Below are 56,713 nucleotides of genomic sequence, written 5' to 3'. Positions count from 1 at the left end.
CAACAGCTTGGGTTTGCTCATCAACGCACGGCCAATGGCAAGCATTTGCTGTTCGCCACCGGACATGGTGCCACCGCGTTGGGTAAAGCGTTCCTTCAAGCGCGGGAACAGGTGCAGAACCTTGTCCATTTGCTCCTCGTATTCCCGTTTTTCGGTAAAGAACCCGCCCATGGCCAGGTTTTCTTCCACGGTCAAACGAGCAAATACCCGACGCCCTTCAGGTACAACGGCGATGCTTTTGCGCATGATCTGGGCCGAGCTCAACCCCACCAGTTCTTCACCCAGGTAGCGAATGCTGCCGCTATGAGCCTGAGGCGAGCCGCACAGGGTCATCATCAGGGTCGACTTGCCGGCACCGTTGGCGCCGATCAGGGTCACAATCTCACCCTGGCGCACCTCTACATTGACGCTGTGCAGGGCCTGGATCTTGCCGTAAAAGGTCGAAACGTTTTCGAATTGCAGCATTTTACGCTTCCCCCAAATAGGCTTTGATCACTTCAGGGTTGTCGCGGATCTGTTCCGGCGTCCCGTCAGCCAAAGGCGTGCCTTGGTTGATCACCACGATATGGTCGGAAATGCTCATGACCAGTTTCATGTCGTGCTCGATCAACAGCACGGTGGCGTTGTGCTCATTGCGCAATACGCTGATCAGCGCCTTGAGGTCTTCGGTTTCCTTGGGGTTCAGGCCTGCAGCCGGTTCGTCGAGCATCAGGATGCGCGGGCGCGTCATCATGCAACGGGCGATTTCCAGGCGTCGCTGCTGCCCGTAGGCCAGGGTGCCCGCCGGGCGGTTGGCGAACTCGGTCAGGTTGACCTTGTCGAGCCAGTACGCGGCGTAGTCCATGGCATCACGTTCGCTTTTGCGAAATGACGGGGTCTTGAACAGGCCCGACAGGAAGTTGGTGTTGAGGTGGCGATGCTGGGCAATCAGCAGGTTCTCAACCGCGGTCATGTCCTTGAACAGGCGCACGTTCTGGAAAGTGCGGACCACGCCTTTGCGCGCGATCTCATGACCCGGCAGGCCTTCGATCGACTCGCCATCGAGGACGATGCTGCCCGCAGACGGTTTGTAAAAACCGGTCAGGCAGTTGAATACGGTGGTCTTGCCGGCACCGTTAGGGCCGATCATCGACACCACCTGTTTTTCCTTGACGGTCAAGGCTACGCCGTTTACCGCCAACAGGCCGCCAAAGCGCATGCTCAGGCCGCTGACTTTCAGTAACTCGCGGCTCATTTTCGCAGCTCCAGGTGAGGACGTTGCATAGGCAGCAGACCTTGTGGACGCCAGATCATCATCAGCACCATCAGGGCTCCGAACAGCAACATGCGGTATTCGCTGAATTCACGCATCATTTCGGGCAGCAGGATCATGACCACGGCGGCCAGGATGACACCCAGTTGCGAGCCCATGCCGCCCAGTACCACGATGGCCAGGATGATCGCCGACTCAAGGAAGGTGAACGACTCAGGCGTTACCAGGCCCTGACGTGCGGCAAAGAAACTGCCAGCAAAACCCGCAAACGTAGCGCCCAGGGTGAAGGCCGACAGCTTGATCACGGTCGGATTCAGGCCCAGTGCACGGCAGGCGATTTCGTCTTCACGCAGTGCTTCCCAAGCGCGGCCGATCGGCATGCGCAGCAGGCGGTTAATGACGAACAACACCAGCAGTACCAGCACCAGCGCGATCAGGTAGAGGAAAATTACCTTGTTGATCGAGTTGTAGGCGATGCCGAAGTACTCGTGAAAGGTTTGCATGCCCTCGGCGGCGGTTCTGTCGAAGCTCAGGCCGAACAACGTTGGTTTCGGGATGTTGCTGATACCGTTTGGCCCGCCGGTGATGTCCGTCAGGTTACGCAGGAACAGGCGGATGATTTCACCGAAGCCCAGCGTCACGATGGCCAGATAGTCTCCGCGCAAGCGCAACACCGGGAAACCCAGCAGGAAGCCAAAGGTAGCCGCCATCAATCCGGCCAAAGGCAGGCAGATCCAGAAGCTCAGCCCGAAGTAATGCGCGAGCAGGGCATAGGTATAGGCGCCTACGGCATAAAAGCCGACATAACCGAGGTCAAGCAGGCCAGCCAGGCCTACCACGATGTTCAGGCCCAGGCCGAGCATCACATAGATCAGGATCAGTGTGGCGATATCCACTGCACCACGAGAACCGTAGAACGGCCAGATCAATGCCACAACGACCAGACCGAGAATGATCCAGCGTTGAGTGCTGGGCAGGGTCAGGAAGTTGGTGGCCTTGGTGGGCACTTTCGGCAGGCTGGGGGAGTTTCTCCAGGCTGTGGTCAGTTGCTGGTTGAACAACACGCGCACAAACATCAGCAAGGAGCAGATCGCGATCACGCTCAGGGTAAAGGTGCTGGTGTTGTGAACTTCGATGTTGATCCCGACGATAGTCAGTTTCAGGCCGAGTACCGGGTAGGCGACGGCCCAGACCAACAGGGCGCTGAAGAGCGCCGACTTAAGATTCCTAGTCATACTTTTTCAATCTCCGGACGCCCCAGAATGCCGGTCGGACGGAACAGCAGCACCAGTACCAGCAAGCCAAAAGCCACAACGTCTTTGTACTGGTCGCCGAAAATATCGGCACCGAAGGCTTCAGCCACACCCAGCACCAGGCCACCGAGCATCGCGCCAGGAATGCTGCCAATGCCACCCAGTACCGCTGCGGTAAAGGCTTTGAGACCTACCAGGAAACCCGCGTTGGGGTTGATCACGCCGTATTGCACGCTGATCAGCACCGCAGCAACAGCGGCCAGGGCAGCACCGATCACGAAGGTCAGCGCAATAACGTTGTTGGTGTTGATACCCAACAGGTTGGCCATCTTCATGTCTTCGGCGCAGGCGCGGCAGGCACGGCCCATGCGGGAGCGTGAGATAAACAGGGTCAGGCCAAGCATGGCGAGGAAGGTGACAACGAAAACCACGATCTGCATGTAGGAGACGATAACTTCGCTGGCACCTCCAGGGCCAAAGGTGAAGCCGCCGGGGATCAGGTTGGGGATCGATTTGTCTTTGGAGTCTTGTGCCAGTAGCACGGTGTTTTGCAGGAAGATCGACATGCCGATGGCCGAAATCAGCGGGATCAGGCGGTTACTGCCACGCAATGGACGGTAGGCAACCCGTTCAATGCTGTAGCCGTAGGCGCTGGTGACCACGATGCTGGCGATAAACGCGGCAGTCAGCAGTAGCGGTACGCTGTCCAGACCCATCATGGTCAGGCCGGCGATGGCGATAAACGCAATATAGGAACCAATCATGTACACCTCGCCATGGGCGAAGTTGATCATTCCAATAATGCCGTAAACCATCGTATAGCCGATGGCGATCAGGGCATAGGTGCTGCCAACGTTGAGGCCGTTAACCAGCATTTGGAAGAAGTGATAGATGTCAGGCATTACAAAGCTCCTAAAAACCTGAGACGCATTTCACTGGTGGAGTCATTTTCCGGCCCGGGCCGTATGGGTTTTCACCCACTTGGAGCACAGGTCTTCTGCCAGCGAACCGCTGGTGACGGTTTTAAAGATTTTCAGGTGGGCAGGCTTTCGGATCACGAAAGCGCGGCCCCATTTCCATGAACCGCGGGCCTGTAAAACAAAACCCACCGCTTGAGCAGTGGGCTTGGTTTTCAGGTCAGGAACCGACCCTTACTGAGGGCTTACTTCAGTTTTTGGCTTGCCGAAGTGCCATTCGTAGACCACGAACTTGAAGTCTTCCACGTCACCCTTGGCGTCAAACTTCAGGTTACCGGTAGGCGTTTTGAACGTACCTTTGTGGATGGCTTCAGCGACTTTGGCCGGGTCTTCGCTTTTCGCCTGCTCGATACCGCCGGCAATCACTTCAACTGCGGCGTAGGCCGGGAACACGAATGGGCCGGTTGGGTCCTGCTTCTTGGCAGCGAAAGCATCAACCAGTGCCTTGTTTTCCGGATCGGCGTCGAACGCTTTTGGCAGGGTGACCAGCAGGCCTTCGGAAGCACCCTGGGCGATTTGCGAGATGGACTCGTTGCCCACACCTTCAGGGCCCATGAACTTGGCGTTCAGGCCTTTTTCTTTGGCCTGGCGCAGGATCAGACCCAGCTCAGGGTGGTAGCCGCCGTAGTAGACGAAGTCGACGTTGGCTTGCTTGAGCTTGGCGATGACCGAGGAATAGTCTTTTTCACCGGCGTTGACGCCTTCAAAGACAGCAACCTTGATGCCTTTGTCTTCGAGGGTCTTTTTAACGGCGCTGGCGATGCCTTCACCGTATTGTTGTTTGTCGTGCAATACCGCAACGACCTTGGGCTTGACGTGATCCGCGATGTAGTTACCGGCGGCAGGGCCCTGGGCGCTGTCCAGACCGATGGTGCGGAAGATCATCTTGTAGCCACGAGCGGTGATTTCCGGGCCGGTGGCGGCCGGGGTAATCATGATGATGCCTTCGTCTTCGTAAATGTCCGAAGCAGGCTGGGTGGAGCTGGAGCACAGGTGACCGACTACGTACTTGATACCGTCATTGACCACTTTGTTGGCAACGGCAACCGCTTGTTTCGGGTCGCAGGCGTCATCGTAGTCGACCGCTTCTAGTTTTTTGCCATCAACGCCGCCCTTGGCGTTGATTTGTTCGATGGCCATTTTTGCGCCAGCAAACTGCATGTCGCCGTACTGAGTCAGAGGCCCGGTTTTAGGGCCGGCAATACCGATCTTGATGGTGTCTGCGGCAAATGAATGGCTGGCGAACCCGGCCAAAACCATAGCGGCAAACAGTTTAGTAATCTGCTTCGTAGCCATCTTTATTGGTGCTCCACTCTTCTGTTGTAATTTTTATAGTCCTGGAAGCCAAGGCAGCCGGACCGGGTCTTCTTGTAGCGAAATTCCCGGTCAATTCCCCTTGCAACTGTACCGGTACAGTGTAGAGCGCCGCTTCAGCGCTTGAATAGCGTGCTGGCGAGGGAAAAAACAGAGAATGTCGCTTAAACGTAAGAAAAAGACAAAATGGCGGCGGATTCATCGGTTGATAGTTATCTGAATGTTGCCATATCAACCGGTTTGACCTTGGCCCTCAGCTCTTGCCACGTTTTATTACCTGTAAAGCCGGGTTTTTCTACCGGGTATGCGGCGTTATCATGACGCCGATTTTTTTCCCCGGTGAAACCCATGAATCAAGAACCTAGCACCCTCTATGCCAAGCTGCTTGGCGAGACCTCAACAATTGAATGGAAAGCGTTGCAACCCTTCTTCGCCAAAGGGGATTTGCTGTGGGTCGAACCCGCTCTGGACTTGATCGAGGCGGCGCAGGCCGTGACTCAGGATGATGCAGAGAAAGTCGCGGCCTGGATGGCATCCGGGCTGCTTGGCAGGATGACTGAGGCGCAGGCGCTAGACGTTCTTGAGCGCGACCCTCAGCTATGGGCAGTGGTGGTTTCACCTTGGGTGATGGTCCAGGAAAGGGCGCAAAATTAAACCTGCGCACCAAGCCGGCGCATTTATTTGCACCGCTGTGAAGAGCCCGGAGTGTGTAGCTCAGTAACCCGTCTTCACGTAGTGGCAATATGCCGTAGAGAAACGCCACAGTCGCCACTGTGGCGTTTTTTTGTGCCTGGGATCTGGCTGTACCGCTATTGGTTGGTAAGTACGAAGGTGGCGTGATCGGGAGCGGGCACAGGGCGCTTGTCGAGTTGTTGAAGAATCTCTGGCAGCGCCTCAAAGGGCACAGGCCGGCTGAGCAGATAGCCCTGGATAAAGTCGCAGCCGAACTGGTTGAGAAATTCGAACTGTTGGATGGTTTCAACCCCCTCGGTGACTACTTGCAGGTGCAGGGTATGGGCCATGAGGATAATGGCCTGAACGATCTCCATGTCCTGGCTGGAGGCCGGGATGTCTTGAATAAAAGTGCGATCAATTTTCAGGGTGTTAAGCGGCAGACGCTTTAGGTAGGCCAGGGACGAATACCCGGTACCGAAATCGTCAATGGACAGGGATACACCCAGCGCACGGATCTGTCGTAACAGTTGCGAGGTGCTGCTCAGGTTGCACATCAGGGCGTTTTCTGTGACTTCCAGCTCCAGCCGGTGTGCAGTAACGCCTGATGTGCGCAGGGCGTTTTCGATTTCGTCGGCCAACTCAACCCGTACCAGATTCAGCGCCGAACAGTTAACGGCTATGCCCAGGTGCTGCCAGCCCAGGCGGGAGAGGGTGGCGAGGTCATGACAGGCTTTGCGCAACACCCAATGGTCGAGCCTGGCGATCAGCCCGTTGGCCTCGGCGATGCTGATAAAACGATCAGGGCCGAGCAGCCCGTGTTCGGGATGCTGCCAGCGTATCAGCGCCTCCAGTTTGGCGACCCGGCCACTCTTGAGGTCGAAGATGGGCTGGTAATGCAGGGACAGCCCCTTGTCCTCGTTAAGCGCGTTGCGCAGTTCCTCTTCGATTTGCAGCTCCAGCGAGGCTCGGGTTTTCAGGCTCGGGCTGAAAAAATTGAGGTTGTTACGCCCGCTGCCCTTGGACTGGTAGAGCGCCAGGTCGGCATGCTTGAGCAGTTCGGCACTGGTGGTGCCATCATCCGGGTACACACTGATGCCAATGCTGGTGGTCATGACCATTTGGCGACCTGACAGCTCAATGGGCTCTTTGAGCTTGAGCATGATGCGCTGGGCCATGCCTTGGGCTTCATCGCGCTGGCTCAGGCTGAACAGGATGCAGAACTCGTCTCCGCCAAAGCGTGCAACAACGTCATCGTGGCTGCGGGTAGCGAGCTTGATGCGGGTGGCGATTGTCTTGAGCAATTCGTCCCCGGCATCGTGACCCAGGCTGTCGTTGATGCGTTTGAAGTGGTCAATGTCGAGAAACATTACCGCAAGCCTGGTGTTCCTGGTGGCGCAGTCGATGAGTTTTTCAGCAAACAGCTGATTGAAGCCGCGACGGTTGATCAGATTGGTCAGCGGGTCGTAGTGGGCCACTTGCTGCAAGGATGCGCGCGCCTGGTCGAGCTGGCTGAGCAGGGCATTGACGCGGCGCAGGTCGTGCTCCTTGAGTTGTAGTTTCTTGTCGACAATCGTGGCGCTGATGCAACTGCCAATCAGCAACAGGGTGATCACGGCCAGCACAAGGGCCGGCTGCCAGTTATTGCTGCCTGCATCCGAATTGCCAGCCAGTGTATTGCCAATGAGCAAGTGAGTGCTGAGCAGGCCGCCAGCAGCAAGCATGCACAGGGCATATTTGAATAACTGATGGAGCAGGCGGCTGTTTGGGCGCCAGGCTGTAGTGTTGTCGAGGGTTTGCACAATAATCAGGGCAATCAGCAATGAGCCAAGCGCGATAACAACGCCGTAGCGAGCTTCGAGCGGGGAGTCAAAGGCCAGGATGCAGATGCTGTGCATCGCCCAGATGCCGATGGTCAGGCAAGCGACAGCTATCCATCGCCAAATGGTTCTTGCCGCAGTTTTTTCGGCATTGGCTGCGCGGTCGAGCAGATTCAGCGTGGCCACGCAGGCAGTACAGGCAACGAGCCAGGCGAGAAACAGCAGATAGGGGTTATAGCCGCCGATCAACAGCAGTTGCCCGTTTTCTGCGGATTCGGCCAAAAGTTGCAACCCCGGACTTTCCATTGCACGCCTCGGCGATCCAGATGCGCTAGTCGTTGGGTGCTAGCTTGAGATCGAGTATAGAAGCTGGATTGGCTGTGACAGGGGTGATGGCAAAATGATGGTTATCATTTTGTTATTAGGGCGGGGGTTTATAGTTAGTTAAGTTAGATCGGGACTGTCAGAAATGTGGGAGCGGGCTTGCTCGCGATAGGATTAACGCGGTGATTCAGTTTCACCTCATTGATCCTATCGCGAGCAAGCCCGCTCCCACAGCTCATGGGTTTTAACCCGCTACCAGAACCCGAATGGCTTCAAGGCGCAGGGCGGCTTTCTCAAGCATGGCCAGGCTTTGTTCGCGCTGCTTGCGCAGGGCAATCAGTTCGCTCTCGCGCACGCTCGGGTTGACAGCCTGCAGGGCAGTCAGGCGGGCCAGTTCTTCTTCCGTGTCGGCTGCCAGACGGCGCTGGGCTTCGGCCACGCGTTCCGCATGACGTGGCGCGATTTTGGCTTCGCCTGCGTTGATTTTAGGCGTCAGTTGGTCGCGCTGGGCCTGAACGAACTTGTTGGCGCTGGCGCGGGGAACGCTTTCCAGCTGTTCGTTCAAGGTGTCGAAGGCCACGCGCGACGACAAGTCGTTGCCATTGGCATCGAGCAGGCAGCGCAGGGCGGCCGGCGGCAGGTAGCGGCCCAGTTGCAGGGAGCGCGGAGCAACCACTTCACTGACGTAAATCAGCTCGAGCAGGACGGTACCGGGCTTGAGGGCCTTGTTCTTGATCAGGGCGACGGCGGTGTTGCCCATCGAACCCGACAGCACCAGGTCCATGCCGCCTTGCACCATCGGGTGCTCCCAGGTGATGAACTGCATGTCTTCGCGCGACAGGGCCTGCTCGCGATCGTAGGTGATGGTCACGCCTTCGTCGTCACCCAGGGGGAAGCTGGCGTCGAGCATTTTTTCGCTGGGCTTGAGGATCAGCGCGTTTTCCGAGTGGTCTTCGCTGTCGATGCCAAAGGCGTTGAACAGGGTTTCCATGTAGATCGGCAGGGTGAACTGATCGTCTTGCTCAAGGATCGCCTCAACCAGTGCTTCACCTTCACCCGAACCACCGGAGTTAAGCTCCAGCAAACGGTCGCGGCCGGTGTGCAGCTCTTGCTCCAGACGCTCACGTTCAACCCGGGCTTCGTCGATCAGTGCTTGCCACTCTTGGTCGTCCGCAGCTTCCAGCAATGGCAGCAAACGAGGACCGAACTGGTGTTGCAGGGCGTTACCGGTCGGGCAGGTGTTGAGGAAAGCGTTCAGCGCTTCGTGGTACCACTGGAACAGGCGCTGTTGCGGGCTGGTCTCAAGGTACGGTACGTGCAGTTCGATCACGTGCTTCTGGCCGATCCGGTCCAGACGGCCGATCCGCTGCTCCAGCAAATCCGGGTGGGCCGGCAGGTCGAACAGCACCAGGTGGTGGGCAAACTGGAAGTTACGGCCTTCACTGCCGATTTCGGAACAGATCAACACCTGAGCGCCGAACTCTTCGTCAGCGAAGTAGGCCGCAGCGCGGTCACGCTCAAGAATGTTCATGCCTTCGTGGAAGACCGTTGCAGGAATACCGGAACGCACGCGCAGGGCGTCTTCCAGATCCATCGCGGTTTCGGCGTGGGCGCAGATCACCAGCACCTTGGTGCGCTTGAGCATTTTCAGGGTGTCGATCAGCCATTCGACCCGCGGGTCGAAGTTCCACCAACGCTCTTCATCGCTGGCGTCCGGCTGGGCCTGGAAGCTGACTTCAGGGTACAGCTCGGCATGTTCGCCCAACGGCAGCTCAAGGTATTCGGCCGGGCACGGCAGCGGGTAGGCATGCAGTTTGCGCTCCGGGAAGCCCTGGATCGCGGCGCGGGTATTACGGAACAGCACGCGGCCGGTGCCGTGGCGGTCAAGCAGTTCGCGCACCAGGCGGGCGCTGGCCTCGGCATCGCCAGCATTGACGGCGGCCAGCAGGGTATCGCCTTCGGCGCCGAGGAAACCGTGGATGGTTTTATGGGCTTCAGGGGACAGGCTGCCTTTATCCAGCAGTTCCTGTACGGCCTGAGCCACCGGGCGGTAGTTTTCGCTTTCGGCGCGGAAGGCGGCCAGGTCGTGGAAGCGGTTCGGGTCCAGCAGGCGCAAGCGCGCAAAGTGGCTGTCCTGGCCCAGTTGTTCCGGGGTTGCAGTGAGCAGCAGCACGCCCGGGATCACGCCGGCGAGTTGTTCAACCAGGCCGTACTCGGGGCTGACGTTGTCTTCGTGCCACACCAGGTGGTGAGCTTCGTCGACTACCAGCAGGTCCCAGTCGGCATCAAACAGCGCTGCCTGGGCCTTGGGATCGTCCACCAGCCATTCCAGGGCAACCAGGGCCAGCTGGCAGTCTTCGAACGGGTTGCTGGCGTCGCTTTCGATAAAGCGCTCTTCGTCGAACAACGCCACTTCAAGATTGAAGCGTCGACGCATCTCGACCAGCCATTGGTGCTGCAGGTTTTCCGGGACTACGATCAATACACGGTTGGCGCGGCCACTGAGCAGCTGGCGGTGGATCACCAGACCGGCTTCGATGGTTTTGCCCAGACCCACTTCGTCGGCCAGCAAAACCCGAGGGGCGATGCGGTCAGCGACTTCGCGGGCGATATGCAGTTGGTGCGCAATAGGTTGCGCACGTACGCCACCCAGGCCCCACAGCGGCGATTGCAGCTGGCGGCTGGTGTGTTCGAGGGTGTGGTAGCGCAGGGAGAACCAGGACAGCGGGTCGATTTGCCCGGCAAACAGACGGTCACTGGCCAGACGGAACTGGATAAAGTTCGACAATTGGGTCTCTGGCAGGGTGACGGCTTCGTTTCGCTCGTTGAGGCCGTGGTAGACCATCAGGCCGTCAACGTCCTCAACTTCGCGCACGGTCATCTTCCAGCCTTCGAAGTGGATGATGGTGTCACCCGGCGAGAACCGTACGCGCGTGAGCGGTGCGTTGCGCAGCGAATATTGGCGGGTTTCGCCAGTGGCCGGATAGAGCACGGTCAGCAAGCGACCGTCCTGTGCCAGAACGGTGCCCAAACCTAGCTCTGCTTCGCTGTCACTAATCCAGCGTTGCCCCGGTTGATACTGCTGCGCCATGCTGCCTGACTCCCGCTTTGAAAAAGCCGAGTATATTAACGGATCAAGGGCCTCAGTCCAAAGGACTCTCAAAAAAAGCTGTCCGGTTTGCCAGGGTGTCAGCCCGGTTATCGACCAATGGTTCACGATTGCCGGTTCGCGCAAATAGCCAGAAGACAGGAGAACAATCACCATGCTGCCGTCCATTTTGCCCCTTGGCGCAGTACCGGTTACCTCCGGGCAGGATCCGGTTCGCCCGCGCCCGGACATTCCGCCTGTGGTGCCGGCCCAGGCCAGCTCCAGCGAAAGTGCCATTGACCTCAAGCACAGCGATGCCGACCAGGCCACTTTATTGTTGCGTGAGGAGCAACTGCGTCAGCAGGAACAGCGCCGCCGCGAATCCCGGGAGCAGGGGAGTACGCTCCCGCAGGTGGTTGACGAGGTGCCGGTTGAACCCTTGGCCGATGGCATGCAGCGCCAGGGTGTGTGGGTTGATATCAAGGTCTAGGTGGTTTTTTCTGGTCAGGGCCGAATGTGCATCGCATTATTGGCGTACTGAAACATACTGACAGTGGTCTGATTTGCTTATGAGCCAAGACACCAAGCTGGTTGACCTGGGCGCCGAGCGCGCCAAACGGGTACATGACCTCAATGAAAAGCGCCTGAACGAGGTGCGCAAGGCGTTCGAACAGGCAATGCCGTTGGCAAAAACGGCGAAAAAGCCGAAGAAAAAACCGAAAAAGCGCTGAACTGCCGCGTTTTCGATGATCTGCGTCAACTAACCCCCTCAACTGCCGGCTGGCCGTGGGTCACTATTGATCCCGGTCAAGTTGTGCGCCTGCGTGTCTGGTTAATCTAGCTTCAACAGACACACAAACAGAGCGCAGGAGGCCGTCATGTTTCTCGATAATGTGGTTATCGCCGGAGTACTTACTGTCGGCCTCATGGTTTTGTTTTTCGCCGGTCTGGGCATTTTTATCTGGAAAGACTCGCAGAAGCGCAAATAGCGCCGGGTCTTTCCATGGCATGAGCACGCAAGGCATTTTGGGCGACTTCGGTCGCCTATTTTTTTGCCTGTAATAAATGGGACTTGCCCGAATGCGGTGGGAGCGGGCTTGCTCGCGATGCAGGCAACGCGGTCTGTCAGGCAAACTGAGTCGATGCCATCGCGGGCAAGCCCGCTCCCACAGGGTCTGCATAATGACCGGGCATAAAAAAAGGTACGACCCGTGCGGGTCGTACCTTTTTTGTGCGGCGCGCTATCAGGCGAGGACTTTGGAAGCCAGCCAGAACAGCGTTGCAGACAGTGCAATGGTAGCCGGCAAGGTCAGCACCCAGGCCATCAGGATGGTTTTGATCGTACCGCCCTGCAGGCCGCTTTTGTTGGCGACCATGGTACCTGCCACGCCCGACGACAGAATGTGCGTCGTCGATACCGGGAGGGAGAAGATATTGGCCATGCCGATGGCGAAAGCCGTGGTGATTTGAGCGGCCATGCCCTGAGCATAGGTCATGCCCTGCTTGCCGATCTTCTCGCCGATGGTTTTAACCACACGCTTCCAGCCCACCATGGTGCCCAGGCCCAGGGCCAGGGCTACAGCCAGGATCACCCAGAACGGTGCGTATTCGGTGGTGGCGGTCAGGTCTTTGCGCAGTTTCTCGAGGTCCGCTTTTTCGCGGGAATCAAGCACTGGCAATTTGCTGACTTTCTTCGCGGTGTCATCCAGGCAAAGCAGGTAGCGGCGGATCTCGATACGCTTTTCAGCCGGGATCGAGTGGTAGTCCGCTACACCTTTGAGCGAGCTCAACAGGGCTGCGATGGTCGGTTCGGTCTGCTGCGGATTGCAGCTGAACTGATCCGGCAGGTCGCCCTTGACGCTTTTGCCCAGGGCCAGGAACTCGGTCAGCGAAGCGTTGTTGCGCTCGTAGAACTGGCTCAGGTGCAAGGTGGCGTCGCGGGTGCGTTCGATCTGATAGGTGGTGCTGTTCAGATCCAGAACGAAAGCGCTTGGCACGATGCCGATCAATACCAGCATGATCAGGCCGATGCCTTTCTGGCCATCGTTGGAGCCGTGCACGAAACTGACTGCCATGGCCGAAATCACCAGCACCAGTCGGTTCCAGAACGGCGGGTGCTTCTTGTCATCCAGCTTGCGGCGCTGCTCAGGGGTCTTGTGCATCTTGGACCCCGGACGCCACCACTTCAGGCCGACCAGTACCAGGCCCGCTACCACGAAACCGGCGATTGGCGAGAACACCAGCGAGGCACCAATATCGATAGCCTTCTGCCAGTTAACCCCGTCACTCACCGGGATGCCGCTGATCAGGGCGTTGGCCAGGCCGACACCGAGGATCGAACCGATCAGGGTGTGTGAGCTTGAGGCAGGAATGCCGAAATACCAGGTGCCAAGGTTCCAGGTGATGGCCGCAGCGAGCAACGAGAACACCATGGCCAGGCCATGTCCGGTGTTTACGTTGACCAGCAGCTCAACCGGCAGCAGGTGGACGATGGCATAGGCCACGCCAACCCCGCCCAGCAACACGCCGAGGAAATTGAACACACCGGAAAAGAACACCGCCAGGTGAGGCGGCATGGCTTTGGTGTAGATGACAGTCGCTACCGCGTTTGCGGTGTCATGAAAGCCGTTGATGAACTCAAACGCGAGAACAAAGGCTAGGGCGAAGAAGAGGCTGATAAGAACCCAGGCGTCCAATCCGCTTAATAGATCGATCATGAAGGTTTTCTGACACGGTCATAAAGGGGGGCGGATTATGCCAGAAAACCCCGCTAATCAATGCACTAGCTGCCCGTTGGTAACATCTATAAATGAAAAAACCTGTAAGAATCCATCGCGACCAGGCGTAGGCAATTCCCTTCAAGCCACTGATACCAAAGGCTATAGGGCTTTTCCAGGGGCATACGCACGCTGTGGCGCAGGTCTGATTTGGATAGATGAAATTTCTTAAATCAGAGGGGCCGACGCTGCTGGTTCAGGTTCTGATATAGCAAACAGCCATACCCGCTCATGCAAATGGCGAGCACGCAAGAGGCAGCAGGGGCTGTTCTGGTACGTTTTCAGGTGCGGGTCAGGGCTCTTCGGCCTTGAGCTCTTTTTCGATCTTCTGGATTTCTTGAGTGAACGCCTGGTCGAGCAGGCTGGCCCGTTTGCGCCAGGGTTTGCGTCCGGGCTCGGGTTTGGCCGCGTAGGTGGTCACTTCACCACCGTAAAGATCCTTGAATCGTTGTTCCTGTCGCTCAAGTTCTGCGCGCAGTTCGTCTTTTGTCACTGTCTTACCTAATTGAGTTGAGTTTGAACCTGGTGAATCACCGTGCAGGGAGGTTGATTCATATGACGAATGACAGGCAATAAGACAAAGGCCTATAAATAACGTCATGCTTACATACACCACGCTATGCACTCGGCCACGTCATTTACAGAAACATGAGCGTCGCCGTCTCAAGTGTTCACCCCCGGGTGAAACTACACACGATGCAATTGCCGGCAAGCTGCACGTAGCAATCGAACGCAACGCTCTGGTTGGATCCAATCGGCTGTACGGGCTTGACCTTGTACTCTCAATAACTTGCGCGTTCTCAATAGCTGAGAAGTGCCTCTACTATCGCTGAATAACTTCCTGCGCGTCAACTTCCTGTCGTGACATGTGTTATGAATATTTGTGAATTAGCCTGCGCTTTGCACGCGTGACTCTATTTGATTCGCTGCCGGGTAGTTGGCCATCAAGTTGTTTAAGGCCAGAGCTGAACTTGACCTGAATACATATTAATCAGACGTTTTCTATCATTGAGCGGACGCGCCTGATTGTAATAAAGCCCAGGTTAAAAAAATGTCATCCAACTAAAATGATTCAAGATCGTACAAAATCATGTGTACATTACCTCGCTGCAGCACTGATTGCGATTATCGACTAGCGGTTCGATAATCGCCCGGCATGCCATAACTATAAATAGCTGAAGCTGGGGGTTGGGAATGAATGATCGACTGCACAATGCCGTTGCCAGTATCGCGCCACCGATTGTGGCGTCGCCGGCCAAGCGTATTCAGGCGTTTACCGGTGATCCTGACTTCATGTCGTCGTTGGCCCGTGGCCTGGCGGTGGTGCAGGCGTTTCAGGAACGCAAGCGGCATCTGACCATCGCGCAGATCAGCCACCGCACGGAAATTCCCCGGGCGGCGGTGCGCCGTTGTTTGTACACCCTGATCAAGCTGGGCTATGCGACCACTGACGGGCGTACCTACTCCCTGTTGCCCAAAGTGTTGACGCTGGGCCATGCCTATCTGTCGTCCACGCCGCTGGCCGTGTCGGCTCAGCCTTATCTGGACCGCATGAGCGAGCAATTGCACGAGGCGTGCAACATGGCGACGCTCGAAGGCGATGACATCCTCTACATCGCCCGTTCGGCTACTACGCAGCGGCTGATTTCGGTTGATCTGTCGGTTGGCGGCCGCCTGCCCGCCTACTGCACTTCGATGGGGCGCATTCTGTTGGCGGCGCTGGACGACGTGACCCTGCACGAATACCTGGCCCACGGTGAGTTCCAGGCCAAGACCAGCCGTACCCTGCACACCCGCGAAGCACTGCTGGAGTGTTTGCAACTGGTGCGTGAGCAGGGCTGGTGTGTGGTCGATCAGGAACTGGAGCAAGGCCTGCGTTCGATTGCCGTGCCGGTCTACGACGCTTCCGGGCAAGTGCTTGCCGCCCTGAATGTCAGCACCCACGCAGGAAGGGTCACACGCACGGAGCTGGAGCAGCGCTTTTTGCCGATCATGCTCAACGCCAGCCGCGAGCTGAGCACCCAGTTGTTTAGTTGATGGGTGAAAACTAAGCGTTCGATAAACGCACAGTTAAGCGTTTATCGAATTGCATGGCGGCAGTGGGCTGATTAATGTCGGCTCAGCACTGCCTTGCCGGGCAGGCTAAATAATAATGAGAAGAGGCCAAACGCCATGACACTCCCCCTTACGCTGCCACTGCGCAGTCGCCCGCTGCCCTTCTGATCCCCCGATAACTATTAATGTGAGCCGCTGGCCCCTGGCCGGTTTTCGTTCGCCCTGGTTTTTGACCGGTATAAAAATAATGAATTCACCCCAGTCTTCTGTCGGCAACTGCCTCGATGTGCAGTCCTTTATCAACGCCCAACCCCTGTCGCGCTACCAGTGGCGCGTGGTGATCCTGTGTTTTCTGATTGTCTTCCTGGATGGCCTGGACACAGCGGCCATGGGCTTTATTGCGCCTGCCCTGTCCCAGGACTGGGGGATTGACCGCGCCAGCCTTGGTCCCGTGATGAGCGCCGCGCTGATCGGTATGGTGTTTGGTGCCCTGGGCTCTGGACCCTTGGCGGACCGCTTTGGCCGCAAGGTGGTGCTGGTGTCGGCGGTGCTGGTGTTTGGTGGCTTCAGTCTGGCCTCGGCCTACGCCAGCAACGTTGACCAACTGCTGGTACTGCGCTTTTTAACCGGGCTTGGCCTGGGGGCCGGCATGCCTAATGCCACTACCTTGCTTTCGGAATACACCCCCGAACGCCACAAGTCTTTGCTGGTAACCAGCATGTTTTGCGGCTTTAACCTTGGCATGGCGGGCGGCGGGTTTGTCTCTGCCAAGTTGATCCCGATGTATGGCTGGCACAGCCTGTTGTTGATTGGCGGCGTGCTGCCGCTGATTCTTGCCGTGGTATTGCTGTTCTGGTTACCGGAGTCGGCGCGCTACCTGGTGGTGCGCAACCGCAGTGTTGAGCGTATTCGCAAGACCCTTGCCCCGATCGACCCTGCCCAGGTGGCCCAGGCGTCAAGCTTCAGCGTGCCGGAGCAGAATACCGTCAAGGCGCGCAACGTCTTTGCAGTGATCTTTTCCGGTACTTACAGCACCGGCACCCTGTTGCTGTGGCTCACCTACTTTATGGGGCTGGTGATCGTTTATCTGTTGACCAGTTGGCTGCCGACGCTGATGCGTGACAGCGGCGCAAGCATGGAACAGGCGGCATTTATTGGCGCTCTGTTCCAGTTCGGCGGAGTGTTGAGTGCAGTGGGGGTGGGTTGGGCGATGGACCGGTTCAACCCGCACAAAGTGATCGGCATTTTCTACCTGCTGGCCGGGGTGTTTGCCTACGCGGTTGGTCAGAGCCTGGGCAATATCACCGTGCTGGCAACTCTGGTGCTGGTGGCCGGTATGTGCGTCAACGGTGCGCAATCGGCGATGCCGTCGCTGGCCGCACGTTTTTATCCGACCCAGGGGCGGGCCACCGGTGTGTCATGGATGCTCGGCATCGGCCGCTTCGGCGCCATTCTGGGGGCGTGGATGGGCGCGACCCTGCTGGGTCTGGGCTGGAACTTCGAGCAGGTGCTGACCGCGCTGGTGATTCCGGCTGCCCTGGCAACCACGGCAGTGCTTATCAAAGGCATGGTCAGCCACGCTGATGCAACCTGATAGGCAGCCAACTAACTATGTGTTCGATTAGCGAACACATAGTCGATTATCGGATTGTTTGGGCCAAAGCCGCGGCTTAATCTGCTGAGCATCCGGTGTCGCCCTGGCGCACCTTCTTCAACCGCAGTGGCCTACAAAAAACGGGAGCTACCCCAGATGGCAGACATCATTTCGTTACACGACGCGGTGAAACAATTTGTGAGCGATGGTGACACCGTTGCCCTTGAAGGTTTCACCCACCTGATCCCGACTGCAGCGGGTCATGAAATCATCCGTCAGGGCAAGAAAGACCTGACTCTGGTGCGGATGACGCCTGATCTGGTGTACGACCAGTTGATCGGTGCCGGTTGTGCACGAAAGTTGATCTTTTCCTGGGGTGGCAACCCTGGCGTTGGTTCCCTGCACCGTTTGCGCGATGCCGTCGAGAAACAGTGGCCACAGCCGCTGGAAATCGAAGAGCACAGCCACGCCGACCTGGCCAATGCCTACGTTGCGGGTGCCTCGGGCCTGCCATTTGCGGTGCTGCGTGCATACGCAGGGTCTGATTTACCCAAGGTCAACCCGCTGATCAAGACCGTCACTTGCCCGTTTACTGGCGAAGTACTGGCCGCAGTACCGGCGGTGCGCCCGGATGTCACGGTGATTCACGCGCAAAAGGCCGACCGCAAGGGCAACGTGCTGCTGTGGGGCATCCTGGGGGTGCAGAAAGAAGCGGCCCTGGCGGCCAAGCGCTGCATCGTCACCGTTGAAGAAATCGTCGACGACCTGCAAGCGCCAATGAATGCCTGCGTCCTGCCAACCTGGGCCTTGAGCGCAGTGTGTCATGTGCCGGGTGGGGCGCACCCTTCCTACGCTCATGGTTATACCGAGCGCGATAACCGTTTCTATCAAGCGTGGGACCCGATTGCCCGCGACCGTGAGACCTTTACTGCCTGGATCAATGAATACATCCACGGCACTGCGAATTTCAGTGAGTTCCAGGCCAAGCTGGCCCGCGCTTCGGAGGCTAAATAATGACCTACACCACCAATGAAATGATGACCGTTGCGGCGGCCCGCCGTTTGAAAAACGGTTCGGTGTGTTTTGTCGGCATTGGCTTGCCTTCCAAGGCGGCTAACCTGGCGCGTCTGACCTCGTCTCCGGATGTGGTGCTGATCTACGAGTCCGGCCCGATTGGGGCCAAGCCTGATGTGTTGCCGCTGTCGATTGGTGACGGTGAACTGGCCGAAACGGCTGACACCGTAGTCTCCACCAGTGAAATCTTCCGTTACTGGCTGCAGGGCGGTCGGGTCGATGTCGGCTTTTTGGGCGCAGCCCAGGTCGACCGTTTCGGCAATATCAACACCACAGTGGTCGGTGACTACCACCAGCCAAAAGTGCGCCTGCCAGGTGCCGGTGGCGCGCCGGAAATCGCCGGTTCGGCGAAAAGCGTGCTGATCATCCTCAAGCAGTCGGCCCGCTCTTTTGTCGACAAACTGGACTTCATCACCTCGGTGGGCCACGGTGAAGGCGGCGACTCGCGCAAGCGTCTGGGCCTTCCGGGTGCCGGGCCGGTGGGCATCATTACCGATCTGTGCACCATGGAACCTGAAGAACAGACCAACGAATTTGTAGTCACTGCCCTGCATCCGGGCGTGACCCGCGAGCAAGTCATTGCTGCCACCGGCTGGGCCATTCGCTTTGCCGATAATGTGGCGCAAACAGCGGCCCCGACCGACGTCGAACTCAGCGCCTTGCGTGACCTGGAAGCGCGCACCGCACTGGCCCACGGTCAGGCTCCGGGAGAAGCATGATGCGCGAAGTCTTTATCTGTGACGCGATTCGTACCCCTATCGGCCGTTTTGGCGGTGGCCTGGCAGGCATGCGCGCCGATGATCTGGCGGCAGCGCCGATCAAGGCGCTGATCGAACGCAACCCGAATGTGAACTGGAACGAAGTCGACGAAGTTTTTTTCGGCTGCGCCAACCAGGCCGGTGAAGACAACCGCAACGTGGCGCGCATGGCCGCGTTGCTGGCCGGGCTGTCGGACAGCATTCCAGGCGTGACCCTCAACCGCCTGTGTGCCTCGGGTATGGATGCCATCGGCACGGCGTTCCGCGCCATTGCCAGCGGCGAGATGGAGCTGGCGATTGCCGGGGGCGTCGAGTCCATGTCGCGGGCGCCGTTTGTGATGGGCAAGGCCGATGCCGCGTTCTCGCGCAACATGAAACTGGAGGACACCACCATTGGCTGGCGCTTTATCAACCCGCTGATGAAAGCCCAATACGGTGTCGACCCGATGCCACAGACGGCGGACAACGTGGCCGACGAGTACAAGATTTCCCGTGCCGATCAGGACGCTTTCGCCCTGCGCAGCCAGCAACGGACTGCTGCTGCCCAGGCCGCAGGCTACTTTGCCGAAGAAATCGTGCCGGTGCGTATTGCCCATAAAAAAGGTGAGACGGTGGTTGAGCACGACGAGCATCCGCGTGCCGATACCAGCCTGGAAACCCTGGGCAAACTCAAGCCGGTCAACGGCCCGGACAAGACCGTCACTGCGGGCAATGCCTCGGGGGTCAACGATGGCGCCGCGGCGATGATCCTGGCATCGGCCGAGGCGGTCAAACGCCATGGCCTGACCGCTCGCGGTCGGGTTCTGGGCATGGCCAGCGCCGGTGTTGCGCCCCGTGTAATGGGCATTGGCCCGGTGCCGGCGGTGCGTAAACTGGTGGAGCGCCTGGGGTTGGCGGTGAGTGATTTTGACGTGATCGAACTCAACGAAGCCTTCGCCAGCCAGGGCCTGGCCGTTTTACGCGAGCTGGGCCTGGCTGACGATGCGCCGCAGGTAAACCCCAATGGCGGGGCAATTGCCCTGGGTCACCCCCTGGGCATGAGCGGTGCTCGCATCGTCATGACCGCCTTGCATCAGCTGGAAAAAACCGGTGGCAAGAAAGGCCTGGCGACCATGTGCGTGGGCGTTGGGCAGGGTCTGGCATTGGCTATTGAACGGGTCTGATAGCGCTCAATACTGCCTCTGTGGGAGCGAGCCCGCTCGCTCCCACGGCCTCAGTCGTTCGGCTTATTGCGGTGATGGCGCGAGATGTTGCAATGTGTGTCTGATTGCAACTAAAACCTGATGAGTAAATAAAGATGACAACAGCAACTCACTACACAGGAGAGGAGCGCAAAAAAAGGATTTTTGCGATTGTCGGTGCATCCTCCGGCAACCTGGTCGAATGGTTCGACTTTTACGTTTACGCCTTCTGTGCGATCTACTTCGCTCCCGCTTTCTTCCCCTCCGAAGACCCTACGGTGCAGTTGCTGAACACGGCCGGTGTGTTTGCGGCGGGTTTTTTGATGCGCCCCATAGGTGGCTGGCTGTTTGGCCGGGTGGCTGACAAGCACGGGCGAAAGAATTCCATGATGATCTCGGTGCTGATGATGTGCGCCGGCTCACTGGTGATTGCCTTTTTGCCGACCTACGCCTCGATCGGCGCCTGGGCCCCAGCCTTGTTGCTGATGGCGCGGCTGTTTCAGGGCCTGTCGGTAGGGGGTGAATACGGCACCACTGCGACCTATATGAGTGAAGTGGCACTCAAGGGCCAGCGCGGCTTCTTTGCTTCCTTCCAGTATGTAACGCTGATCGGCGGGCAACTGCTGGCGGTGCTGGTGGTGGTGATTCTTCAGCAGTTTCTGCCAGAAGACGAACTGCGGGCCTGGGGCTGGCGCATCCCCTTTGTGATCGGTGCCATTGCGGCGCTGATTTCGTTGTTGCTGCGTCGCACCCTGAAAGAAACCACCAGCGCCGAAACCCGCCAGGACAAAGATGCAGGCAGTGTGAGGGCGTTGTTCCGCGACCACAAAGCGGCGTTTATTACCGTGCTGGGTTACACCGCAGGCGGCTCGCTGATTTTCTACACCTTTACCACCTACATGCAGAAATACCTGGCGAACACCGCCGGTATGCACGCCAAGACCGCCAGTTACATCATGACCGGGGCGCTGTTCCTTTATATGTGCATGCAGCCGTTGTTCGGCATGCTGGCGGACAAGATCGGCCGGCGTAACAACATGCTCTGGTTTGGCGCGCTGGGTACGCTGTGTACGGTGCCGATCCTGTTGACCCTGAAAACCATCAGCAGTCCGTTCCTGGCCTTTGTCCTGATTACCCTGGCGCTGGCGATTGTCAGCTTCTACACCTCGATCAGCGGCCTGGTCAAAGCCGAGATGTTCCCGCCCCAGGTGCGGGCGCTGGGTGTGGGCCTGGCCTATGCCGTGGCCAACGCGATCTTTGGTGGTTCGGCTGAGTACGTGGCACTGGGGCTTAAATCGATGGGCATGGAAAACAGCTTCTACTGGTATGTGACGGTGATGATGGCCATCGCGTTCCTGTTCAGCTTCCGTCTGCCCAAACAGCCCAAGTACCTGCACCACGATTTGTGATGTTGCCGCGCGCGCCAGTGGCGCGTGCCTTCCAAGGAAGTTTTATGAGTGATCAGCTGTTCGATGCGTACTTTACGGCCGAGGCCATGGGGCAAGTGTTTTGCGATCATGGCCGGGTACAGGCCATGCTCGACGTCGAAGCGGCGCTGGCCCGGGCACAAGCCCGGGTCGGGGTGATTCCTCACTCTGCGGTTGCTCCGATTTCAGCGGCGTGTCGCGCAGAACTCTACGATTTCGAAGCGCTGGGCCTGGCGATCGCCAGTGCCGGCAACTCCGCGATCCCGCTGGTCAAGGCGCTGGGCAAACAGATTGCCAGCAGCGCACCTGAAGCCGAGCGTTATGTGCATTTGGGCGCCACCAGCCAGGATGTGATGGACAGCGGTCTGGTCCTGCAATTGCGCGCCGCTCTGGATTTGATCGAGCGTGACATGACGCAGCTGGCGGATGTGCTCGCCGCGCAGGCCCAGCGCTATGCCACGACGCCTTTGGCCGGGCGCACCTGGCTGCAGCAGGCTACTCCGGTGACCTTGGGCATGAAAATCGCCAGCTGGCTGGGGGCCGTGACCCGTAGCCGCCAGCGTCTGCACGAGCTCAAACCGCGTTTACTGTGCCTGCAGTTTGGCGGTGCTTCCGGCACCCTGGCCGCCCTTGGCGATCAGGCCATGCCGGTGGCACAGGCGTTGGCTGATGAACTGGGCCTGAGTCTGCCTGAGCAACCCTGGCATACCCAGCGTGATCGTCTGGTGGAATTTGCCGCAGTTCTGGGCCTGATCGCCGGTGGCCTGGGAAAAATCGGTCGGGATATCAGCCTGCTGATGCAGACCGAGGCCGCGGAAGTATTCGAGCCGTCGGCGCCGGGCAAGGGCGGCTCGTCGACCATGCCGCACAAGCGCAACCCGGTTGGGTCTGCGGTATTGATCGGTGCCGCAACGCGGGTGCCGGGCCTGCTGAGCATTTTGTTCAGCGCCATGCCTCAGGAGCACGAGCGCAGCCTGGGCTTATGGCATGCCGAATGGGAAACCCTCCCCGAGATTTGTTGCGTGGTGTCCGGCGCGCTGGTACAGGCGTTGAATATTGCCCGTGGGCTGGAAGTGGACAGTGAGCGCATGGCGCGCAACCTCGATCTGACCCACGGGCTGGTGCTGGCTGAAGCAGTAAGCATTGTGCTGGCGCAGCGGGTAGGGCGCGAAACCGCGCATCATCTGCTGGAGCAGTGTTGCAAGCGGGCGGTGGCCGAAAAGCGCCATTTACGTGGGGTGCTGGGCGAAGAGCCGCAAATCACCGCGCACCTCAGCGCGCAGGAACTGGATCGCCTGCTCGATCCGGCCCATTACCTTGGTCAGGCGACGACGTGGGTCGAGCGTGCGCGGGCTGAACATTTTGCGTTGGTCCTCTAAAGGAGAAACTCGTGGGACGTGTACAACTCGCTGAAGGTGAACTCAACTACCGCCTGGACGGCCCGCAAGGTGCACCGGTGCTGGTGCTGTCCAATTCCCTGGGCACTGATCTGGGGATGTGGGACACGCAGATTGCGGCGTTCGCCGAGCACTTCCAGGTATTGCGCTACGACACCCGGGGTCATGGCCACTCGTTGATGACCGAAGGACCGTATAGCATTGAACAACTGGGCGGAGATGTTTTGGCGCTGCTGGATGCGCTGCATATCGAGCGCGCGCATTTTTGCGGGTTGTCGATGGGTGGACTGATTGGCCAGTGGCTGGGGATCCATGCCGGTTCGCGGCTGCACAAGCTGGTGGTGTGCAACACGGCTGCCAAAATTGGCGAGCCTGCGGTCTGGAATCCGCGCATCGAGATGGTTTTGCGTGAGGGGGCGGCGGCAATGGCAGGGTTGCGTGATGCCTCCATTGCCCGCTGGTTTACCGCGGACTTCGCCCAGGCCAATCCCGGGCAGGCCAAGCGCATCACCGATATGCTGGCGGCCACTTCGCCCCAGGGCTATGCCGCCAATTGTGCTGCTGTGCGTGATGCAGATTTTCGCGATCAGTTGGGCGCAATCGAAGTGCCCATGCTGGTGATCGCGGGCACTGAAGATGCCGTCACGCCGCCTGCGGGCAGCCACTTTATTCAGGAACATGTGCGTGGCGCGCAGTACGCCGAGTTTTACGCCGCGCACCTGTCCAACGTGCAGGCGGGCGATGCTTTCAGCCAGCGCGTGCTGCAATTTTTGCAGGCAAGCTAAGGAGTTTTTTGTGGACGAGAAACAACGTTACGACGAGGGCATGCAAGTACGCCGTGCGGTGCTGGGTGATGCCCATGTGGATCGTAGCCTCAATGCCCTGACCGAGTTCAACAGTGAGTTCCAGGAAATGATCACCCGCCATGCCTGGGGTGATATCTGGACCCGTCCGGGGTTGGCGCGCCATACCCGTAGCCTGATTACCATCGCGATGCTGATCGGCATGAACCGCAATGAAGAGCTGAAACTGCATCTGCGCGCTGCGGCCAACAATGGCGTGACCCGGGCCGAGATCAAGGAAGTGATCATGCAGAGTGCTATCTATTGCGGGATTCCGGCGGCCAATGCGACGTTTCATCTGGCTGAATCGGTGTGGGATGAATTGGGGGTTGAGTCGCGGGAGTAACAGCGGCTACAGATCAATCTGCATCCCTAACCTGAAACAACAAACCCGCCATAAGGCGGGTTTGTTGTTTAACCGATACGCATCAAGCCTTGGGTGGCTGATCCGAAACAGGGCGGTTTTGCCCGGTCTGTTCGTACCAGCCGCCACCCAGCGCCTTGTACAGCGTGACTTCACTGGTCAGCTGCGAAAGACGGTCGGTGATCAACGATTGCTGCGCGCTGAACAACGAGCGCTGGGCATCGAGGAAGGTCAGGTTGCTGTCGATGCCAATCCGATAACGACGCTCGGCCAAACGGTAGTAATCCTGGTTGGCGTTGACGAAGTCGGTTTGCGCCTGCAACTGCTGGTTGTAGGTTTGACGCGCTGCCAGACCGTCAGAAACTTCCTGGAAGGCGGTCTGGATTGTTTTCTCGTACTGGGAAACGGTGATCTCTTTCTGGATTTTTGCGTAGTCCAGGCTGGCGCGCAAAGCCCCTGCGTTAAAGATCGGCAAGTTGATTTGCGGTGAGAACAGCCAGGTGCCCGAGCCGCCCTTGAACAGCCCCGACAGGTCAGGGCTCAAGGTCCCGGCATTGGCCGTGAGGCTGATGCTCGGGAAAAACGCTGCCCGCGCCGCGCCGATGTTGGCGTTGGCGGCCAGCAACTTGTGCTCGGCTTCAAGGATGTCCGGACGACGTTGCAGTAAGTCCGATGGCAGGCCAGCCGGTACTTCGCTCAACAGGTCGGCTGCCAGCGGTTGGGCTGCCGGCAGGTTGTCCGGGATGGTGCTGCCCAGCAACAGCGCGAGGCTGTTCTGATCTTGCGCCACCTGACGGGTGTAGCGGGCCAGCTGCACCTTGGCGTTTTCCACCGAGGTACGCGACTGGCTGACTTCAAGGGCCGAGGCCACACCGACTTCATTGCTGCGCAAAGTGAGCTTGTAGCTCTCATCGAACGCCTTGAGGGTGTCTTCAGTGAGCTTGAGCAGCTCTTTGTCAGCCTGCCAGGTCAGGTAGGCATTGGCGACGCTGGCTACCAGACTGATCTGGGTGCTGCGTCGGGCTTCTTCGGTTGCAAAGTAGTTCTGCAACGCCTGATCGCTCAGGCTGCGAACCCGGCCGAACAGGTCCAGCTCGTATGCACTGATCCCAAGGGTCGCCGAATAAGAGCTGGTGATGCTCGACTCGCCGGTTTGCGACATGTTGGCCGGAGTACGTTGACGGCTACCGCTGCCAGAGGCCGAAACCGCCGGGAACAGATCGGCGCGCTGGATGCGGTACTGCGCGGCATAGGCGTCGATGTTCAACGCCGCGACCCGCAGGTCGCGGTTGTTGACCAGAGCCGTCTGGATCAGCTGCTGCAGCGCCGGGTCATGGAAAAACTGACGCCAGCCCTGTTCCGCAGCGGCCTTGCTGGCCGCCTCGGTTGGCGAGTAGGCCGGGCCTTGCGGGTATTGCGCCGCTACCGGCGCTTCAGGGCGCTGGTAGTCGGGGATCAGCGAGCAGCCGCCGAGCGTAAACGCTGCAACAGCTACTGCGAGAAGCGACTTGCTCATTGGCCAGCCTCTTGGTTTGGAGTTTTAGTCAGATCCACTTTCTTTTCCGTGTCTTTATTCTTGCCGCCGCCAATGGACGATACGGCCACAAAGAACAGCGGTACCCAGAACACGGCCAGTACGGTGGCGGTGATCATGCCACCGATAACACCGGTACCAATAGCGTGCTGGCTGCCCGAGCCTGCGCCCGTGGAGATGGCCAGTGGAACCACACCCAGTACGAAGGCCAGGGAGGTCATGATGATCGGACGCAGACGCATGCGGCACGCCTCGATCGCGGCATCCACCAGGCTTCGTCCCTGCTCATGCAGTTCCTTGGCAAACTCGACGATCAGAATGGCGTTTTTCGAGGCCAGACCGATGGTCGTAAGCAAGCCCACCTGGAAGTACACGTCGTTGGACAACCCGCGCAGGCTGGTGGCCATAAGCGCACCAATGATCCCCAGGGGTACGACCAGCATCACCGCAATCGGGATCGACCAGCTTTCGTACAGTGCTGCAAGGCACAGGAATACCATCAGCAAGGAAATAGCGTACAGGGCAGGCGCTTGCGAACCTGACAGACGTTCCTCGTAAGACAGCCCCGTCCAGGAAATACCTACACCCGCTGGCAACTTCTTGGCCAGGGCTTCGACCTCAGCCATGGCTTGACCGCTGGTATAGCCCGGAGCCGGAGCGCCGAGAATTTCCATCGCTTCTACGCCGTTGTAACGCGACAGCTTGGGTGGGCCGTAGATCCACTCGCCCTTGGCGAAGGCCGAGAACGGCACCATGGTTCCCTGATCGTTACGCACGTACCATTTCTTCAGGTCTTCGGGGTTCATCCGCGAGTCAGCTTCGCCTTGCAGGAATACCTTTTTGACTCGACCGTGGTCGATGAAGTCGTTGACATAACTGGCACCCAGACCAATGGACAGGGTGTTGTTGATGTCCGAAATGCTCAGGCCCAGGGCGCGAGCGGCCTCATCGTCGATCAGCAGCTTGTATTGCGGTTCATCGTTCAGACCGTTCGGACGTACGCCCGCCAGGATCTTGCTCTGAGCCGCCATCCCCAGGAACTGATTGCGTGCAGCCATCAGTTTCTCGTGGCCAATGCCGGAGCGGTCTTGCAGGTATACGTCGAAACCGGTGGCGTTACCCAGTTCCATTACAGCAGGCGGGGCAAAGGCGAACACCATTGCATCGCGGTAGCTGGAGAACACTTTCTGTGCCCGTGCAGCCAGTGCAAATACACTGTTGTCCGAATCGCGCTCGCCCCACGGCTTGAGCATGATGAACGCCAGGCCGGAGCTCTGGCCACGGCCGGCGAAGTTGAAGCCGTTTACGGTAAACACCGAAGACACAGCGTCCGACTCATCGGCCAGCAGGTATTCGCGCATCCGGTCGATCACTTGCTGAGTACGCTCTGCAGTGGTGCCTGCCGGTGTTTGAACCTGTGCAAACAGTACGCCCTGGTCTTCTTCCGGGAGGAAGGAGGTAGGGATACGGGTAAACAGGAACACCATACCAACCACAATCAGCACATAAGCCAGCAGGTACGGAGCCTTGTGCCGCAGAATGCTGCCGACACCTTTTTCATAGCGTTTCACGCCATTGTCGAAGGTCCGGTTGAACCAGCCGAAGAAACCGCGCTTGTTCTCGCCGTGATCACCCTTCTGGATTGGCTTGAGCATGGTGGCGCACAGCGCCGGGGTGAAGATCAGGGCAACCAGTACCGACAGGCCCATCGCCGAAACGATAGTGATCGAGAACTGGCGATAGATCACACCCGTGGAGCCGCTGAAGAAGGCCATCGGCAGCAATACCGCCGACAACACCAGCGCAATACCTACCAGGGCACCCTGGATCTGCTCCATGGATTTCTTGGTGGCTTCCTTGGGCGGCAGTCCTTCTTCGGACATGACCCGCTCAACGTTTTCAACCACCACGATCGCATCGTCCACCAGCAAGCCGATGGCCAGTACCATACCGAACATGGTCAGGGTGTTGATGCTGAAGCCTGCAGCGGCCAGGATCCCGAAGGTACCCAGCAGTACAACCGGTACTGTCATCGTGGTGATGATGGTGGCGCGGAAGTTTTGCAGGAACAGGAACATCACCAGGAACACCAGTACAACCGCTTCGACCAGGGTGTGCACCACACCTTCGATCGATGCCGAAACCACAGGCGTGGTGTCGTACGGGTAAACGACTTTCATACCTTCCGGGAAGAAGGGTTCCAGGCCGTTGATGGTTTCACGCAATGCCTTTGCCGTGTCCAGAGCGTTGGAGCCCGGGGCCAGCTTGATCGCGATACCCGATGCCGGTTTGCCGTTGAATTGTGCGCTGACGCTGTAGTTCTCACCACCCAGGGCAACATCTGCGACATCGCTCAGGCGTACCTGGGAGCCGTCGGTGTTGACCTTGAGCAGGATCTTTTTGAACTCTTCAGCCGTTTGCAGACGGGTTTTGCCGATGATGGTCGCGTTCAGCTCCTGACCCTTGACGGCAGGCAGGCCGCCCAGTTGCCCGGAGGACACCTGAACGTTCTGTGCGCTGATGGCCGATTTAACGTCCACCGGAGTCAGGTTGTATTTGTTCAGCTTGACCGGGTCGAGCCAGATACGCATGGCGTACTGGGCGCCGAACACCTGGAAGTCGCCCACACCTTCGGTACGGGAGATCGGGTCCTGCATGTTGGAAACGATGTAGTTGGACAGGTCGTCCTTGTTCATGCTGCCGTTTTCAGACACCACACCAATAACCATCAGGAAGTTTTTCACTGCCTTGGTTACACGGATACCTTGCTGCTGTACCTCTTGCGGTAGCAGGGGGGTCGCCAGGTTGAGCTTGTTCTGTACCTGGACCTGTGCGGTGTCAGGGTCAGTGCCTTGCTCGAATGTGGCGGTGATGCTCATGCTGCCGTCGGAGTTACTTTCCGATGACACATAGCGCAGGTGGTCGATACCGTTGAGCTGTTGCTCGATCACCTGAACCACGGTGTCCTGCACGGTTTGCGCCGAAGCGCCCGGGTAGGTCACGGAGATCGAAATGGCCGGTGGTGCAATGCTCGGGTACTGGTTGATCGGCAACTTCAGGATCGATAGAGCCCCGACCAGCATGATCACCAGGGCTATAACCCAGGCGAAAATCGGACGGTCGATAAAAAATTTCGACATGGTTTATTCCCCTTTACTGCCTGCAGCTTTTTCTGTTGCCGGGGCAGATGCCGGGGTTTCGCCTTGTGGCTTGTCCATGATCTTGACTTCAATGCCAGGCTTGATGAATTGCAGGCCATCAGTAATCAGACGGTCGCCAGGGTTCAGGCCTTTCTCAACCAGCCAGTTGCTGCCAACGGTGCGCGAAGCTTGCAGTACACGCAGCTCAACCTTGTTGTCCGGTCCAACGATCATCGCAGTCGGTTGGCCCTTGAGGTTGTGGGTCACGCCGATTTGTGGAGCGAGGATCGCATTGCTGTCGATGCCTGCTTCCAGCTGCGCGTGGACAAACATGCCCGGCAACAGGGTTTCGTCAGGGTTCGGGAACACTGCGCGCAGGGTGACGGAACCGGTGGTTTCATCAACCGAGACTTCGGCGAACTCAAGGCGACCTTCCTGGCCGTACTCGCTGCCGTCAGGCAGGGTCAGCTTGACCTTGGCGGCGTTTTCACCGGCCTTCTTCAAACGGCCACTGGCCAGGTCGCGGCGCAGTTCGAGCATTTCTACCGAGGACTGGGTCACGTCAACATAGATCGGGTCCAGTTGGGTGATCACGGCCAATGCATTGGCCTGGCCACTGGTGACCAGTGCACCTTCGGTGTACAGCGAGCGACCGATGCGGCCGGTCAGCGGCGCCAGCACCTTGGTGTAGCGCAGGTTAACCTGGGCGGTGTTCAGCGCGGCTTCTGCTTCCAGGCGGGCGGCTTCGGCGTTGTCGTATTCCTGACGGCTTACGGCTTGCTCGGCGACCAGTTGCTTGTAGCGCTGAGCCAGTGATTTTGCCGATTGCAGGGTGGCGCGGGCGCTGAGTACGGCGCTTTCATAGATCGCCGGATCGATTTGATAGAGCTGCTGGCCGATCTTGACGTCACTGCCTTCTTTAAAGAAGCGCTTGAGGATGATGCCGTTTACCTGCGGGCGTACTTCTGCCGAACGATATGACGCGGTGCGGCCAGGCAGATCGGTGGTCAAGGTAAATGGCTGGGTTTTCAGCGTGACAACGCCGACCTGAGGGATTTGCGGGGCAGGTGCTGCCTCTTCCTTTTTGCATCCGCTGAGCAGCGAAGCAAGGGCGATGGCAGCAACCAGAGCGGTAACAGCTGGCTTGAATTGCATGAAGATCCTCGGGTCAGGCACGCGAAAGCGCACAAGAATAGTGGAAGGGTAAAGAAAGCTGTTCCGGGTGGATAAATAGCTTGCTAAGTAATATACTTACATTCGTGTCTGTTTGTAAATAGTGGGACGCTGTCTCGCCAAGCCTTACAGCGCCATTTTTCATGCGTGTAGTAGACCGGGATAAGGCATAACAAGCGCCACCCGATGTTGGTCCGGGCAAGTGACCGTAGAGGCCCGGATCCTTCTGATTGAGGTTTTTATTGCCATGGTGCGTCGTACCAAAGAAGAAGCTCTTGAGACCCGGAGCAAAATCCTCGAAGCGGCCGAACAGGCCTTCTATGAGCGCGGGGTTGCCCGCACGACGCTGGCTGATATCGCCACACTGGCGGGTGTCACCCGTGGTGCCATTTACTGGCACTTCAGCAACAAGGCCGAGTTGGTTCAAGCCATGCTCGACAGCTTGAATGAGCCTCTGGATGAAATGGCCAGGGCAAGCGAAAGCGAGAACGAAGTCGACCCGCTTGGCTGCATGCGCCAATTGCTGATTCACTTGTTTCGCCAGGTTGCCATTGACCCAAAAACCCGGCGTATCAATGAAATTTTGTTCCATAAGTGCGAATTCACTGACGAAATGTGTGATTTACGGGCTCAACGCCAGATGGCGATGCTCGATTGCAACAGCAGGATCGAGCTGGCCCTGAGCAATGCCATTCATCGTCAACAGCTCCCTGAAAATCTGGATGTTCGCCGTGCTGCCATCTGCCTGCATGCCTATATCGACGGAATACTCGGACAATGGCTGCTGGTTCCCGACAGCTTTGACCTGTACACACACGCGCAATCCTGGGTCGATACGGGGCTGGACATGCTGCGCACAAGCCCAGCTTTAAGAAACTCCGGCAATATCCGAGAGGGAGTCTAGTAGGCTCAAGCAATAAGGCGAGTGAAGATTTTGCCCTTTGGGCCATTTGATGGCAGATGGCATTTATATACGTCTGGCCCGCGGGTTTAAAGTTAGCGAGCTAAGTATTTTGTAGCTAAATTGTTATCGTTTAGTTAAACGTCCCACAGCCAGATGTAATTAATCCTAAGCGATTGCGGATTAAGGATTACTGAACGGCGGCATTGTTCTCGGTTATTTTTTCCAATCAACCCTTCCTGCCTTGGCTTCCCCTACACTTGAGCAACGCTTTGGCCTCAGGCCAGAGCTGCCAGCAACGGGGGAGCGGGCAACTGCCAGGCTGTTTTCCTCTCCCGACTGAAGCAAACAGACTGCGACGGTGTGGTGTGTCGTGGACAATTCGAGGAATAACAAGTGAACAAGATTTACTCGAGTGCTGAATCCGCTTTGCAAGGCCTGGTCGAAGACGGCATGACCCTGGCTGTAGGCGGTTTTGGCTTGTGCGGTATCCCCGAAGCGCTGATCGCGGCTTTGCGCGATACCGGCAAGCGCGAGCTGACGGTGATCAGCAATAACGCCGGGGTTGACGGATTTGGTCTGGGGCAACTGCTGGAAACGCGCCAGATTCGCAAAATGATTTCTTCCTATGTTGGCGAGAACAAAGAGTTCGAACGCCAGTACCTGGCGGGCGAGCTGGAGCTTGAGTTCACCCCGCAAGGCACCCTTGCGGAAAAGCTGCGGGCGGGCGGGGCGGGTATCCCGGCGTTCTTTACCAAGACTGGCTACGGCACGCTGGTAGCTGAAGGCAAGGAAACCCGGGAGTTCGATGGCGAGTGGTATGTCATGGAGCGTTCACTGCGCGCCGATGTAGCCCTGGTCAAGGCCTGGAAGGCCGATACCTCTGGCAACCTGCTATTCAATAAAACCGCACGCAACTTCAACCCTTTGGCGGCCATGGCGGCCAAGGTGTGTGTGGTGGAAGTGGAAGAGATTGTCGAGGTTGGCGAGATCGAGCCCGATCAGGTGCATTTGCCCGGGATTTACGTACAACGGCTGGTGCTCAACGCTGCGCCGGAAAAACGTATTGAACATCGCACTGTGCGGAGCGCCTGACCATGGCCTGGACTCGTGAAGAAATGGCGCATCGTGCCGCCCAAGAACTGCAGGACGGTTTCTACGTCAACCTGGGTATCGGTTTGCCCACCCTGGTGGCGAACTACATTCCTGAAGGTATGGATGTGTGGTTGCAAAGCGAAAATGGCCTGCTGGGCATTGGTCCGTTTCCGACTGACGATGAAGTCGATGCCGACCTGATCAACGCCGGCAAGCAAACCATCACGACTTTGCCGGGAAGCAGCTTCTTCAACAGTGCCGATTCGTTCGCGATGATTCGTGGCGGTCATATCAACTTGTCGATTCTGGGGGCGATGCAGGTGTCCGAGAAGGGCGACCTGGCCAACTGGATGATCCCCGGCAAGATGGTCAAGGGCATGGGAGGGGCGATGGATCTGGTAGCCGGGGTCAAGCGCGTTGTCGTGCTGATGGAGCACACGGCCAAGGGCGGCACCCATAAACTGCTTAAACAGTGTGATCTGCCGCTGACGGGCGTGGCAGTGGTCGACCGGATTATCACCGACCTGGCCGTGCTGGATGTGACCGGGCAAGGACTCAAGCTGGTGGAACTGGCGCCGGGAGTCACCCGCGAGCAGCTTCAAGAGGCCACGGGCTGCGCAATCAACGGTTAGGAGCCAAGCCTCTGGTAGCAAGTGCCGTAGAAACGAGGCTGCTGCTACGCAGACGGCTGCCTTCCAGTTTTAAAGTGTTTTCGCCGGGTCAAATACGCAAAAAGCCCCAAAAGGGGCTTTTTGCTTAAACGTGAATCAGCGTTCCAGGTCGACGATCTTGCCTGGTTTGCCATCCCACTCGGCCGCGTCCGGCAGAGGGTCTTTGCGTTCAGTGATATTTGGCCAGATTTCAGCCAGCTCGACGTTCAACTGAATGAAATTCTCCATGCCGGCAGGCACTTCATCTTCAGAGAAGATCGCCTGTGCAGGGCATTCAGGCTCACAAAGCGCGCAGTCAATGCACTCATCCGGGTGAATCACCAGGAAGTTCGGGCCTTCGTAAAAGCAGTCCACCGGACAGACTTCTACGCAGTCGGTGTACTTGCACTTGATGCAGTTGTCGGTGACGACGAAGGTCATTTCTAATTCTCTCCTCAGGCGGCGGCAGCGAAGCCCTTCCAGAACGGGTTCGCCGGGTTCGGGAGTGATATCTAAAGACCAGGCTAAAAGGTCAGTAGCATCCCGAACCGCGCGCGATTCTAGCAGCTTTTAAAGGCGTGTCTTTAATGTGTAGAGCAAATCGAGCGCTTTACGTGGCGTCATGTTGTCCAGATCGGCCCTGGAAAGGTCATCCAGCACCGGGTGCGGCAGGCTGGCAAACAGGTCGCTTTGTTGTGGCGCAGGCTTTTTGCCAGGCTTCGCAAGTGGCACTTCATGGGGCAGGCTGGTGGTCTCCAGGCGGCTCAAATGCTCGCGGGCACGGCTGATGACTTCACTCGGTACCCCCGCCAGTTGCGCCACGGCCAGGCCATAACTCTGGCTGGCCGGGCCCGGAAGAACATGGTGCAGGAACACGATACGTTCATTGTGCTCGGTTGCGCTCAAATGCACGTTGGCGACCAGCGGTTCACTTTCGGGCAGTACCGTCAGTTCGAAGTAGTGCGTGGCAAACAAGGTGTAGGCGCGCAACTGGGCCAGACGTTCTGCTGCAGCCCAGGCCAGGGACAGGCCGTCAAAGGTACTGGTGCCACGACCCACTTCGTCCATCAGCACCAAGCTGCGTTCGGTGGCGTTGTGCAAAATATTGGCGGTTTCGCTCATCTCGACCATAAAGGTCGAACGGCCACCTGCCAGGTCATCACTGGAACCGATCCGGGTAAAAATTCGGTCAACCAGCGACAGCTCGCAACTGGCTGCTGGCACAAAACTGCCGATATGGGCCAGCAATACGATCAATGCAGTCTGGCGCATATAAGTCGACTTACCGCCCATGTTAGGACCGGTAATCACCAGCATGCGGGTGTTGTCATCCAGCCCCAGGTCGTTGGCCACAAACGGCGTAGTCAGCACTTGCTCGACCACTGGGTGGCGACCCTGGCTGATGCGCATGCACGGCTCTTCAACAAAGCGCGGGCAGTTCAGGTCCAGGTTCAGCGCACGCTCGGCCAGGTTGCTCAGCACATCCAGCTCGGCCAGGGCGGCGGCGGTGTCTTGCAGCGGTGCGAGGTGGCCGATCATCTCTTCGAGCAATGCCTCATAGAGCATTTTCTCACGAGCCAGGGCACGGCTCTTGGCCGACAGGGCCTTGTCTTCGAAGGCTTTCAGCTCCGGGGTGATAAAGCGTTCGGCGCCTTTGAGCGTCTGGCGGCGGATGTAATCGGCCGGAGCCTGTTCGGCCTGTTTGCTTGGCAGCTCGATAAAGTAGCCGTGGACCCGGTTGTAACCGACCTTGAGGTTGGACAGGCCGGTGCGGGCTTTTTCCCGGGCTTCCAGGTCAATCAGGAACTGGCCGGCGTTTTCGCTCAGTGCCTGCAACTCGTCCAGCTCGGCGTCATAGCCGGTTTTAAGCACGCCGCCATCGCGGATCACCGCGGGTGGGTTGTCATTGATGGCTTTTTCCAGCAGTGCGCCCAGTTCGGGGTAGGTGCTGGTGATCGTGGCCAGTTGCTGCAAGTGCGGCGCTTCGAGGCCGAGCATGGCGTCTTGCAGTTCCGGCAGCGCGTTCAAGGCATCACGCAGGCGGGCCAGGTCGCGGGGGCGCGCGTTGCGCAGGCCGATACGGGCCAGGATCCGCTCCAGGTCACCGATTTCCTTGAGCTGTGGCTGCAGCTTTTCAAAGCGATAGCCATCGAGCAGGCAGGTAATTGAAGACTGGCGCGCCAGCAGCACGCTCAAATCGCGCAACGGACGGTTCAACCAGCGGGTCAGCAAGCGGCTGCCCATCGAGGTCTGGCAACGGTCGACCACTGATTGCAGGGTATTGTCGCGACCGCCGGCCAGGTTGGTGTCCAGCTCCAGGTTGCGGCGGCTGGCGCCATCGAGCACCACGGTGTCGTCCAGGCGCTCATGGCGCAGGCTGCGCAAGTGGGGCAGGGCCGTGCGCTGGGTTTCCTTGGCATAGCTGAGCAGGCAGCCTGCAGCGCCGATGGCCAGGGTCAGGTTTTCGCAGCCAAAGCCTTTTAGATCCTGGGTTGAGAACTGCTGGCACAGGCTTTTCAGGGCCGAGTCACGCTCAAAGTCCCACGGCGCACGGCGACGAACGCCACGACGTTTTTCCGCTGGCAGGCCTTGTGGCCAGTCATCCGGGATCATCAGCTCAACCGGGTTGATGCGCTCAAGCTCTGCCAGCAGGTTTTCCCAGCCCTTGATCTCCAGCACCGAGAAGTTGCCACTGGTGATATCCAGCACGGCGAGGCCAAACAGACGCTCATCGCCCAGCACCGCGGCAATCAGGTTGTCGCGGCGCTCATCCATCAGCGCCTCGTCACTGACGGTGCCCGGGGTGATGATGCGTACGACCTGACGCTCGACCGGTCCTTTGCTGGTGGCCGGGTCGCCGACCTGCTCGCAGATCACTACCGACTCCCCCAGCTTGACCAGCTTGGCCAGGTAACCTTCGGCCGCATGGTAAGGGATCCCGCACATCGGAATCGCCTGCCCGGCAGACTGGCCACGTGCCGTGAGGGTGATGTCCAGCAATTTGGCGGCTTTCTTCGCGTCTTCGTAGAAGATTTCGTAGAAATCGCCCATGCGATAAAACATCAGCTGGTCAGGGTGCTGGTTCTTCAGGCGCCAGTACTGCTGCATCATCGGGGTATGGCTGGACAGGTCGGAAGTATTTTTACTCATCAGGACTTAGGCGGATTCGTTCAGAAGTGGGGGAAAGGCAGGCCGTGGCCTGAGGTTTTCGCAATGGGCGCAAGGTTAACATGTCAGCCCCTTGCATCTACAGGTGCGCACCGGGCGCGCTGACTGGCTGCTATAAATAGAAGAAATAGCATTTGCCATCAATAAACACCGCCAGCACTATTGCCGCCATGTCAAAACGAACTGTTTCAACCGTCCTTAAAGAGCTGCTGGCCCGGCACGGTATCAGCGCGATGGCGCTTCACCGCAGTACGGGAGTACCGCAACCTACGTTGTCGCGAATATTGAGCGGCAAAATTGCCGATCCTTCCGACAGGCATATCTCCAAAATCGCCGAGTATTTCCACATCAGCACCGATCGCTTGCGCGGCCGGGAGGATGTGCGGGTGCCTGAAATCGAGCTACGTCACCCAGAGTTGCGTGATATTTGCCTGTGGGATGACGACACCCCGGTGGCGGACGATGAAGTGTCCATTCCATTTTTGCGTCAGGTTGAACTGGCCGCCGGCTCAGGGCGCTTTGCCATTGAGGAGAGCGAACGCGCCAGGTTGCGTTTCGGCAAGCGCAGCCTGCGCCATAACGGCGTGGAGTTCGATCAGGCCAAGTGCGTGACCGTACGCGGCGACAGCATGCTGCCAGTCCTGCGCGATGGCGCAACGGTGGGAGTCAATGCGGGCAAACGTACCCTTGACGAAGTGGTTGATGGCGACCTGTATGCGGTCAATCACAATGGCCAGTTGCGGGTGAAACAGGTGTATCGCCTGGCGGGCGGTATTCGTTTGCGCAGTTTCAATCGCGACGAGTTCCCGGATGAGGACTACGCCTACAACGATCTCGAGGATGAACAACTGGTCATTCTTGGTCATGTGTTCTGGTGGGGCATGTACGCCCGCTAACCATAAGTCTTGGAACACCCTGTGGGAGCGAGCCTGCTCGCGAATCAGCTTTCGCGAGCAGTATTTTCACCCAACCAACAGACAATTCTCACCGTATTTGCAGGTCTTGGCCGACTTGTTGAAATTGTCCGAATAAATATATGCACTGGTGCATTGACTGTATATCCATACATGCATAGTCTTTATTCCATTGCGGCCAACGATGGATCTCAGGCAGGGGTATGACGTTTCAGCCAGACCGGAAATTGGCGCTTATCAATAAGGACACAGGAGTGATCACATGATGAATGAACCGCAAGTCTTACTGGAAATGCCGGTTTTACTGGTCATCCTCCTTGCCTTGGTAGGCGGCGTTTTTGGCGAGATGTGGCGGGCAGACAAGGACGGCACCAGCGGATGGCCACTGATGCGGCGCCTGGCGTTGCGTTCGGGCGCGTGCGTGGTGTGCGGTGTCTCGACCTTTATGCTGCTGTACTCGGCCGGGATGTCGATTCTGGCCGCAGGGGCCCTGGGTTGCCTGACCGCACTGGCCGGTGCAGATGCGGCAATCAGCCTGTACCAGCGCTGGGCCGCGAAGCGGCTCGGGGTAGACGCTGCGCCCGGTGACTCGCGGATCGAGCCGTAACAGGCGCTTTTTGGTGTAGGTTATGGCGCAGACCCGCCATCAGGAGAGGACAGTGGATCAAATATCTCAACTTGCGTCTGAACTCGGGCTGCTGTTAAAGGCTCTCAATGCCCAGGTGACAACCGCCGAGTCCTGCACCGGTGGCGGCATTGCCGAGGCCATCACCCGTATTGCCGGCAGCTCCGCGTGGTTTGAGGCAGGGTTTGTGACCTACTCCAACCAGCAAAAGACCCGGCAACTGGAGGTTCCCGAGCCTTTATTCACCCGGGTGGGGGCCGTCAGCCGCGAGGTGGTCGAGGCGATGGTGCAGGGTGCGCAGGCCCAAAGCGGGGCGCGATTTGCCGTGGCGGTCAGTGGTGTGGCCGGGCCGGGGGGCGGTTCGCCCGAGAAGCCGGTCGGCACCGTGTGGCTGGCGTGGGGCGCCGGCGACGAGGTATCCAGCGAGCGCAGGCACTTTGCAGGCAATCGCGATGAGGTGCGCCAGCAAACCGTGATTGCCGCTCTGGAAGGTTTAATACGCCGAACGGTACGAGAAATAAAAAATCAGGGGTAGGCGATCCTCTAACCCTGTGGAATAATACTGGCTACTTATACAGTTATCGGCCGTCGGGCCTTATTGATTACGAGAGGACTTTAATGGACGACAACAAGAAGAAAGCCTTGGCTGCGGCCCTGGGTCAGATCGAACGTCAATTCGGCAAGGGTGCCGTGATGCTGATGGGCGACCAGGAGCGTCAGGCAGTCCCGGCGATCTCCACCGGCTCGCTGGGTCTGGACATCGCACTGGGCATTGGCGGTCTGCCAAAAGGCCGTATTGTTGAAATCTACGGCCCTGAGTCGTCGGGTAAAACCACACTGACCCTGTCCGTGATTGCCCAGGCGCAAAAGGCCGGTGCTACCTGCGCCTTCGTCGATGCCGAGCACGCCCTTGACCCTGAATACGCTGCCAAACTGGGCGTAAACGTTGATGACCTGCTGGTTTCACAGCCTGACACCGGCGAACAGGCACTGGAAATCACCGATATGCTGGTGCGTTCCAATGCGGTTGACGTGATCATCATCGACTCCGTTGCTGCACTGACGCCAAAAGCTGAAATCGAAGGCGACATGGGCGATACCCACGTTGGCCTGCAAGCCCGTCTGATGTCGCAAGCGCTGCGTAAAATCACCGGTAACATCAAGAACGCCAACTGCCTGGTTATCTTCATTAACCAGATCCGCATGAAAATCGGCGTGATGTTCGGCAGCCCGGAAACCACCACCGGTGGTAACGCACTGAAGTTCTACGCTTCGGTACGTCTGGATATCCGCCGTACCGGCGCCGTAAAAGAAGGCGATGTGGTGGTGGGTAGCGAAACCCGCGTGAAAGTGGTCAAGAACAAGGTGGCACCACCGTTCCGTCAGGCTGAATTCCAGATCCTGTACGGCAAGGGTATCTACCTGAACGGTGAAATGATTGACCTGGGCGTACTGCATGGCTTTGTTGAAAAAGCTGGCGCCTGGTACAGCTACAACGGCAGCAAAATCGGTCAGGGCAAGGCCAACTCCGCCAAGTTCCTGGACGATAACCCGGACATCAAGGATGCGCTGGAGAAGCAGCTGCGTGAGAAGTTGCTCGGGCCAAAAACCGATGCCGAACTGGCAGAGCTGAAAGTCATGCCAAAAATGAGCAAGGCTGCCAAAGAAGCTGCAGCGCTGGCTGAAGCCGAAGAAATGGAAAACGCCACCGACGGCGATAACTGATCACTGCCATGATTGCCGTCCTGGATACCCCCGTCGCGGTGCGACGGACTGCAATGGACCTGCTCGCGCGACGCGAGCACGGTCGAGTCGAGCTGACGCGCAAGTTGCGTCAGCGCGGCGCTTGCCCCGACATGATCGACGCTGCCCTTGACCGTTTGACGGAAGAGGGGCTGTTGTCCGAGTCTCGTTACCTTGAAAGCTATATTAACTACCGTGCCGGTTCCGGTTATGGCCCTTTGCGAATTCGTGAAGAGCTTGGCCAGCGTGGGCTGGTGCGTGGAGATATAGAGGAGGCGTTGCGAGAATGCGGTTTCGACTGGCAAGAGCGACTGGAAGAGACCTGGCGCCGCAAGTTTTCCGGTCAGTTGCCTGCTGATGCAAAAGAGCGTGCCCGCCAGGGGCGCTTTTTGAGCTACCGCGGTTACCCGCTTGAAATGATCGGCCGCCTGTTAAGCGGCCGGGAGTTTGATGACTGACGCTGTTTGCGCTCGTACCCTGTAAGGTTCGGATTCAGTGGGCGCCACAAAACCTGTGGGAGCAGGCTTGCCTGCGAAGGCAGCAATGCGGTTTGCCTGCCAGATCGTGCTGCCTGCATCGCGAGCAAGCCCGCTCCCACAATACCAGCCCACTTACCAATTCCGGCTTAATCAGCCAGCGACTCGTGCATCTGCGCCGTAGGCGCATTATCAGTTGCAGCCCAGTTTTGCGGCAGGTTGATAAAGTCGACCAGTTCGCGCAGCCGTCCCTGATTGCGCCCGCTAAACGCAAAGCCCAGGCAGGTCAGGTGGTTGAGTTTTGGGTCGTCATGTTCAAAGTGGCAGTATTGCTCTTGATGGAAGCCATCACTCAGGCAGATATCGGCAAACGCCTGCTGTATCTCCTTGAGTGCCTGCACACTGACCGGCCGCTTCATGCGGATCACAAAAGTTTTGTTCAACCAGCGGCTTGAATGGAAGTTGCTGTAGAACTGGTTGATTTCAGCAAGGGCCTCTTCGGCGCTATGCACCAGGCGCATCAACTTCAAATCGTTGGGCAGGATGTACTGGTTGGCTTCCAGCTGGTTGTGAATAAAGTCCAGCGCCCCCTGCCAGAACTTGCCCCCCGGCACATCCAGTAAAACTACCGGCACCAACGGGGTTTTGCCCGTTTGCATCAGGGTCACTACTTCCAGCACTTCATCCAGCGTGCCAAAACCGCCCGGGCACATCACCAGAGCATCTGCTTCCTTGGTGAAAAACAGTTTGCGGGTAAAGAAAAAGTGAAACGCCAGAACATTGGGCGTGCCATTGATGGTGGGGTTGGCCCGTTGCTCGAACGGCAGGGTGATATTGAACCCCAAACTGTGAGCCAGGCCTGCACCTTCATGGGCGGCAGCCATGATGCCAGCGCCGCCGCCGGTAATGACCATCATGTCGGACTTGGCCAGCACGCTGCCCATTTCCCGTGCCAGGGCATAGAGCGGGTGTTCTACCGGGGTTCTGGCCGAGCCGAAGACCGTGACTTTGCGACGGCCCTTGAACTGCTCCAGGGTGCGAAAGGTTTTTTCCAGTTCGCGAATGGCTTGCAGGGTGATCTTGGCATTCCAGCGATCAAGGTCGTCATGGGCCATGCGTAATACGGTCAGCAGCATCTCGCGGTAAAGCGCCCGGTTAGGGCTGTCGGGTGCAACCCGCTGCAGTTGCTCGTCCACTTCTTGTGCAAGCTCAAGACCCTGCTCCTGGAAAAACAGCGTCAGGGAGTCATTGGATTGATCAGGCATGTATTTCTCCTTCTACGCAACATCCTTGAAAACGCCGCAACCTGAGCAGGCGCTGAGACACTGAGTGTCACAATGATGCTTCGATGATGGTCCTGAGATGTCTTGACTGGCAATAGCTAATTGCCTGACATACATGAAGTTTAGCGGAAGGAGGCAGGGCTGCAGAGCGGGGTCATACGCCGTACGGGGTACGGCGTGGCGGGGGATTTACTTTTTGCGCTGACAGTTTTCAGCGCGGAAATCCTGGATCAGGACCGGGCTGTTGGTTTTGTACTCCCTGAAGCTGTAGCGCAGCGTGGCGCCTTGAGCCATCAGGGTACGGAAACCTGCATTGCTGCACACGCTGCGACCCAGTTGCGGCACGGTCTCTTCTGGGTTGGAGCGCATCTGGGCGGCCAGTGTCGGGCTGGCTTCCAGGTTGTTGATCAGCACAGCGCCGTCTACCGTAAAGCCTTTATCCAGCAGGTCTGCATTGATTGCTCGCGGTTTGCCTTCATTACTTTTCTCTGCAACCTTGAGCAAGGTTTTGTTCAGCTCAAAATCCTTGAGAGAGGCTGCGTGTGCGGCCAGAGGCAGTGCAAGCATTAGAGCGACGGTCGGAATGATATGGCGCAGCATGAATCTCTCCTGATTTCAGTGACGCAGACTTGGACAGGCCATATATCTGTGCGTTCAGTGGCGCGGGAGTATAGGTCAGCATAGCCATGCAGGAAATGCCAAAGGTCATGGAATCGCGCCTCTGGTAAACTTGGCTCCTTTCTATTGTGAATCCGTTTATGCGCCAATTCTGGCGAATGGACGCTTGGCGCCTTTAAAGTAAAAATCATGACCCTGACGACCTTTTCCCCGAATGCTGTAGCCCGTTTACGAGACGAGCGTGAAGAGGAGAGCACCAAGCCCTACCTGGCCCGCGGCTCGCGGGCTCCGCGTTGCCATACCTGCCGTGTGATCGAAAGCCACTGCCTGTGCAGCTGGCGACCCCGGGTCGAGACACGTTCGGGGGTGTGTCTGGTCATGACTAAAAAGGAAGTGTTCAAGCCCAGCAATACCGGCTGGTTGATCGCAGATGTGGTCAAAGACAATTTTGCCTTTATCTGGTCACGCACTGAAACCGACGAAGCCTTGCTGGCGTTGCTGGCCGATCCACAATGGCAGCCGTATCTGGTGTTTCCCGGCGAGTACGTCGCGCCTGAGCGGGTAACGCACACGGTGGATCTGGACAGCAGCAAGCGTCCGTTGTTTATTCTGCTGGATGCCACCTGGACCGAAGCACGCAAGATTTTCCGCAAAAGCCCGTACTTCGACACCTTGCCGATTTTGAGCCTGCTGCCTGAGCGGCTTTCGCGTTACCGCTTGCGCCGCTCTACCCGCAGCGAGCATCTGTGTACCGCGGAAGTTGCCAGCCTGTGTCTTGAACTTGCCGGTGACTCCCAGGCCTCAAGTGCGCTGGATGCCTACTTCGATGTCTTCAGTCAGCATTATCTGGATGCCAAGAACCAGTTGCCGATCAATGAGTCCAGCGCAGCGCACCAGGAACTGGGCGTTTTTGTAAAAGACCTTCCCCAGAATCGGGCTCAATAGACTAAAGAAGTAGCGCTACAATTTTCCAACAGATGTAAGCGCGCAGCATGGCGGGTTTTTCGATGATGGCGCTCTAAGGGGTTCTACGTGGACCCGGGTGTCAGGTTTTCAGCTTGACCACCCTTGTTTCGCTGGGCATGCTTGGCGCCGATTCGGCTATCGCAGCTGTCAAAACACTTATATTTGCCGACGTTTCGCGTAAATCGCGCCCTTTGACGCACAGTCTTTGAGCTTTTGCTCGAGTTGCCTTAGCGAGTGCTGGAATTGATCAGTGCTCGCCTGAAAAACGGGATCATTTAAACAATGGCCACATACGAAATCCTGATTGCCGACGACCATCCACTGTTTCGCAGTGCCCTGCACCAGGCCGTGAGCCTGGGTCTGGGCTCTGATGTTCGCCTGGTAGAGGTCGCCAGTATTGCCGAGCTTGAAGCACAGCTGGCGGTAAAGGCAGATTGGGATCTGGTACTGCTCGATTTGAACATGCCGGGTGCTTACGGTTTCTCCGGCCTGGTGTTGTTGCGTGGCCAATACCCACAAATTCCGGTGGTGATGGTGTCGGCCCAGGAAGAAGCCTCGATCATGGTGCGTTCCCGCGAGTTCGGAGCCAGCGGATTTATTCCGAAATCCAGTTCGCTGGAAGACATCCAGAAGGCCGTACGTGCCGTACTGGATGGTGATGTGTCATGGCCGCCCCAGGCGTTTGAGGATGTTCAGGTCTCGGCCGAGGCCAAAGCGGCCAGCGAAGGGCTGGCCAGCCTGACGCCCCAGCAGTTCCGCGTGCTGACCATGGTCTGCGAAGGTTTGCTGAACAAGCAGATCGCTTATGAGCTAAGCGTTTCCGAGGCAACCATCAAGGCCCATGTTACGGCGATTTTCCGCAAGCTGGGGGTTCGCACTCGCACCCAGGCCGCGCTACTCTTGCAGCAACTTGAATCAATTTCGAGTCATTAATCTGCGAATCTTCACGCTTTTTTGACGAAGCGTGAACTAGCGTTCCCCTCTCATTTTTTGTGCAGTTGCCTATCTATGTCGCCTTTCAAGGGTAAAACCGGTTTTAAACGGATTTTGAATGCTGGCGGTTACTCGCTGGACGGTTTGCGCGCAGCCTTTACGGGCGAGGCGGCTTTTCGGCAGTTGGTGCTGCTCAACGTGATCCTGATCCCGCTGAGCTTCTTGCTAAATGTGAGCCGCGTAGAGCGCGCATTGCTGATCGCTGTGTGCCTGCTGGCATTGATTGTCGAGTTGTTGAACTCGGCCATTGAAGCGGTGGTTGACCGAATCTCCCTCGACCTGCACCCCTTGTCGAAAAACGCCAAGGACATGGGCAGCGCTGCCCAGTTTGTGGTGCTGACCATGATTGCCGTGGTGTGGGCAGTGATTCTGCTTTAAGCAATGGTTGGCAATACGATCTCGTCGCTGCGCTGAACCCCGGCGGTGAAGGCGCGGCACAGCTCCAGAAATTCGCGCATGGCGGATGTCTGATACTTCTTTTTGTGCCAGATAAAGAAGAACTGCCGGGCCAGATCCAGTTCAGGCGTTTCCACTGCCACCAGGCTGCCGCGCCTGAAAGCGTCACGCAACGCCAGGCGTGAAATGCAGCCAATGCCCAGCCCCGACTCAACGGCGCGCTTGATCGCTTCGGTGTGTTCCAGTTCCAGGCGAATATTGAGCGACGTTTGATGATGGCGCATGGCCTGGTCGAACGTCAGGCGAGTTCCCGAGCCTTGTTCGCGCAAAATCCAGGCTTCACGGGTCAGCTCGTCAAGTGTGGCGCGGCCACGAGCCGCCAGTGGATGCTGCGGGGCGCAAAACACCACCAGTTCATCCTCGACCCAGCTCTGCACTTCAATATCCGGGTGGGCGCAATCGCCTTCGATCAGACCCAGATCAATTTCGTAGTGGGCGACTTGTTGCACGATATGAGCCGTGTTCTGAACCACCAGCTTGACCTGACTTTCCGGGTGCGCCTGCATAAAGCTGCCGATCAGCAGGGTGGCCAGGTAGTTGCCGATGGTTAGTGTCGCGCCGACGGTCAATGAGCCAAAACCGGACTTGCCATTAAGCAGGTCTTCGATCTCCTTGGCCTGATCCAGTAATGCGACAGCCTGTGGCAGCAATTGCCGGCCCAGTGCGTTGAGACTCAAGCGCTTGCCGGCACGATCGAACAGCTGGCAGCTGGTCTGGCGCTCCAGTTCGGTGATCGAGGTACTGGCAGCAGATTGTGAAAGGGCCAACAAGCCGGCAGCGCGAGACACGCTCTCTTGTTGGGCGACGGCGACGAAAACCTGGAGTTGTCTGAGAGTAAATCGCATATCGATATAACCGATAACCCTTATCTTGATAATTCAGTTAACAGATATTGTCGCCGCCATTAGAATGCTGTGCAATCGCGCCCATAGTCAGCGCAGGCGAATTTAGGAGCCCCGTACATGAGCAACATGAACCACGAACGTGTCCTCAGTGTTCATCACTGGAACGACACCCTGTTCAGCTTCAAGTGTACCCGTGACCCGGGCTTGCGCTTCGAGAACGGTCAGTTCGTGATGATCGGCCTGCAACAGCCCAATGGCCGTCCGCTTATGCGTGCCTACTCGATTGCCAGCCCGAACTGGGAAGAGCATCTGGAGTTCTTCAGCATCAAGGTGCCTGATGGCCCGCTGACCTCCCAGTTGCAGCACTTGAAGGAAGGCGACGAGATCATCATCAGCAAAAAACCTACGGGGACGCTGGTGCTGGACGACTTGAAGCCGGGCAAGCATCTGTATCTGCTCAGCACCGGCACCGGTTTGGCGCCCTTTATGAGCGTTATCCAGGATCCGGAAACCTACGAGCGTTTCGAAAAAGTGATCCTGTGCCACGGTGTGCGTTACGTCAATGAAGTCGCTTACCGCGAATTCATTACCGAGCACCTGCCGCAGAACGAATTCTTCGGCGAAGCGCTGCGTGAAAAGCTGATCTACTACCCGACCGTGACCCGCGAGCCATTCGAGAATGAAGGCCGCCTGACCGACCTGATGCGCAGCGGCAAGCTGTTCAGCGATATCGGTCTGCCGCCGATCAACCCGCAGGACGACCGTGCCATGTTGTGCGGCAGCCCGAGCATGCTCGACGAGACCAGCGAAGTGCTTAACAGCTTCGGCCTGAAAGTTTCGCCACGCATGCGTGAGCCGGGTGATTACCTGATCGAGCGTGCTTTCGTCGAGAAGTAACAAACGCAGATCGATACAAATGTGGGAGCGGGCTTGCCCGCGATTGTGGAGTGCCAGCCACCGCATGGGTGACTGACAGGCCGTAATCGCGAGCAAGCCCGCTCCCACATTGCGTTTCAGGTCACGGCTTGGGAATCACCTCAAGCACACGGATCAAACCAGGCTCGGGGTAATGCCAGCGTACATCCAGATCCCAGAACTGCGCGCCGTATTCTCGTTCGGCTGTGGGCGTCTGGTAAGCAGGGCGTGGATCTTGCGCCAGGCATTGCTCGATCAGCTCCACCAGCGGCTCCTGAAGGCGCAGGGCTTCCCTGTGGGCCTGTTGCAGGGCGCTGTCGGCCCATTGCACGGGGATCAATACCGGTGCGGCGCTGGCCATGCCATTGCTGGCATCGCTGATGATATCGGCGTAGGGCACATAGGGTTTGATATCCAGAATCGGCGTGCCGTCGAGCAGGTCGATGCCGGAAATCCACAGGCGATTGGCTTCTACCTTGTCCAGCTTGACCACTGACTGGCCGATGCCGTTCGGGCGATGGGTGGCGCGGGTGGCAAACACGCCCATCGACTTGTTGCCGCCCAGGCGTGGCGGGCGCACCTTGAGGCGAGGCTTGTCTTCAAGTGCCTGATGAAACACAAACAGCAACCAGACATGGCTGACCTGCTCCAGGCCCTGCACCGCATCGCCCTGGTCAAAGGGTGCGACCAGTTCCAGCACGCCACGGGCGGCCGGTGCCAGTTGTGGCTGGCGCGGGATGGCGAACTTCTCCTTGAAGCAGGAGCGCACAAAGCCGATGGGGGAGACGGTGTAGGGCATGGGAGATATCGGGCTGGTGGGTCAGAACAGGCTCTTGTGGGAGCGGGCTTGCTTGCGATTCAGACGGCTCGGTCAATCTGAATCACTGCGGTGCTGCTATCGCGAGCAAGCCCGCTCCCACAGGAGGTGTGTTTTCAGTCGCGAACGCGCAGGGTCAGGCCCTTGAGGAAGTTGCGTAGCAACTGGTCGCCACAGGTGCGGTAGTTGGTGTGGCCGAACTTGCGGAACAGGGCGCTCAGCTCGGGCTTGGACACCGGGAAGCCCGCAGCCTTGAGGATGGCGTGCATGTCATCTTCCTTCAGCTCGAAGGCCACACGCAGTTTTTTCAGAATGATGTTGTTGGTCACCGGCAGCTCGACCGGCATTGGCGCACGGCTTTCGTCCTTGCCGCGCTTGAAGATCACCAGGCCATCCAGGAAGTGCGCCATCACGTCGTCAGGGCAACGTACAAAACCTTCTTCTTCGTCTTTTTTCAGGTAGGTCAGTACATCTTCCTTGGTAACTTCCAGGCCACCAAGCTTGATGATTTCGACAACCTTGTTGTCGCTGATGTCGAGCATGTAGCGCACGCTGCGCAGTACGTCGTTATGAATCATTTGGGTAATCCTGATATTCAGCAGTGAGCACCGCAGGCATTGCTGCGGTGTCGAAATGTTCGGGGTAGGGCTGTAAGTCGTTAGAACTTTTCTTTGGCGCTCATATAGCGCCATTGGCCTACGGGCAATTTGCCCATCGAAACGCCGCCGATACGAATCCGGCGCATGGAAATCACGGTCAGGCCTACCGCCTGGCAGAACAGGGCAATCACACCTGGTTGCGGATTTTTCATCGCAAAACGCAGGCGGTTTTCACTCTGCCAGCTGGCCTTGACCGCAGGCAGCTCGCGACCCTTGTAGGTCATGCCGTGGTTGAGACGGTTCAGACCGTGGGGGGCCATTTCGCCAGAGACCTCGACCACGTATTCCTGCTCGATCTTGCTGGCATCGGCCGTCAGCTTGCGCACGATCTTCCAGTCCTGGGTAAACACCAGCAGGCCGCTGGCGTTGGCTTGCAGCTCATTGCCAACGCTCAGGCGCAGGAAGTGGCCCTTGAGCGGGCGCTTGCCGAAGCGGTGTTCTTCGCTCAGGGTGTCCGGGCCGATCAACGCCATGGCGCTGTCGGTATCCAGGCCCGCCGGGGCGTTGAGCAAAATGGTCACAGGCTCGGGCGCGGTGGCCTTGGCTTCAGGGTCCAGCTCGACTTTCTGGTTGTCGACCTTGAACTGTGGCTCGTCGATGACTTCGCCATCTACCGTGACCCAGCCACCTTCAATGAACAGTTCGGCCTCACGGCGGGAGCAGCCGACGAGTTCGATGAGGCGTTTGGAGAGACGTATCGGTTCAGACATGACAGGGGCCGTAAAGGAATTGGGCGGCTATTGTACCCGCCTGGCGCCGGTTAAGCCCGGCAACATTTGCCTTATGCACGTGCTGGGCGTTTATACCGCAGGTGCAGCAGGGGATAGGGCTGGCCCATGCCGTCTTTTTCGCAGCGGCCGATCACCTCAAACCCCTGTTTGAGGTAAAAGCCGATGGCTTGCGAGTTTTGCTCATTGACGTCGAGGCGTTCAGCATTCAGTTCATTGATGGCGAACATTAACAGGCATTTGCCGATGCCTTGCCCCCGGTAATCCGGGTGAACAAACAGCATTTCAACCTTGCCGGCCGCGACTCCGGCAAAGCCGGTAATGCGTTTGCTGACCGGGTCCTTGCAGCAGATCAGCATGACGGCGTCCAGATATTGGTCTTTGACCAGGCCGCGCAGAAGTTGAATATAGCTGTCAGGTAAAAAATCATGGGTGGCACGAACAGATGCTTCCCATACGTCGGTTAGTTCGGCGAAGTCCGTAAGACGTGGGGTATGAATGACCCATTGTTGTTGCATCGAGCGTGTCTCCTGACACAGGTGTGGAAGGCAATGGGTTTACGATAGCCGTAAAAAAAGCCCTGGCGCGAGAGCGGCAGGGCTTTTTGCGAGGCAGTCGCGAATTAGATCACTTCAGCCCACAGGTCATATTCGTCGGCGTCGGTGACGCGGCACATGATCTTGTCACCCGGCTTGATATCTTTTTCGGTCGCAATAAATACGTTGCCGTCGATTTCCGGGGCATCGAAGAAGCAGCGGCCTACAGCGCCTTGCTCGTCGACTTCATCGATCAGGACTTCGATTTCCTTGCCGATCTTCATCTGCAGGCGTGCTGCGCTGATGGCCTGTTGATGGGCCATAAAGCGATCCCAGCGATCCTGTTTGACGTCGTCTGGCACGATGGCCGCGTCCAGCAGGTTGGCAGGTGCTCCTTCTACCGGCGAGTACTGGAAGCAACCCACGCGATCCAGTTGAGCTTCGGTCAGCCAGTCGAGCAGGTACTGGAAGTCTTCTTCGGTTTCACCCGGGAAGCCGACGATAAAGGTCGAACGGATGATCAGTTCCGGGCAGATTTCACGCCAGTTCTTGATCCGGGCCAGGGTCTTGTCTTCAAACGCCGGGCGTTTCATGGCCTTGAGCACTTTCGGGCTGGCGTGCTGGAACGGGATGTCCAGATACGGCAGGATTTTGCCGGCGGCCATCAGCGGGATCAGTTCGTCAACGTGCGGGTACGGGTAAACGTAGTGCAGACGCACCCATACGCCCAGAGAGCTCAAGGCTTCGCACAGCTCGGTCATGCGCGTCTTGACCGGAGCACCGTTCCAGAAGCCGGTGCGGTATTTGACGTCAACGCCGTAGGCGCTGGTGTCCTGGGAAATCACCAGCAGCTCTTTGACGCCGGCCTTGACCAGGCGCTGGGCTTCGTCGAGCACGTCACCCACCGGGCGGCTGACCAGCTTGCCGCGCATCGACGGGATGATGCAGAAGCTGCAGCTGTGGTTGCAGCCTTCGGAAATCTTCAAGTAGGCGTAGTGACGTGGCGTCAGCTTGATGCCCTGTGGCGGCACCAGGTCGATCAGCGGGTTGTGATCCTGGCGCGGCGGCACCACCTGGTGCACGGCGTTGACTACCTGCTCGTACTGCTGCGGGCCGGTCACGGCCAGTACGCTTGGGTGCACGTCGCGGATATTGCCTTCTTCGACACCCATGCAGCCGGTCACGATGACCTTGCCGTTTTCCTTGATGGCTTCGCCGATCACTTCCAGGGATTCGGCCTTGGCGCTGTCGATAAAGCCGCAGGTGTTGACCACCACGACGTCGGCGTCCTGATAGGTTGAGACGACGTCATAGCCTTCCATGCGCAGTTGCGTAAGGATGCGCTCGGAGTCGACCAGTGCTTTCGGGCAACCCAGGGAAACAAAGCCAACCTTTGGGTTGGCTGGCTTGGTGGTAACGGTGGACATGGCGAACCTCGGTATGTAGTGACGTTACATGCCCGTAAAGGCTGCACGACGAACGGGCGCTTATTGCGCCTCTGATCAAAAAAAGTGCGCAATTTTAGCTATGGTCAACGCACTTGACCAGCGTTATACGGGGATTTGCGACGAGTGCTGCGCTATGCTGCGCGCCGTTGCGAAAGCAGGGTTTTTAACTAACGTGATTTTGTAGGCAGGAGCCGTAGCTAACACTCGGGAAATCAGCGCATGCTGCTGATCAAATGTAGCGCAAGCCATTAAGAAACGCGGTCAATGGTCGTAGGAGTGGTTGATGGGGCAGGCAAGCAGTCAGGCGGCAGAAGACGGTCACTCGAAGGCCAAGCCTATCGGGATGCTGGTTGCAGCGGTCGGAGTGGTGTACGGCGATATTGGTACCAGCCCGTTGTACACCCTGAAAGAGGTGTTTTCCGGCGGCTATGGTGTGCAGGTCAACCATGACGGTGTCTTCGGTATTTTGGCGCTGATCCTTTGGTCGCTGATCTGGGTGGTCTCGATCAAGTACGTGCTGTTTATCCTGCGCGCCGACAACGAAGGGGAGGGTGGCATCATGGCCCTGACCGCACTGGCCAGGCGTGCGGCGTCGCCTTATCCGAAGTTGCGTTCGGTGCTGGTGATCCTGGGGTTGATCGGTGCGGCACTGTTTTACGGCGATAGCATGATTACCCCGGCGATCTCGGTGCTATCCGCCGTAGAAGGGCTTGAGCTGGCATTCGACGGCCTGGAGCATTGGGTCGTGCCGCTGGCCTTGATTGTGCTGGTGCTGCTGTTTTTGATTCAGCGCCATGGCACGGCCAGTATCGGCAAGCTGTTCGGGCCAGTCATGGTGGTGTGGTTTGTGGTGCTGGGCGGCCTGGGGATCCACGGTATCGTTCAGCACCCTGAAGTGCTCAATGCGCTGAACCCGCTATGGGGCGTGCGGTTCTTTGTTTCTCACCCGGGCATGGGCGTTGCCATTCTGGGTGCCGTGGTGCTGGCGCTGACCGGCGCCGAGGCACTGTATGCCGATATGGGCCACTTTGGTCGCAAGCCGATTGCCCGGGCCTGGTTCATCCTGGTGTTGCCCGCGCTGGTGCTCAACTACTTTGGCCAGGGCGCCTTGCTGCTGGAAAATCCTGAGGCGGCGCGCAACCCGTTCTATCTGCTGGCGCCGGCCTGGGCGTTGATACCTTTGGTCGGGCTGGCCACGCTGGCGACGGTGATTGCCTCCCAGGCCGTGATTTCCGGAGCCTTCTCCCTGACCCATCAGGCAATTCAGCTGGGTTATATCCCGCGCATGCATATCCAGCACACCTCAAGCGCCGAACAGGGCCAGATCTACATTGGCGCGGTGAACTGGTCGCTGATGGTCGGGGTGATTTTGCTGGTGCTGGGCTTTGAGTCTTCGGGTGCCCTGGCTTCGGCTTATGGGGTGGCGGTCACAGGGACCATGCTGATTACCAGTATTCTGGTGTCGGCAGTGATGTTGCTGTTGTGGAAGTGGCCACCTGTTCTGGCCGTGCCTGTGTTGATCGGCTTTTTGCTGGTGGACGGTCTGTTCTTTATTGCCAACGTGCCGAAAATCTTCCAGGGCGGGGCGTTTCCGGTGCTGGCGGGCATAGTGCTGTTTGTCCTGATGACCACCTGGCGCCGCGGCAAGCAACTACTGGTGGATCGTCTTGACGAAAGCGCGCTGCCACTGCCGCTGTTTATCAGCAGCATCCGGGTACAGCCGCCGCATCGGGTGAAGGGGACGGCGGTGTTTCTGACCGCGCGCCCGGATGCCGTGCCTCATGCGCTGTTGCACAACTTGCTGCACAACCAGGTGCTGCACGAGCAGGTGGTATTGCTCACGGTGGTCAACGAAGACTCGCCGCGAGTGCCCGCTTCGCGACGGTTCGAGGTGGACGCCTATGGTGACGGGTTCTTCCGGGTGATCCTGCACTTTGGCTTTATGGATGAACCGGATGTGCCTGAGGCGCTGAAGCTGTGCCATCTTGATGAGCTGGATTTCAGCCCGATGCGCACCACTTACTTCCTTAGCCGTGAGACAGTGATTACCTCCAAACTGGTGGGTATGGCGCGTTGGCGTGAAGCCTTGTTCGCCTTTATGCTCAAGAATGCCAACAGCAACCTGCGCTTCTTCAAGCTGCCGGTTAACCGGGTGATTGAGCTGGGGACGCAGGTCGAGATGTAAACCCGTCCAGGCGCAATAAAAAAGCCCCGGCTCGCGAGAGTCGGGGCTTTTTTGGTTAAGCCGGGGCCTGTAACTGTGGGAGCGGGCTTGCTCGCGATGCAGGCGGCTCGGTGTATCTGGTAGATCGAGTCGTTGCTATCGCGGGCAAGCCCGCTCCCACAAAGGCTGACTTATTGGGCCGTCGCCTGATGTTTCTTGATCAGGTCCACCAGGCGCTGGGCGAGGGCCGGGTAATTCTCGTCGAAGTGATGGCCGCCGGGCAGCTTGAGGCTTTCGCCGACTGCGGTCTTGGCAGTGCAGCCGCTTTCATCGACTTCTTCTGCGCCATAGATGCACACCACTTTACTGGCTGGCAGCTTGGACATTTCTTCGCCGGTATCCGCTTCTGCGCCAGCCTTGCCCAGCCAGCCATCGACATGGATCTCAAAACTGCCGCTGCGGGCAAAGGCCAGCAGCATGATCGAGTCGACACGCTTTTGCTCCGCTTCAGGCAGGCGGTTGTAGGTGGCCGGCAAAACATCTGCACCAAACGAATAGCCCACCAGCACAAAGCGCTGGGTGCCCCATTTTTGCCGGTAGTGCTGCATCAGCTCGGTGAGGTCGGTGGCGCTTTGCTCGGGGGTCTTGTGCTGCCAGTAGTAGCGCAGCATGTCGATACCCACCACCGGGTAGCCGATCTTGGCCATCTCGCCCGCCACGTCACGGTCCAGATCCCGCCAGCCTCCATCACCGGAGAGGAACAGGGTCACGGTGCTGTTTTGCTGGCCGGCAGGTACTTCGACCACCGGCATGCTCAGCCCGCCGTTTTCATCGCCCACCAGGATTTTGCGCAGCTCGTTGCTCAGGACTTGTGGGTAGTGAATGTCGTAGTCGCTGATGCTGGTCTGCGCATTCGGTTGATCGCGTACAAAAGCCGCGCTCGGGTCATCAGGGTTGTCGTTCCAGGCCACCAGCCAGTTACCGTGGGTGGCAGTTTTCGGAACGGGCAGTGTGCAGCCGGGTTCTTCCAGCTTGAAACCCACCGATACGGCTTGCGCCTTGTCGTTGGTTTGCGCGGCCAGCCAGCGCCAGGCCAGAGTGGCCCCAGGGCCTATGCCGCTGACCAGGGTTGCAGGCCCCTTGAGCTGCTGTAGCGCGGTTTGCAGTGCTTGCTGTTGCAGGGTGCAGTCGTCTTTGGGCAGGATCACTTGCACCAGTTGCGCCTTGCCTGCGCGGCTGAGGGCCATGAGTTGCTTGTCGTTCAGGGCTTCTTCGGCCGGAGTGGCAATCACCACCCGGGCCTGGGCTCTCTGTCCGGGTGTGACCCTGGTCAGGGTCGAGCCATCGCTCTGGCCCAGGTGTTCAATCGTCGGTTCCGGAGCCGGGCGATTCCACCACCAATAGCCGCCTGCTGCCAGGGCGACCAGAACTATCAAGGCAAGCAACAAAAACCGCCAGGAACGATGTTTCATTAACGTTTCACCAATCCAGTCAAGCCGCCTGCAATCAGGGCGGCGGTATCAGCCAGTGCCACCAGCGGATCAAGTCCGGCGGGTACGGCCATATAACGAGGTTCCCAGTCGGGCTGGAATTTGTCTTTAAAGCGACGCAAACCCTGGAAGTTGTACAGGTGCTCGCCGCGCTGGAACAGCATCGAACCCAAACGTTGGGTCAAGGGTGCGCCGCGACGCGGTTGCAGGCCGGACAGAGGTACCATTCCCAGGCTGAAACGGGCGTATCCATGCTTTTTATAATGCTGAATCAGGCCGACCATCATGAATTCCATGGTCAGTTTCGGCGCGTCCGGGTGGGCACGCATCAGGTCGAGGCTCGACAGCTCATGGCTGTGGGTCTCAAGCAGGTTGGCAAAGGCCACCGGCTTGCCTTCAAAGCGAATGATCGCGATGCGAAAGTGCTTGATGTAGTCCTCGCTGAAGCGCCCGAGTGAGAAGCCTTTTTCCCGCACATTCTTGCCGGTGAGCCAGGCGTCGGAAATGACCTTGAGCTCATCCATTGGTGCCTCACCCGGTTCGTGGATTTCCAGTGATAGGCCGTCACGGGTGCCACGGTTCCAGGTGTAGCGCAGGTCCTTCATCTCTTTGCCCTTGGCTTCGAGATCAAAGCGGTGCAAGTCGACCCGGGCTTCTTCACCGAGCTTGATCGCGGTCAGGCCGATGTCCATATAGAACGGCAGGTTCTCGGCGCGTACCTGATAGAACACGGGGCGGGCATGGACGGTGTCGCACAGGTCGCGAAACTGCCAGATCAACTCGGCACGTTGCTGGGGCGGTCCGATCGGGTCGTACAGCGCCACCAGGCTGCGCCCGCGGCGAGCGTACATCAGGAAGGCGTTGTCGTCGGGGTGGAACAGCAAGGCCTTATCGCCGGTCAGTGCGAGGCCGCCGTCGGGCTGGTCGGAGGCAAGGATGATCTTGCCGGCCTTTTCCAGTTCGGTGGCATCGGGCAGGTGGATCACCGGGCGGGCGGTGCGCAGCAACCAGGTCAGGGATACGACCACCAGCAGTACCGCGGCACCCAGCAGCGAGCGCAGGCCCCGTGGTGCGTCCGAGTCAAGGGTGAACTGCCACCACAGTTGATGGCTATAAGGAACGTCCTGATAGGCGAACAACAGCAACCAGATCGAGGCGCCCAGTACGCAGACACTGGCCACCAGATATAGCGGTGAAAAGGGCAGTTCGGTCAGGCGGCTCGGGCGGTAGAAAGAGCGGCGGAACAGGCCCAGCAGGCTGGCGGTGAGAACCAGGATAGTGGCTTCCTCCCAGTCGAAGCCTTTCAGCAGGGACAGCACGGCGCCGACCAGCAACAGGATAGTGGTCAGCATCCAGGCGGCGGACAGGCGGCGGCGCAAGCCCTGGGCCAAAAGCAGGCAGAGCACGCCGATCAGGCTGGCGCCAAAGTGCGAAGCGTCGACCAGGCGATGGGGGATCAGAAAACCGATGTGTTCGAGGCGCGTGTCGATTTCCGGTGTGGCACCGGAGAACAGCAAAACCACGCCGGACATGAATACCAGCACGGCCAGTACCGGAGCGGCCAGGCCTGACGCAACCCGCAGGCTTTGGCGGGTGTGAATCAGGCGCTGAGCTTCGGTCATCAGCAGCATCAGGCAGGCAATCAGCAGCGGCAGAATCACATAGATCATGCGATACAGCAGCAGGGCTGCCGCCAATGGTGCGGCGCCGAGCTTGTCGGCGAAGGCTGCCAGCAAGATTGCCTCAAACACCCCGACACCGCCGGGGACGTGGCTGAGCACGCCGGCCGCCAGGGCCAGCAGGTAAACGAGCATAAATGCGCCGAAGGGCGGTGCTTCAGGCAACAGCAGATAGAGCACCGTGGCGGCGGCCGCGACGTCCAGAGCGGTAATGACCAGTTGCAGCAAGGTCAGGCGCGCACTTGGCAGGCGCAATGTGCGGCGCCCGGCCTTGACCAGCAGGTTGTCCGGGATCGGCTGCTCGGGCAGGCGTCGGCGGTAGATTCCTATTGCCAGCAAGGCAAACAGGGCCAGCACCGCAAAAGCGATAGCACCCAATATCCAGGCCGGGATATGCAGGGCGGCGGAGGCTGCGGGCAAATTGCTCAATGTGGCCAGTGCCGCCAGCGGTGGCAGGGCGCAGCCCAGCGATAGGCTGGCAAACAGAGTCATATGGGCGACTTCTGACGCCCCCGCGCCATACCGGGCATAAAGGCGATACCGCACAGAGCCGCCGGACAGCAGCGACAGGCCGATGGCATTGCCAATGGCAAAGGCGGTAAAGCCGCCCAGTGCCAGGGTTTTGGGTGGCAGTTTTACCCCCGCATAGCGGCTGGCTGACCACTCATAACCGAGCAGGATGATAAAACCCGCGGCAGTCGCAGCCACGGCACCGAAGAGGGCGGGCTTGGGAACTTCGAGGATCGAGTCATGCAGGGCGTACAGGTCAAGTTCGCTTAACAGATGGCGACACGCAATCAGTGCTATTGCAAATAACAGCAGCGTGAGCGCGAGCCCAATGGGCTGGCGATACTTGCTCAGCAAATCCAGACAGCGCAAACGGGTCGCGGCTATGGGGTGGGCTGCTGTAACGGCTTCTTTGGGTTCTGGCGAGTTATCGGGCATCAATCACCTCGTGGATCGTGCGCGATAGGATGGAGGCATAGGCTCAAGTTACCAATCCTTTTGGTCAAAATATTTCTAAATGTGTTCAGCCGTTTGCCTGAGGTTCAGGATTGGTCTGAGAAAAAAGGGTAATTGTTGGCGGACAGCATAGATGAACGGACTTTCAGAAATATGACGTTTAATGTCAATAAACGCTTGCCCCTGACTTTTCGAGCGCGCACAAAAAAGGCCACTCTTTCGAGTAGCCTTTTTTGATGTTTGGTTGCGGGAGCCGGATTTGAACCGACGACCTTCGGGTTATGAGCCCGACGAGCTACCAGACTGCTCCATCCCGCGTCTGTGTGGTGGATTCTACAGCGAATCGTTAAGGTGTCAACCCTTAAATCACGTAACCGCTTGAAATACCCGGTTTTAATCCATTCTCTGCATTTGGCAGGAGGAGGGCAAAAACACCCGGGCACAAAAAAGGCCACTCTTTCGAGCAGCCTTTTAATGTTTGGTTGCGGGAGCCGGATTTGAACCGACGACCTTCGGGTTATGAGCCCGACGAGCTACCAGACTGCTCCATCCCGCGTCTGTGGGG

General features: G+C 58.3%; 50 protein-coding genes and 2 tRNA genes (1 of these 52 cut by a window edge). 26 read left to right on the top strand and 26 right to left on the bottom strand.

Annotation, left to right across the window (positions count from 1 at the left end):
• The 5 genes from GHN92_RS16435 to GHN92_RS16415 all read right to left on the bottom strand — a co-directional run.
• Positions 1 to 465: the 5' portion of an ABC transporter ATP-binding protein gene (locus GHN92_RS16435; RefSeq protein ID WP_095002992.1), read on the bottom strand. 237 nt of this gene lie to the left of the window's left edge; the window shows 465 of its 702 coding nt (coding positions 1-465); its start codon is at positions 463 to 465; its stop codon lies off the left edge, out of view.
• Position 466: 1 nt separating this feature from the next.
• Positions 467 to 1,234 (bottom strand): high-affinity branched-chain amino acid ABC transporter ATP-binding protein LivG, encoded by a 768-nt coding sequence (gene livG, locus GHN92_RS16430; protein WP_095002993.1) that lies wholly within the window; start codon positions 1,232 to 1,234, stop codon positions 467 to 469.
• A complete protein-coding gene (locus GHN92_RS16425) occupies positions 1,231 to 2,487 on the bottom strand; it encodes a high-affinity branched-chain amino acid ABC transporter permease LivM (protein ID WP_095002994.1) in 1,257 nt (418 codons plus the stop codon). Before GHN92_RS16425 ends, livG begins: the two co-directional genes overlap by 4 nt.
• Positions 2,484 to 3,407, bottom strand: coding sequence for a high-affinity branched-chain amino acid ABC transporter permease LivH (gene livH / locus GHN92_RS16420; protein ID WP_016779736.1), 924 nt, complete (start codon positions 3,405 to 3,407; stop codon positions 2,484 to 2,486). Before livH ends, GHN92_RS16425 begins: the two co-directional genes overlap by 4 nt.
• A gap of 249 nt (positions 3,408 to 3,656) precedes the next feature.
• Positions 3,657 to 4,784: a branched-chain amino acid ABC transporter substrate-binding protein gene (locus GHN92_RS16415; protein ID WP_095002995.1), complete on the bottom strand. Its 1,128-nt coding sequence runs from the start codon at positions 4,782 to 4,784 to the stop codon at positions 3,657 to 3,659.
• Between the two features lie 360 nt (positions 4,785 to 5,144).
• On the opposite strand from GHN92_RS16415, the gene GHN92_RS16410 reads away from it, so the two are divergent.
• Entirely contained in the window at positions 5,145 to 5,450 is a 306-nt protein-coding gene (locus GHN92_RS16410; RefSeq protein ID WP_095002996.1) for a DUF2288 domain-containing protein, read from the top strand.
• A gap of 155 nt (positions 5,451 to 5,605) precedes the next feature.
• On the opposite strand, the gene GHN92_RS16405 is transcribed toward GHN92_RS16410, so the two are convergent.
• On the bottom strand, positions 5,606 to 7,594 hold the full coding sequence (locus GHN92_RS16405) for a bifunctional diguanylate cyclase/phosphodiesterase (protein ID WP_153380597.1): 1,989 nt from the start codon (positions 7,592 to 7,594) through the stop codon (positions 5,606 to 5,608).
• 262 nt (positions 7,595 to 7,856) lie between these two features.
• Positions 7,857 to 10,703, bottom strand: coding sequence for an RNA polymerase-associated protein RapA (gene rapA / locus GHN92_RS16400; protein ID WP_095002998.1), 2,847 nt, complete (start codon positions 10,701 to 10,703; stop codon positions 7,857 to 7,859).
• 172 nt (positions 10,704 to 10,875) lie between these two features.
• On the opposite strand from rapA, the gene GHN92_RS16395 reads away from it, so the two are divergent.
• The 3 genes from GHN92_RS16395 to ccoM all read left to right on the top strand — a co-directional run bounded on the left by GHN92_RS16395 (position 10,876) and on the right by ccoM (position 11,689).
• Positions 10,876 to 11,190, top strand: a complete 315-nt coding sequence (locus tag GHN92_RS16395) for an aspartate-semialdehyde dehydrogenase (RefSeq protein ID WP_153380595.1) — start codon at positions 10,876 to 10,878, stop codon at positions 11,188 to 11,190.
• Positions 11,191 to 11,269: 79 nt separating this feature from the next.
• Positions 11,270 to 11,431, top strand: coding sequence for a hypothetical protein (locus tag GHN92_RS23880; RefSeq protein WP_095003000.1), 162 nt, complete (start codon positions 11,270 to 11,272; stop codon positions 11,429 to 11,431).
• A 147-nt stretch (positions 11,432 to 11,578) separates the two neighbouring features.
• The gene (gene ccoM / locus GHN92_RS24345; protein WP_016779744.1) at positions 11,579 to 11,689 is read left to right on the top strand and encodes a cytochrome c oxidase subunit CcoM; all 111 of its coding nucleotides are present in this window, start codon (positions 11,579 to 11,581) and stop codon (positions 11,687 to 11,689) included.
• A 255-nt stretch (positions 11,690 to 11,944) separates the two neighbouring features.
• On the opposite strand, the gene GHN92_RS16390 is transcribed toward ccoM, so the two are convergent.
• Together GHN92_RS16390 and GHN92_RS16385 are read right to left on the bottom strand one after the other, a co-directional pair.
• On the bottom strand, positions 11,945 to 13,417 hold the full coding sequence (locus GHN92_RS16390; RefSeq protein WP_095003001.1) for an inorganic phosphate transporter: 1,473 nt from the start codon (positions 13,415 to 13,417) through the stop codon (positions 11,945 to 11,947).
• A 352-nt stretch (positions 13,418 to 13,769) separates the two neighbouring features.
• A complete protein-coding gene (locus GHN92_RS16385; RefSeq protein WP_095003002.1) occupies positions 13,770 to 13,970 on the bottom strand; it encodes a hypothetical protein in 201 nt (66 codons plus the stop codon).
• A 701-nt stretch (positions 13,971 to 14,671) separates the two neighbouring features.
• Here GHN92_RS16385 and pcaR point away from each other — a divergent pair.
• The 9 genes from pcaR to pcaC all read left to right on the top strand — a co-directional run bounded on the left by pcaR (position 14,672) and on the right by pcaC (position 24,151).
• A complete protein-coding gene (gene pcaR, locus GHN92_RS16380; RefSeq protein ID WP_095003003.1) occupies positions 14,672 to 15,514 on the top strand; it encodes a pca regulon transcriptional regulator PcaR in 843 nt (280 codons plus the stop codon).
• A gap of 265 nt (positions 15,515 to 15,779) precedes the next feature.
• The gene (locus GHN92_RS16375) at positions 15,780 to 17,126 is read left to right on the top strand and encodes an MFS transporter (RefSeq protein WP_095003004.1); all 1,347 of its coding nucleotides are present in this window, start codon (positions 15,780 to 15,782) and stop codon (positions 17,124 to 17,126) included.
• Between the two features lie 156 nt (positions 17,127 to 17,282).
• Positions 17,283 to 18,140: a CoA transferase subunit A gene (locus GHN92_RS16370; protein ID WP_088379144.1), complete on the top strand. Its 858-nt coding sequence runs from the start codon at positions 17,283 to 17,285 to the stop codon at positions 18,138 to 18,140.
• Positions 18,137 to 18,919 carry a CoA-transferase subunit beta gene (locus GHN92_RS16365; protein WP_169916892.1) on the top strand — a complete coding sequence of 261 codons (783 nt, stop codon included), beginning with the start codon at positions 18,137 to 18,139 and terminating at the stop codon, positions 18,917 to 18,919. The genes GHN92_RS16370 and GHN92_RS16365 overlap by 4 nt, the downstream gene beginning before the upstream one ends.
• On the top strand, positions 18,916 to 20,121 hold the full coding sequence (pcaF, locus tag GHN92_RS16360; RefSeq protein ID WP_169916871.1) for a 3-oxoadipyl-CoA thiolase: 1,206 nt from the start codon (positions 18,916 to 18,918) through the stop codon (positions 20,119 to 20,121). Before GHN92_RS16365 ends, pcaF begins: the two co-directional genes overlap by 4 nt.
• A 134-nt stretch (positions 20,122 to 20,255) precedes the next feature.
• Positions 20,256 to 21,548 (top strand): MFS family transporter, encoded by a 1,293-nt coding sequence (locus GHN92_RS16355; RefSeq protein WP_153380593.1) that lies wholly within the window; start codon positions 20,256 to 20,258, stop codon positions 21,546 to 21,548.
• Positions 21,549 to 21,592: 44 nt separating this feature from the next.
• A complete protein-coding gene (locus GHN92_RS16350; RefSeq protein ID WP_153380591.1) occupies positions 21,593 to 22,945 on the top strand; it encodes a 3-carboxy-cis,cis-muconate cycloisomerase in 1,353 nt (450 codons plus the stop codon).
• Between the two features lie 11 nt (positions 22,946 to 22,956).
• On the top strand, positions 22,957 to 23,748 hold the full coding sequence (gene pcaD, locus GHN92_RS16345) for a 3-oxoadipate enol-lactonase (protein WP_133144845.1): 792 nt from the start codon (positions 22,957 to 22,959) through the stop codon (positions 23,746 to 23,748).
• Positions 23,749 to 23,758: 10 nt separating this feature from the next.
• A complete protein-coding gene (pcaC, locus tag GHN92_RS16340; RefSeq protein ID WP_095003009.1) occupies positions 23,759 to 24,151 on the top strand; it encodes a 4-carboxymuconolactone decarboxylase in 393 nt (130 codons plus the stop codon).
• Positions 24,152 to 24,233: 82 nt separating this feature from the next.
• Here the strand turns inward: pcaC and GHN92_RS16335 are convergent, their stop codons facing one another.
• From GHN92_RS16335 to GHN92_RS16325, 3 genes are read right to left on the bottom strand one after another with little or no spacing between them, the layout of a single operon-like run.
• Positions 24,234 to 25,685: an AdeC/AdeK/OprM family multidrug efflux complex outer membrane factor gene (locus tag GHN92_RS16335; protein WP_153380589.1), complete on the bottom strand. Its 1,452-nt coding sequence runs from the start codon at positions 25,683 to 25,685 to the stop codon at positions 24,234 to 24,236.
• On the bottom strand, positions 25,682 to 28,843 hold the full coding sequence (locus GHN92_RS16330; protein WP_095003010.1) for an efflux RND transporter permease subunit: 3,162 nt from the start codon (positions 28,841 to 28,843) through the stop codon (positions 25,682 to 25,684). Before GHN92_RS16330 ends, GHN92_RS16335 begins: the two co-directional genes overlap by 4 nt.
• Positions 28,844 to 28,846: 3 nt before the next feature.
• On the bottom strand, positions 28,847 to 29,998 hold the full coding sequence (locus GHN92_RS16325; protein WP_095003011.1) for an efflux RND transporter periplasmic adaptor subunit: 1,152 nt from the start codon (positions 29,996 to 29,998) through the stop codon (positions 28,847 to 28,849).
• Between the two features lie 265 nt (positions 29,999 to 30,263).
• On the opposite strand from GHN92_RS16325, the gene GHN92_RS16320 reads away from it, so the two are divergent.
• The 3 genes from GHN92_RS16320 to GHN92_RS16310 all read left to right on the top strand — a co-directional run bounded on the left by GHN92_RS16320 (position 30,264) and on the right by GHN92_RS16310 (position 32,644).
• A complete protein-coding gene (locus GHN92_RS16320; protein ID WP_095003031.1) occupies positions 30,264 to 30,920 on the top strand; it encodes a TetR family transcriptional regulator in 657 nt (218 codons plus the stop codon).
• A gap of 393 nt (positions 30,921 to 31,313) precedes the next feature.
• Positions 31,314 to 32,012, top strand: a complete 699-nt coding sequence (locus tag GHN92_RS16315) for a CoA transferase subunit A (RefSeq protein WP_095020417.1) — start codon at positions 31,314 to 31,316, stop codon at positions 32,010 to 32,012.
• A gap of 2 nt (positions 32,013 to 32,014) precedes the next feature.
• Positions 32,015 to 32,644 (top strand): CoA transferase subunit B, encoded by a 630-nt coding sequence (locus tag GHN92_RS16310; protein WP_095019809.1) that lies wholly within the window; start codon positions 32,015 to 32,017, stop codon positions 32,642 to 32,644.
• Between the two features lie 135 nt (positions 32,645 to 32,779).
• Here the strand turns inward: GHN92_RS16310 and fdxA are convergent, their stop codons facing one another.
• On the bottom strand, positions 32,780 to 33,103 hold the full coding sequence (gene fdxA / locus GHN92_RS16305; protein ID WP_016779762.1) for a ferredoxin FdxA: 324 nt from the start codon (positions 33,101 to 33,103) through the stop codon (positions 32,780 to 32,782).
• Positions 33,104 to 33,232: 129 nt separating this feature from the next.
• Positions 33,233 to 35,812, bottom strand: a complete 2,580-nt coding sequence (gene mutS, locus GHN92_RS16300) for a DNA mismatch repair protein MutS (RefSeq protein WP_095003014.1) — start codon at positions 35,810 to 35,812, stop codon at positions 33,233 to 33,235.
• Between the two features lie 188 nt (positions 35,813 to 36,000).
• On the opposite strand from mutS, the gene GHN92_RS16295 reads away from it, so the two are divergent.
• The 5 genes from GHN92_RS16295 (at position 36,001) to recX (ending at position 39,570) form a co-directional block, all read left to right on the top strand.
• Complete coding sequence (locus GHN92_RS16295) at positions 36,001 to 36,726, top strand: XRE family transcriptional regulator (RefSeq protein WP_095019810.1); 726 nt, start codon at positions 36,001 to 36,003, stop codon at positions 36,724 to 36,726.
• A gap of 280 nt (positions 36,727 to 37,006) precedes the next feature.
• Positions 37,007 to 37,351, top strand: coding sequence for a phage holin family protein (locus tag GHN92_RS16290; protein ID WP_095003016.1), 345 nt, complete (start codon positions 37,007 to 37,009; stop codon positions 37,349 to 37,351).
• 22 nt (positions 37,352 to 37,373) lie between these two features.
• The gene (locus GHN92_RS16285; protein ID WP_153380587.1) at positions 37,374 to 37,904 is read left to right on the top strand and encodes a CinA family protein; all 531 of its coding nucleotides are present in this window, start codon (positions 37,374 to 37,376) and stop codon (positions 37,902 to 37,904) included.
• 83 nt (positions 37,905 to 37,987) lie between these two features.
• On the top strand, positions 37,988 to 39,094 hold the full coding sequence (gene recA / locus GHN92_RS16280; RefSeq protein ID WP_016779767.1) for a recombinase RecA: 1,107 nt from the start codon (positions 37,988 to 37,990) through the stop codon (positions 39,092 to 39,094).
• 8 nt (positions 39,095 to 39,102) lie between these two features.
• On the top strand, positions 39,103 to 39,570 hold the full coding sequence (gene recX / locus GHN92_RS16275; protein WP_095003018.1) for a recombination regulator RecX: 468 nt from the start codon (positions 39,103 to 39,105) through the stop codon (positions 39,568 to 39,570).
• A gap of 167 nt (positions 39,571 to 39,737) precedes the next feature.
• On the opposite strand, the gene GHN92_RS16270 is transcribed toward recX, so the two are convergent.
• The gene (locus tag GHN92_RS16270; protein ID WP_095003019.1) at positions 39,738 to 40,853 is read right to left on the bottom strand and encodes a TIGR00730 family Rossman fold protein; all 1,116 of its coding nucleotides are present in this window, start codon (positions 40,851 to 40,853) and stop codon (positions 39,738 to 39,740) included.
• Positions 40,854 to 41,060: 207 nt separating this feature from the next.
• The gene (locus GHN92_RS16265) at positions 41,061 to 41,471 is read right to left on the bottom strand and encodes a PA3611 family quorum-sensing-regulated virulence factor (protein WP_153380585.1); all 411 of its coding nucleotides are present in this window, start codon (positions 41,469 to 41,471) and stop codon (positions 41,061 to 41,063) included.
• A 207-nt stretch (positions 41,472 to 41,678) separates the two neighbouring features.
• On the opposite strand from GHN92_RS16265, the gene GHN92_RS16260 reads away from it, so the two are divergent.
• The 3 genes from GHN92_RS16260 to GHN92_RS16250 all read left to right on the top strand — a co-directional run bounded on the left by GHN92_RS16260 (position 41,679) and on the right by GHN92_RS16250 (position 43,826).
• Positions 41,679 to 42,434 carry a tRNA-uridine aminocarboxypropyltransferase gene (locus GHN92_RS16260; protein ID WP_095003021.1) on the top strand — a complete coding sequence of 252 codons (756 nt, stop codon included), beginning with the start codon at positions 41,679 to 41,681 and terminating at the stop codon, positions 42,432 to 42,434.
• Positions 42,435 to 42,737: 303 nt separating this feature from the next.
• A complete protein-coding gene (erdR, locus tag GHN92_RS16255) occupies positions 42,738 to 43,388 on the top strand; it encodes a response regulator transcription factor ErdR (RefSeq protein ID WP_095003022.1) in 651 nt (216 codons plus the stop codon).
• Between the two features lie 75 nt (positions 43,389 to 43,463).
• On the top strand, positions 43,464 to 43,826 hold the full coding sequence (locus tag GHN92_RS16250; RefSeq protein ID WP_016779774.1) for a diacylglycerol kinase: 363 nt from the start codon (positions 43,464 to 43,466) through the stop codon (positions 43,824 to 43,826).
• Here GHN92_RS16250 and GHN92_RS16245 read toward each other — a convergent pair.
• Positions 43,823 to 44,749 carry a LysR family transcriptional regulator gene (locus GHN92_RS16245; RefSeq protein WP_095003023.1) on the bottom strand — a complete coding sequence of 309 codons (927 nt, stop codon included), beginning with the start codon at positions 44,747 to 44,749 and terminating at the stop codon, positions 43,823 to 43,825. The genes GHN92_RS16250 and GHN92_RS16245 overlap by 4 nt on opposite strands.
• A 117-nt stretch (positions 44,750 to 44,866) precedes the next feature.
• Between GHN92_RS16245 and fpr the strand changes: the two genes are divergently transcribed.
• Positions 44,867 to 45,646: a ferredoxin-NADP reductase gene (gene fpr, locus GHN92_RS16240; protein WP_019827846.1), complete on the top strand. Its 780-nt coding sequence runs from the start codon at positions 44,867 to 44,869 to the stop codon at positions 45,644 to 45,646.
• Positions 45,647 to 45,767: 121 nt separating this feature from the next.
• On the opposite strand, the gene tsaA is transcribed toward fpr, so the two are convergent.
• The 5 genes from tsaA to rimO all read right to left on the bottom strand — a co-directional run bounded on the left by tsaA (position 45,768) and on the right by rimO (position 49,831).
• Positions 45,768 to 46,463, bottom strand: coding sequence for a tRNA (N6-threonylcarbamoyladenosine(37)-N6)-methyltransferase TrmO (gene tsaA / locus GHN92_RS16235; RefSeq protein WP_095019814.1), 696 nt, complete (start codon positions 46,461 to 46,463; stop codon positions 45,768 to 45,770).
• Positions 46,464 to 46,597: 134 nt separating this feature from the next.
• The gene (locus tag GHN92_RS16230) at positions 46,598 to 47,059 is read right to left on the bottom strand and encodes a DUF1456 family protein (RefSeq protein ID WP_095003025.1); all 462 of its coding nucleotides are present in this window, start codon (positions 47,057 to 47,059) and stop codon (positions 46,598 to 46,600) included.
• 80 nt (positions 47,060 to 47,139) lie between these two features.
• Positions 47,140 to 47,850 carry an rRNA pseudouridine synthase gene (locus tag GHN92_RS16225; RefSeq protein ID WP_095003026.1) on the bottom strand — a complete coding sequence of 237 codons (711 nt, stop codon included), beginning with the start codon at positions 47,848 to 47,850 and terminating at the stop codon, positions 47,140 to 47,142.
• Between the two features lie 71 nt (positions 47,851 to 47,921).
• A complete protein-coding gene (locus GHN92_RS16220) occupies positions 47,922 to 48,386 on the bottom strand; it encodes a GNAT family N-acetyltransferase (RefSeq protein WP_095019816.1) in 465 nt (154 codons plus the stop codon).
• A 104-nt stretch (positions 48,387 to 48,490) separates the two neighbouring features.
• Positions 48,491 to 49,831, bottom strand: a complete 1,341-nt coding sequence (rimO, locus tag GHN92_RS16215) for a 30S ribosomal protein S12 methylthiotransferase RimO (RefSeq protein WP_086795996.1) — start codon at positions 49,829 to 49,831, stop codon at positions 48,491 to 48,493.
• Between the two features lie 304 nt (positions 49,832 to 50,135).
• Between rimO and GHN92_RS16210 the strand changes: the two genes are divergently transcribed.
• A complete protein-coding gene (locus GHN92_RS16210; protein WP_095003028.1) occupies positions 50,136 to 52,037 on the top strand; it encodes a potassium transporter Kup in 1,902 nt (633 codons plus the stop codon).
• A gap of 170 nt (positions 52,038 to 52,207) precedes the next feature.
• Here GHN92_RS16210 and GHN92_RS16205 read toward each other — a convergent pair whose 3' ends face one another.
• From GHN92_RS16205 to GHN92_RS16190, 4 genes are all read right to left on the bottom strand, one after another.
• On the bottom strand, positions 52,208 to 53,488 hold the full coding sequence (locus GHN92_RS16205; protein WP_095019817.1) for a virulence factor family protein: 1,281 nt from the start codon (positions 53,486 to 53,488) through the stop codon (positions 52,208 to 52,210).
• Entirely contained in the window at positions 53,488 to 56,130 is a 2,643-nt protein-coding gene (gene mprF, locus GHN92_RS16200) for a bifunctional lysylphosphatidylglycerol flippase/synthetase MprF (protein WP_133144851.1), read from the bottom strand. Before mprF ends, GHN92_RS16205 begins: the two co-directional genes overlap by 1 nt.
• A 259-nt stretch (positions 56,131 to 56,389) precedes the next feature.
• Positions 56,390 to 56,466, bottom strand: a tRNA-Met gene (locus GHN92_RS16195).
• Positions 56,467 to 56,627: 161 nt separating this feature from the next.
• Positions 56,628 to 56,704: transfer RNA gene (locus tag GHN92_RS16190), tRNA-Met, on the bottom strand.
• Positions 56,705 to 56,713 lie beyond the last annotated feature (9 nt).

It is taken from the genome of Pseudomonas sp. FSL R10-2964 (assembly GCF_009600035.1).
Lineage (GTDB): Bacteria > Pseudomonadota > Gammaproteobacteria > Pseudomonadales > Pseudomonadaceae > Aquipseudomonas > Aquipseudomonas bubulae.
The sequence above is the reverse complement of the archived record's forward strand: the minus strand, read 5'-3'. Positions and strand labels throughout refer to the sequence as shown.

What these genes read in the sequence shown, in the direction of transcription:
- GHN92_RS16395 (WP_153380595.1), top strand. Translation starts at nt 10,876, where the DNA reads ATGCTGCCGTCCATTTTGCCCCTTGGCGCAGTACCGGTTACCTCCGGG.
- GHN92_RS16375 (WP_095003004.1), top strand. Translation starts at nt 15,780, where the DNA reads ATGAATTCACCCCAGTCTTCTGTCGGCAACTGCCTCGATGTGCAGTCC.
- GHN92_RS16245 (WP_095003023.1), bottom strand. Translation starts at nt 44,749, where the DNA reads ATGCGATTTACTCTCAGACAACTCCAGGTTTTCGTCGCCGTCGCCCAA.
- rapA (WP_095002998.1), bottom strand. Translation starts at nt 10,703, where the DNA reads ATGGCGCAGCAGTATCAACCGGGGCAACGCTGGATTAGTGACAGCGAA.
- GHN92_RS16260 (WP_095003021.1), top strand. Translation starts at nt 41,679, where the DNA reads ATGACCCTGACGACCTTTTCCCCGAATGCTGTAGCCCGTTTACGAGAC.
- mprF (WP_133144851.1), bottom strand. Translation starts at nt 56,130, where the DNA reads ATGCCCGATAACTCGCCAGAACCCAAAGAAGCCGTTACAGCAGCCCAC.
- recA (WP_016779767.1), top strand. Translation starts at nt 37,988, where the DNA reads ATGGACGACAACAAGAAGAAAGCCTTGGCTGCGGCCCTGGGTCAGATC.
- GHN92_RS16270 (WP_095003019.1), bottom strand. Translation starts at nt 40,853, where the DNA reads ATGCCTGATCAATCCAATGACTCCCTGACGCTGTTTTTCCAGGAGCAG.
- GHN92_RS16330 (WP_095003010.1), bottom strand. Translation starts at nt 28,843, where the DNA reads ATGTCGAAATTTTTTATCGACCGTCCGATTTTCGCCTGGGTTATAGCC.
- GHN92_RS16290 (WP_095003016.1), top strand. Translation starts at nt 37,007, where the DNA reads ATGATGAATGAACCGCAAGTCTTACTGGAAATGCCGGTTTTACTGGTC.
- GHN92_RS16350 (WP_153380591.1), top strand. Translation starts at nt 21,593, where the DNA reads ATGAGTGATCAGCTGTTCGATGCGTACTTTACGGCCGAGGCCATGGGG.
- mutS (WP_095003014.1), bottom strand. Translation starts at nt 35,812, where the DNA reads ATGAGTAAAAATACTTCCGACCTGTCCAGCCATACCCCGATGATGCAG.
- GHN92_RS16370 (WP_088379144.1), top strand. Translation starts at nt 17,283, where the DNA reads ATGGCAGACATCATTTCGTTACACGACGCGGTGAAACAATTTGTGAGC.
- GHN92_RS16265 (WP_153380585.1), bottom strand. Translation starts at nt 41,471, where the DNA reads ATGCTGCGCCATATCATTCCGACCGTCGCTCTAATGCTTGCACTGCCT.
- fpr (WP_019827846.1), top strand. Translation starts at nt 44,867, where the DNA reads ATGAGCAACATGAACCACGAACGTGTCCTCAGTGTTCATCACTGGAAC.
- pcaR (WP_095003003.1), top strand. Translation starts at nt 14,672, where the DNA reads ATGAATGATCGACTGCACAATGCCGTTGCCAGTATCGCGCCACCGATT.
- GHN92_RS16325 (WP_095003011.1), bottom strand. Translation starts at nt 29,998, where the DNA reads ATGCAATTCAAGCCAGCTGTTACCGCTCTGGTTGCTGCCATCGCCCTT.
- GHN92_RS16250 (WP_016779774.1), top strand. Translation starts at nt 43,464, where the DNA reads ATGTCGCCTTTCAAGGGTAAAACCGGTTTTAAACGGATTTTGAATGCT.
- fdxA (WP_016779762.1), bottom strand. Translation starts at nt 33,103, where the DNA reads ATGACCTTCGTCGTCACCGACAACTGCATCAAGTGCAAGTACACCGAC.
- GHN92_RS16310 (WP_095019809.1), top strand. Translation starts at nt 32,015, where the DNA reads ATGGCCTGGACTCGTGAAGAAATGGCGCATCGTGCCGCCCAAGAACTG.
- GHN92_RS16220 (WP_095019816.1), bottom strand. Translation starts at nt 48,386, where the DNA reads ATGCAACAACAATGGGTCATTCATACCCCACGTCTTACGGACTTCGCC.
- GHN92_RS16405 (WP_153380597.1), bottom strand. Translation starts at nt 7,594, where the DNA reads ATGGAAAGTCCGGGGTTGCAACTTTTGGCCGAATCCGCAGAAAACGGG.
- livH (WP_016779736.1), bottom strand. Translation starts at nt 3,407, where the DNA reads ATGCCTGACATCTATCACTTCTTCCAAATGCTGGTTAACGGCCTCAAC.
- GHN92_RS23880 (WP_095003000.1), top strand. Translation starts at nt 11,270, where the DNA reads ATGAGCCAAGACACCAAGCTGGTTGACCTGGGCGCCGAGCGCGCCAAA.
- GHN92_RS16205 (WP_095019817.1), bottom strand. Translation starts at nt 53,488, where the DNA reads ATGAAACATCGTTCCTGGCGGTTTTTGTTGCTTGCCTTGATAGTTCTG.
- GHN92_RS16410 (WP_095002996.1), top strand. Translation starts at nt 5,145, where the DNA reads ATGAATCAAGAACCTAGCACCCTCTATGCCAAGCTGCTTGGCGAGACC.
- GHN92_RS16355 (WP_153380593.1), top strand. Translation starts at nt 20,256, where the DNA reads ATGACAACAGCAACTCACTACACAGGAGAGGAGCGCAAAAAAAGGATT.
- GHN92_RS16320 (WP_095003031.1), top strand. Translation starts at nt 30,264, where the DNA reads ATGGTGCGTCGTACCAAAGAAGAAGCTCTTGAGACCCGGAGCAAAATC.
- GHN92_RS16425 (WP_095002994.1), bottom strand. Translation starts at nt 2,487, where the DNA reads ATGACTAGGAATCTTAAGTCGGCGCTCTTCAGCGCCCTGTTGGTCTGG.
- tsaA (WP_095019814.1), bottom strand. Translation starts at nt 46,463, where the DNA reads ATGCCCTACACCGTCTCCCCCATCGGCTTTGTGCGCTCCTGCTTCAAG.
- pcaF (WP_169916871.1), top strand. Translation starts at nt 18,916, where the DNA reads ATGATGCGCGAAGTCTTTATCTGTGACGCGATTCGTACCCCTATCGGC.
- GHN92_RS16285 (WP_153380587.1), top strand. Translation starts at nt 37,374, where the DNA reads ATGGCGCAGACCCGCCATCAGGAGAGGACAGTGGATCAAATATCTCAA.
- GHN92_RS16225 (WP_095003026.1), bottom strand. Translation starts at nt 47,850, where the DNA reads ATGTCTGAACCGATACGTCTCTCCAAACGCCTCATCGAACTCGTCGGC.
- rimO (WP_086795996.1), bottom strand. Translation starts at nt 49,831, where the DNA reads ATGTCCACCGTTACCACCAAGCCAGCCAACCCAAAGGTTGGCTTTGTT.
- GHN92_RS16295 (WP_095019810.1), top strand. Translation starts at nt 36,001, where the DNA reads ATGTCAAAACGAACTGTTTCAACCGTCCTTAAAGAGCTGCTGGCCCGG.
- GHN92_RS16230 (WP_095003025.1), bottom strand. Translation starts at nt 47,059, where the DNA reads ATGATTCATAACGACGTACTGCGCAGCGTGCGCTACATGCTCGACATC.
- GHN92_RS16390 (WP_095003001.1), bottom strand. Translation starts at nt 13,417, where the DNA reads ATGATCGATCTATTAAGCGGATTGGACGCCTGGGTTCTTATCAGCCTC.
- ccoM (WP_016779744.1), top strand. Translation starts at nt 11,579, where the DNA reads ATGTTTCTCGATAATGTGGTTATCGCCGGAGTACTTACTGTCGGCCTC.
- livG (WP_095002993.1), bottom strand. Translation starts at nt 1,234, where the DNA reads ATGAGCCGCGAGTTACTGAAAGTCAGCGGCCTGAGCATGCGCTTTGGC.
- GHN92_RS16210 (WP_095003028.1), top strand. Translation starts at nt 50,136, where the DNA reads ATGGGGCAGGCAAGCAGTCAGGCGGCAGAAGACGGTCACTCGAAGGCC.
- recX (WP_095003018.1), top strand. Translation starts at nt 39,103, where the DNA reads ATGATTGCCGTCCTGGATACCCCCGTCGCGGTGCGACGGACTGCAATG.
- GHN92_RS16335 (WP_153380589.1), bottom strand. Translation starts at nt 25,685, where the DNA reads ATGAGCAAGTCGCTTCTCGCAGTAGCTGTTGCAGCGTTTACGCTCGGC.
- erdR (WP_095003022.1), top strand. Translation starts at nt 42,738, where the DNA reads ATGGCCACATACGAAATCCTGATTGCCGACGACCATCCACTGTTTCGC.